53 protein-coding genes and 1 tRNA gene are annotated in these 55,838 nt (G+C 67.9%); 22 read left to right on the forward strand and 32 right to left on the reverse strand.

Annotated features, from left to right (window positions below; genetic code table 11):
* Positions 1-80: 80 nt before the first annotated feature.
* The 12 genes from argF to infC form a co-directional block, all read right to left on the reverse strand.
* Positions 81-1,028, reverse strand: coding sequence for an ornithine carbamoyltransferase (gene argF / locus P3H15_RS37600; RefSeq protein WP_276141907.1), 948 nt, complete (start codon positions 1,026-1,028; stop codon positions 81-83).
* The gene (locus tag P3H15_RS37605; protein ID WP_276141908.1) at positions 1,025-2,224 is read right to left on the reverse strand and encodes an acetylornithine transaminase; all 1,200 of its coding nucleotides are present in this window, start codon (positions 2,222-2,224) and stop codon (positions 1,025-1,027) included. The genes argF and P3H15_RS37605 overlap by 4 nt, the downstream gene beginning before the upstream one ends.
* Positions 2,221-3,147: an acetylglutamate kinase gene (gene argB, locus P3H15_RS37610; protein WP_276141909.1), complete on the reverse strand. Its 927-nt coding sequence runs from the start codon at positions 3,145-3,147 to the stop codon at positions 2,221-2,223. Before argB ends, P3H15_RS37605 begins: the two co-directional genes overlap by 4 nt.
* Positions 3,144-4,388, reverse strand: a complete 1,245-nt coding sequence (argJ, locus tag P3H15_RS37615; protein ID WP_276141910.1) for a bifunctional glutamate N-acetyltransferase/amino-acid acetyltransferase ArgJ — start codon at positions 4,386-4,388, stop codon at positions 3,144-3,146. Before argJ ends, argB begins: the two co-directional genes overlap by 4 nt.
* Positions 4,385-5,440 carry an N-acetyl-gamma-glutamyl-phosphate reductase gene (argC, locus tag P3H15_RS37620; protein WP_276141911.1) on the reverse strand — a complete coding sequence of 352 codons (1,056 nt, stop codon included), beginning with the start codon at positions 5,438-5,440 and terminating at the stop codon, positions 4,385-4,387. The genes argJ and argC overlap by 4 nt, the downstream gene beginning before the upstream one ends.
* Positions 5,441-5,508: 68 nt before the next feature.
* Positions 5,509-5,907: a hypothetical protein gene (locus tag P3H15_RS37625; RefSeq protein WP_206012632.1), complete on the reverse strand. Its 399-nt coding sequence runs from the start codon at positions 5,905-5,907 to the stop codon at positions 5,509-5,511.
* Positions 5,908-5,950: 43 nt separating this feature from the next.
* Positions 5,951-8,437, reverse strand: a complete 2,487-nt coding sequence (gene pheT / locus P3H15_RS37630; protein ID WP_276141912.1) for a phenylalanine--tRNA ligase subunit beta — start codon at positions 8,435-8,437, stop codon at positions 5,951-5,953.
* Between the two features lie 67 nt (positions 8,438-8,504).
* Positions 8,505-9,590 carry a phenylalanine--tRNA ligase subunit alpha gene (pheS, locus tag P3H15_RS37635; protein WP_276141913.1) on the reverse strand — a complete coding sequence of 362 codons (1,086 nt, stop codon included), beginning with the start codon at positions 9,588-9,590 and terminating at the stop codon, positions 8,505-8,507.
* 94 nt (positions 9,591-9,684) lie between these two features.
* On the reverse strand, positions 9,685-10,494 hold the full coding sequence (locus P3H15_RS37640; protein WP_206012634.1) for an RNA methyltransferase: 810 nt from the start codon (positions 10,492-10,494) through the stop codon (positions 9,685-9,687).
* Between the two features lie 38 nt (positions 10,495-10,532).
* The gene (gene rplT / locus P3H15_RS37645; RefSeq protein ID WP_005247385.1) at positions 10,533-10,922 is read right to left on the reverse strand and encodes a 50S ribosomal protein L20; all 390 of its coding nucleotides are present in this window, start codon (positions 10,920-10,922) and stop codon (positions 10,533-10,535) included.
* 64 nt (positions 10,923-10,986) lie between these two features.
* A complete protein-coding gene (gene rpmI, locus P3H15_RS37650) occupies positions 10,987-11,181 on the reverse strand; it encodes a 50S ribosomal protein L35 (protein WP_005247390.1) in 195 nt (64 codons plus the stop codon).
* A gap of 58 nt (positions 11,182-11,239) precedes the next feature.
* The gene (gene infC / locus P3H15_RS37655) at positions 11,240-11,887 is read right to left on the reverse strand and encodes a translation initiation factor IF-3 (protein WP_072949281.1); all 648 of its coding nucleotides are present in this window, start codon (positions 11,885-11,887) and stop codon (positions 11,240-11,242) included.
* 401 nt (positions 11,888-12,288) lie between these two features.
* Between infC and P3H15_RS37660 the strand changes: the two genes are divergently transcribed.
* Together P3H15_RS37660 and P3H15_RS37665 are read left to right on the forward strand one after the other, a co-directional pair.
* Positions 12,289-12,672, forward strand: a complete 384-nt coding sequence (locus P3H15_RS37660) for a DUF1844 domain-containing protein (protein ID WP_072949283.1) — start codon at positions 12,289-12,291, stop codon at positions 12,670-12,672.
* A gap of 50 nt (positions 12,673-12,722) precedes the next feature.
* A complete protein-coding gene (locus P3H15_RS37665; RefSeq protein ID WP_072949285.1) occupies positions 12,723-13,136 on the forward strand; it encodes a DUF1801 domain-containing protein in 414 nt (137 codons plus the stop codon).
* Positions 13,137-13,142: 6 nt separating this feature from the next.
* Here P3H15_RS37665 and P3H15_RS37670 read toward each other — a convergent pair whose 3' ends face one another.
* The gene (locus P3H15_RS37670) at positions 13,143-13,844 is read right to left on the reverse strand and encodes a YafY family protein (protein WP_276141914.1); all 702 of its coding nucleotides are present in this window, start codon (positions 13,842-13,844) and stop codon (positions 13,143-13,145) included.
* A 120-nt stretch (positions 13,845-13,964) separates the two neighbouring features.
* Between P3H15_RS37670 and P3H15_RS37675 the strand changes: the two genes are divergently transcribed.
* On the forward strand, positions 13,965-14,711 hold the full coding sequence (locus tag P3H15_RS37675; RefSeq protein WP_276141915.1) for an alpha/beta fold hydrolase: 747 nt from the start codon (positions 13,965-13,967) through the stop codon (positions 14,709-14,711).
* A 6-nt stretch (positions 14,712-14,717) separates the two neighbouring features.
* On the opposite strand, the gene uvrA is transcribed toward P3H15_RS37675, so the two are convergent.
* On the reverse strand, positions 14,718-17,711 hold the full coding sequence (uvrA, locus tag P3H15_RS37680; RefSeq protein WP_276141916.1) for an excinuclease ABC subunit UvrA: 2,994 nt from the start codon (positions 17,709-17,711) through the stop codon (positions 14,718-14,720).
* 151 nt (positions 17,712-17,862) lie between these two features.
* Here uvrA and P3H15_RS37685 point away from each other — a divergent pair, with 151 nt between their 5' ends.
* The 4 genes from P3H15_RS37685 to P3H15_RS37700 all read left to right on the forward strand — a co-directional run bounded on the left by P3H15_RS37685 (position 17,863) and on the right by P3H15_RS37700 (position 22,462).
* Positions 17,863-18,552: an MBL fold metallo-hydrolase gene (locus P3H15_RS37685; protein WP_276141917.1), complete on the forward strand. Its 690-nt coding sequence runs from the start codon at positions 17,863-17,865 to the stop codon at positions 18,550-18,552.
* Between the two features lie 168 nt (positions 18,553-18,720).
* The gene (locus P3H15_RS37690) at positions 18,721-19,650 is read left to right on the forward strand and encodes a DoxX family protein (RefSeq protein WP_276141918.1); all 930 of its coding nucleotides are present in this window, start codon (positions 18,721-18,723) and stop codon (positions 19,648-19,650) included.
* A gap of 146 nt (positions 19,651-19,796) precedes the next feature.
* Positions 19,797-22,079: an ATP-binding domain-containing protein gene (locus P3H15_RS37695; RefSeq protein ID WP_276141919.1), complete on the forward strand. Its 2,283-nt coding sequence runs from the start codon at positions 19,797-19,799 to the stop codon at positions 22,077-22,079.
* Positions 22,076-22,462, forward strand: coding sequence for a DUF732 domain-containing protein (locus tag P3H15_RS37700; protein WP_276141920.1), 387 nt, complete (start codon positions 22,076-22,078; stop codon positions 22,460-22,462). Before P3H15_RS37695 ends, P3H15_RS37700 begins: the two co-directional genes overlap by 4 nt.
* An 11-nt stretch (positions 22,463-22,473) precedes the next feature.
* Here P3H15_RS37700 and P3H15_RS37705 read toward each other — a convergent pair whose 3' ends face one another.
* The 3 genes from P3H15_RS37705 to uvrB all read right to left on the reverse strand — a co-directional run bounded on the left by P3H15_RS37705 (position 22,474) and on the right by uvrB (position 26,197).
* The gene (locus P3H15_RS37705; protein WP_005247414.1) at positions 22,474-22,926 is read right to left on the reverse strand and encodes a universal stress protein; all 453 of its coding nucleotides are present in this window, start codon (positions 22,924-22,926) and stop codon (positions 22,474-22,476) included.
* Between the two features lie 189 nt (positions 22,927-23,115).
* Positions 23,116-23,988, reverse strand: coding sequence for a hypothetical protein (locus P3H15_RS37710; protein ID WP_276141921.1), 873 nt, complete (start codon positions 23,986-23,988; stop codon positions 23,116-23,118).
* A gap of 46 nt (positions 23,989-24,034) precedes the next feature.
* Complete coding sequence (gene uvrB / locus P3H15_RS37715; RefSeq protein ID WP_276141922.1) at positions 24,035-26,197, reverse strand: excinuclease ABC subunit UvrB; 2,163 nt, start codon at positions 26,195-26,197, stop codon at positions 24,035-24,037.
* A gap of 79 nt (positions 26,198-26,276) precedes the next feature.
* Here uvrB and P3H15_RS37720 point away from each other — a divergent pair, with 79 nt between their 5' ends.
* Positions 26,277-26,795: a DUF402 domain-containing protein gene (locus tag P3H15_RS37720; protein ID WP_276141923.1), complete on the forward strand. Its 519-nt coding sequence runs from the start codon at positions 26,277-26,279 to the stop codon at positions 26,793-26,795.
* Between the two features lies 1 nt (position 26,796).
* Here the strand turns inward: P3H15_RS37720 and coaE are convergent, their stop codons facing one another.
* Positions 26,797-28,011: a dephospho-CoA kinase gene (gene coaE / locus P3H15_RS37725; protein ID WP_276141924.1), complete on the reverse strand. Its 1,215-nt coding sequence runs from the start codon at positions 28,009-28,011 to the stop codon at positions 26,797-26,799.
* Positions 28,012-28,178: 167 nt separating this feature from the next.
* On the opposite strand from coaE, the gene P3H15_RS37730 reads away from it, so the two are divergent.
* Positions 28,179-28,397 (forward strand): hypothetical protein, encoded by a 219-nt coding sequence (locus tag P3H15_RS37730; protein WP_276141925.1) that lies wholly within the window; start codon positions 28,179-28,181, stop codon positions 28,395-28,397.
* A gap of 158 nt (positions 28,398-28,555) precedes the next feature.
* On the opposite strand, the gene rpsA is transcribed toward P3H15_RS37730, so the two are convergent.
* Entirely contained in the window at positions 28,556-30,040 is a 1,485-nt protein-coding gene (gene rpsA, locus P3H15_RS37735; protein ID WP_012687956.1) for a 30S ribosomal protein S1, read from the reverse strand.
* A gap of 250 nt (positions 30,041-30,290) precedes the next feature.
* Here rpsA and P3H15_RS37740 point away from each other — a divergent pair, with 250 nt between their 5' ends.
* Entirely contained in the window at positions 30,291-31,172 is an 882-nt protein-coding gene (locus P3H15_RS37740) for a class I SAM-dependent methyltransferase (RefSeq protein WP_276141926.1), read from the forward strand.
* Positions 31,173-31,222: 50 nt separating this feature from the next.
* On the opposite strand, the gene P3H15_RS37745 is transcribed toward P3H15_RS37740, so the two are convergent.
* The 4 genes from P3H15_RS37745 to P3H15_RS37760 form a co-directional block, all read right to left on the reverse strand.
* Positions 31,223-31,984 (reverse strand): amino acid ABC transporter ATP-binding protein, encoded by a 762-nt coding sequence (locus P3H15_RS37745; protein WP_276141927.1) that lies wholly within the window; start codon positions 31,982-31,984, stop codon positions 31,223-31,225.
* Positions 31,981-32,964: an amino acid ABC transporter permease gene (locus P3H15_RS37750; RefSeq protein WP_276141947.1), complete on the reverse strand. Its 984-nt coding sequence runs from the start codon at positions 32,962-32,964 to the stop codon at positions 31,981-31,983. The genes P3H15_RS37745 and P3H15_RS37750 overlap by 4 nt, the downstream gene beginning before the upstream one ends.
* Positions 32,965-32,984: 20 nt before the next feature.
* A complete protein-coding gene (locus P3H15_RS37755) occupies positions 32,985-33,914 on the reverse strand; it encodes an ABC transporter substrate-binding protein (protein WP_276141928.1) in 930 nt (309 codons plus the stop codon).
* Positions 33,915-34,060: 146 nt separating this feature from the next.
* Positions 34,061-35,158 carry an isocitrate/isopropylmalate dehydrogenase family protein gene (locus P3H15_RS37760; RefSeq protein ID WP_276141929.1) on the reverse strand — a complete coding sequence of 366 codons (1,098 nt, stop codon included), beginning with the start codon at positions 35,156-35,158 and terminating at the stop codon, positions 34,061-34,063.
* A 19-nt stretch (positions 35,159-35,177) separates the two neighbouring features.
* On the opposite strand from P3H15_RS37760, the gene P3H15_RS37765 reads away from it, so the two are divergent.
* Positions 35,178-35,699, forward strand: a complete 522-nt coding sequence (locus P3H15_RS37765; protein ID WP_276141930.1) for a 2'-5' RNA ligase family protein — start codon at positions 35,178-35,180, stop codon at positions 35,697-35,699.
* Here the strand turns inward: P3H15_RS37765 and P3H15_RS37770 are convergent, their stop codons facing one another.
* Positions 35,700-36,605 carry a DMT family transporter gene (locus P3H15_RS37770; RefSeq protein WP_276141931.1) on the reverse strand — a complete coding sequence of 302 codons (906 nt, stop codon included), beginning with the start codon at positions 36,603-36,605 and terminating at the stop codon, positions 35,700-35,702. It lies immediately after the preceding gene.
* A gap of 194 nt (positions 36,606-36,799) precedes the next feature.
* Between P3H15_RS37770 and P3H15_RS37775 the strand changes: the two genes are divergently transcribed.
* Together P3H15_RS37775 and trxA are read left to right on the forward strand one after the other, a co-directional pair.
* Positions 36,800-37,798 carry a helix-turn-helix domain-containing protein gene (locus P3H15_RS37775; protein WP_276141932.1) on the forward strand — a complete coding sequence of 333 codons (999 nt, stop codon included), beginning with the start codon at positions 36,800-36,802 and terminating at the stop codon, positions 37,796-37,798.
* A gap of 70 nt (positions 37,799-37,868) precedes the next feature.
* A complete protein-coding gene (gene trxA / locus P3H15_RS37780) occupies positions 37,869-38,237 on the forward strand; it encodes a thioredoxin (RefSeq protein WP_005260388.1) in 369 nt (122 codons plus the stop codon).
* A 70-nt stretch (positions 38,238-38,307) separates the two neighbouring features.
* On the opposite strand, the gene polA is transcribed toward trxA, so the two are convergent.
* On the reverse strand, positions 38,308-41,052 hold the full coding sequence (polA, locus tag P3H15_RS37785) for a DNA polymerase I (RefSeq protein ID WP_276141933.1): 2,745 nt from the start codon (positions 41,050-41,052) through the stop codon (positions 38,308-38,310).
* A gap of 225 nt (positions 41,053-41,277) precedes the next feature.
* On the opposite strand from polA, the gene P3H15_RS37790 reads away from it, so the two are divergent.
* From P3H15_RS37790 to P3H15_RS37805, 4 genes are read left to right on the forward strand one after another with little or no spacing between them, the layout of a single operon-like run.
* Positions 41,278-42,648 carry a branched-chain amino acid ABC transporter permease gene (locus P3H15_RS37790; protein WP_276141934.1) on the forward strand — a complete coding sequence of 457 codons (1,371 nt, stop codon included), beginning with the start codon at positions 41,278-41,280 and terminating at the stop codon, positions 42,646-42,648.
* Positions 42,649-42,652: 4 nt separating this feature from the next.
* Positions 42,653-43,642 carry a branched-chain amino acid ABC transporter permease gene (locus P3H15_RS37795; protein ID WP_276141935.1) on the forward strand — a complete coding sequence of 330 codons (990 nt, stop codon included), beginning with the start codon at positions 42,653-42,655 and terminating at the stop codon, positions 43,640-43,642.
* Positions 43,635-44,654, forward strand: a complete 1,020-nt coding sequence (locus tag P3H15_RS37800) for an ABC transporter ATP-binding protein (protein WP_276141936.1) — start codon at positions 43,635-43,637, stop codon at positions 44,652-44,654. Before P3H15_RS37795 ends, P3H15_RS37800 begins: the two co-directional genes overlap by 8 nt.
* Positions 44,651-45,445: an ABC transporter ATP-binding protein gene (locus P3H15_RS37805; RefSeq protein WP_276141937.1), complete on the forward strand. Its 795-nt coding sequence runs from the start codon at positions 44,651-44,653 to the stop codon at positions 45,443-45,445. The genes P3H15_RS37800 and P3H15_RS37805 overlap by 4 nt, the downstream gene beginning before the upstream one ends.
* Before the next feature lie 69 nt (positions 45,446-45,514).
* On the opposite strand, the gene P3H15_RS37810 is transcribed toward P3H15_RS37805, so the two are convergent.
* Together P3H15_RS37810 and P3H15_RS37815 are read right to left on the reverse strand one after the other, a co-directional pair.
* A complete protein-coding gene (locus P3H15_RS37810) occupies positions 45,515-46,837 on the reverse strand; it encodes an ABC transporter substrate-binding protein (protein WP_276141938.1) in 1,323 nt (440 codons plus the stop codon).
* 166 nt (positions 46,838-47,003) lie between these two features.
* Complete coding sequence (locus P3H15_RS37815; protein WP_276141939.1) at positions 47,004-47,564, reverse strand: TetR family transcriptional regulator; 561 nt, start codon at positions 47,562-47,564, stop codon at positions 47,004-47,006.
* A 108-nt stretch (positions 47,565-47,672) separates the two neighbouring features.
* Here P3H15_RS37815 and P3H15_RS37820 point away from each other — a divergent pair, with 108 nt between their 5' ends.
* Positions 47,673-48,512, forward strand: coding sequence for an oxidoreductase (locus P3H15_RS37820; protein WP_276141940.1), 840 nt, complete (start codon positions 47,673-47,675; stop codon positions 48,510-48,512).
* 60 nt (positions 48,513-48,572) lie between these two features.
* Here P3H15_RS37820 and P3H15_RS37825 read toward each other — a convergent pair whose 3' ends face one another.
* Entirely contained in the window at positions 48,573-49,202 is a 630-nt protein-coding gene (locus P3H15_RS37825) for an ANTAR domain-containing response regulator (protein ID WP_083395834.1), read from the reverse strand.
* A gap of 100 nt (positions 49,203-49,302) precedes the next feature.
* On the opposite strand from P3H15_RS37825, the gene P3H15_RS37830 reads away from it, so the two are divergent.
* Positions 49,303-49,376: transfer RNA gene (locus P3H15_RS37830), tRNA-Leu, on the forward strand.
* Positions 49,377-49,458: 82 nt separating this feature from the next.
* Here P3H15_RS37830 and P3H15_RS37835 read toward each other — a convergent pair.
* Positions 49,459-49,914: a carboxymuconolactone decarboxylase family protein gene (locus P3H15_RS37835; protein ID WP_276141941.1), complete on the reverse strand. Its 456-nt coding sequence runs from the start codon at positions 49,912-49,914 to the stop codon at positions 49,459-49,461.
* Between the two features lie 98 nt (positions 49,915-50,012).
* Here P3H15_RS37835 and P3H15_RS37840 point away from each other — a divergent pair, with 98 nt between their 5' ends.
* The 3 genes from P3H15_RS37840 to P3H15_RS37850 all read left to right on the forward strand — a co-directional run bounded on the left by P3H15_RS37840 (position 50,013) and on the right by P3H15_RS37850 (position 52,628).
* Positions 50,013-50,888, forward strand: coding sequence for a sigma-70 family RNA polymerase sigma factor (locus P3H15_RS37840; RefSeq protein WP_276141942.1), 876 nt, complete (start codon positions 50,013-50,015; stop codon positions 50,886-50,888).
* 104 nt (positions 50,889-50,992) lie between these two features.
* A complete protein-coding gene (locus tag P3H15_RS37845; RefSeq protein ID WP_124394335.1) occupies positions 50,993-51,496 on the forward strand; it encodes an SRPBCC family protein in 504 nt (167 codons plus the stop codon).
* Positions 51,497-51,539: 43 nt separating this feature from the next.
* On the forward strand, positions 51,540-52,628 hold the full coding sequence (locus tag P3H15_RS37850) for a DUF4185 domain-containing protein (RefSeq protein ID WP_276141943.1): 1,089 nt from the start codon (positions 51,540-51,542) through the stop codon (positions 52,626-52,628).
* Here P3H15_RS37850 and P3H15_RS37855 read toward each other — a convergent pair.
* From P3H15_RS37855 to P3H15_RS37865, 3 genes are all read right to left on the reverse strand, one after another.
* Entirely contained in the window at positions 52,555-54,342 is a 1,788-nt protein-coding gene (locus tag P3H15_RS37855) for an ABC transporter ATP-binding protein/permease (protein ID WP_276141944.1), read from the reverse strand. The two genes, P3H15_RS37850 and P3H15_RS37855, sit on opposite strands and share 74 nt — an antisense overlap.
* A 200-nt stretch (positions 54,343-54,542) precedes the next feature.
* Positions 54,543-54,788 (reverse strand): hypothetical protein, encoded by a 246-nt coding sequence (locus P3H15_RS37860; protein ID WP_276141945.1) that lies wholly within the window; start codon positions 54,786-54,788, stop codon positions 54,543-54,545.
* 106 nt (positions 54,789-54,894) lie between these two features.
* The gene (locus tag P3H15_RS37865; RefSeq protein ID WP_276141946.1) at positions 54,895-55,773 is read right to left on the reverse strand and encodes an acyl-CoA thioesterase II; all 879 of its coding nucleotides are present in this window, start codon (positions 55,771-55,773) and stop codon (positions 54,895-54,897) included.
* Between the last annotated feature and the right edge of the window lie 65 nt (positions 55,774-55,838).

The following is a 55,838-nucleotide window of genomic DNA, read 5'->3' on the forward strand; positions in this document are numbered from 1 at the left end:
TGCCGCACCGGTGCGCTGCGGCGGTGCCGCACCGGTGCGCTGCGGCGGTGCCGCACCGGTGCGCTGCGGCGGTGCCGCATTCACGGACGGTCCCCGGTTCGTTGTGCGAGCAGCCACACCAGCAGTGCCTTCTGCGCGTGGAGGCGGTTCTCCGCCTCGTCCCAGACGACGCTCTGCGGTCCGTCGAGGACGGCGTCGGTGATCTCCTCGCCGCGGTGGGCGGGCAGGCAGTGCAGGACCACCGCGTCGGCGTCGGCCTTCGCGAGCAGCGCCTCGTTGATCTGGAACCGGCGGAACGGTCCGACCCGGTCGAGTCCGTCGTTCTCCTGACCCATCGACGTCCAGGTGTCGGTGACGAGTGCGTCCGCTCCGACGACCGCCGCCTGCGGGTCCTCGGTGAGGGTGATGGTCGCGCCGGTGTCGGCAGCCCGCGCGCGGGCTGCGTCGACCACCCAGGGCAGGGGTGCGAATCCCTCGGGGCTGGCGATGGTCACGTCGACGCCGGCGGTGACGCCGCCCAGCATCAGCGAGTGCGCCATGTTGTTGGCGCCGTCACCGAGGTAGGTGAGCTTCAGACCCTTCAGGGAGCCCTTCCGCTCCGCGAGGGTCTGGAGGTCGGCCAGGACCTGGCACGGGTGGAACTCGTCGGACAGCGCGTTGACGATCGGGACGTCGGCGCCGGACGCCATCGCCTCGAGCCGCTTCTGCCCGAACGTGCGCCACACCACGGCGTCGACGTACCGCGACAGGACGCGGCCGGTGTCCTGCAACGTTTCCTCGCGGCCGAGCTGGGTGCTGCGCCCGTCGACGACGATCGCGTGACCGCCCAGCTGCGCGATGCCCATCTCGAACGAGAACCGGGTGCGGGTGGAGTTCTTCTCGAAGATCACGCCGACCCCGCGGGGGCCCTCGAGCGGACGTTCGGCGAACGGGGCCTTCTTCAGCCTGGCGGCGAGTTCGAGGACCTCGGCCTGCTGTTCGGGGGTGAGGTCGTCGTCCCGGAGAAAGTGTTTCACCACGGTCGTCACTGCTTTCCCGGCTGAGCGGCCGATTGCGCGTTGTCGAGGATCGCAGGCAGCGCCGCGACGAATCCTTCGGCCTGTTCGTCCGTGAGGACGAGGGGCGGAGCGAGCCGGACGACGCCCGGCTGCGCGGCGTTGATCAGGTATCCGGCCTCGCGGGCGGAGTTCTCCACCGCGGGGGCCACGTCCTGGGTGAGGACGATGCCGAGCAGCAGTCCGGCGCCGCGGACGTGGTCGATCAGCGGGTGGCCGAGACCTTCGATGCCTGCCGACAGCGTCTTGCCGAGCGTGTCGGCGCGGGAGATGAGGTCGTCCTCGGCGATGGTCCGCAGCACGGCGAGCGCCGCCGACGCGCAGACGGGGTTCCCGCCGAACGTCGTGCCGTGCTTGCCCGGCCCGAACAGGTCCGCGGTCGCGCCGGTGGCGATGCACGCGCCGATCGGCATCCCGCCACCGAGACCCTTCGCGAGAGTCATGACGTCGGGCACGATCCCGACCGCCTGGTGAGCGTAGAACCAGCCGGTGCGGCCGATCCCGGTCTGCACTTCGTCGAGCACGAGCAGGGCGCCGCGATCGGCGGTGATCTGCCGCGCACCTGCGAGGTATCCCTCCGGCGGAACGACGACTCCGCCCTCGCCCATCATCGGCTCCAGGAACACGGCTGCGGTGTCGGCGTCGACGGCCTTGTCGAGTGCGTCGAGGTCGCCGTACGGCACGTGCACGACACCCGGAGGCATCGGCTCGAACGGCGTGCGCTTGGCGGCCTGCCCGGTGAGCGCGAGAGCGCCCATCGTCCGGCCGTGGAAGGAGTTCTCCGCCGCGATGATCTTCGATCGTCCCGTGGCCCGCGCGAGCTTGAACGCGGCCTCGTTGGCCTCGGTCCCGGAGTTGCAGAAGAACACGCGCCCGGGTGCGCCCAGATGGGAGAGCAGCTTCTCGGCCAGTTCGATCGCCGGCTCGCTGGCGTACAGGTTCGACACGTGCCCGAGGGTCGACAACTGCGTCGTGACTGCCTCGATGATCGCCGGGTGTGCGTGCCCGAGGATGTTGACGGCGATGCCGGCGAGGAAGTCGACGTACTCCTTGCCGTCGGCGTCGGTGAGCACCGCGCCCTGACCGCGCGTGAGTGCCACCCGGGGGACGCCGTACGTGTTCATCAGGGCGCCGGACCAGCGCTGCTGGAGTTCCGGGGTTCCGGTCATGGGGCAACTCCCTCGGTAGGTGAAGTCGGGGCGGGCGTGACCATCGTGCCGATGCCCTCGCCGGTGAACAGTTCGAGCAGAACGGAATGCGCGAGGCGGCCGTCGATGACGTGCGCGCTGGGTACCCCGCCGCGGACCGCGCGCAGGCAGGCCTCCATCTTGGGCACCATGCCGGCGTCGAGACTCGGCAGCAGTTGCGCGAGCGCGTCCACGTCGATCTCGGTGGCCAGCGAATCGCGGTCCGGCCAGTTCGTGTACAGCCCTTCGACATCCGTGAGGACCACGAGCTTTTCGGCGCCGATGGCCTCGGCGAGCGCGGCGGCAGCGGTGTCCGCGTTGATGTTGTGCACCACACCGTCCGAGTCGGGGGCGATGGTGGACACCACGGGAATTCGGCCCGCGCGGATGAGGTCGAGAACGGCCTCCGGATTCACGGTCGTGACGTCGCCGACGAGTCCGATGTCCGTCGGCCTGCCCTCGACCATCACGGTGCGCTTGGTGGCGGTGAACAGATGTGCGTCCTCGCCGGAGATCCCGACGGCGTACGGTCCGTGGGCGTTGATCAGCCCGACCAGTTCGCGGCCGACCTGACCGAACAGCACCATCCGGACGACGTCCATCACCTCGGGGGTGGTGACACGGAAGCCGCCCTTGAATTCCCCTGTCATGCCGAGCTTTCCGAGCATGGCATTGATCTGGGGGCCGCCGCCGTGCACGACGACCGGCTGAATTCCGACCGTCCGCAGGAACGCCATGTCGGCGGCGAACGCCGTCTTCAGCGCGTCGTCGACCATCGCGTTGCCGCCGTACTTCACGACGACGACCTTGTCGCGGAACTGCTGCAGCCACGGCAGCGCCTCCGCCAGGACGTGTGCCTTCTGGTGATCGGTGATGCCGGTGAGCGCTTCGCTGGCCGCTGTCATGACGAATACGCCGAGTTCTCTTCGACATAGGCGTGCGAGAGGTCGGTGGTCCGGATGGTCACCGCGTGCTCGCCCAGACCCAGGTCGATGTCGAGGGCGATGTCGATGTCGCTCAGGTCCACGTCCCGCGCACCCGGGGCGCCGACGCCGTCGATGCAGACGGGGGCGCCGTTGAACGACACCGAGATCTTGTCGGGGTCCAGTTCGATCGGCGCGATGCCGATCGCGGCGAGGACCCGGCCCCAGTTGGGGTCGGAACCGAACAGCGCCGTCTTGACGAGGCTGTCCCGCGCCACCGTCCGGGCCCCGATCAGCGCGTCGTGCTCGCTGACCGCGCCGCTGACGGTGACCCGCACCCGCTTGGTGACGCCCTCCGCGTCGGCCATCATCTGATCGGCCAGATCGTCGCAGACGGCCGTCACGGCCGCGTTCAGTTCGTCCTGGGTGGGTGTCACGTTGCTCGCACCGGACGCGAGCAGCAGCACGGTGTCGTTGGTCGAGGTGGCACCGTCGACGTCCAGTCGGTCGAACGTCAGCCGGGTGGCGGCCCGCAGCGCGGCGTCGAGTTGAGCGGCGGTCGCGACGGCGTCTGTCGTCACCACGCACAGCATCGTCGCCAGCGCCGGCGCCAGCATGCCGGCGCCTTTCGCCATCCCGCCGACGTTCCACTTGCCCGCATGATGCAGAGCGGCCTGCTTCGGCACCGTGTCGGTGGTCATGATCGCGTACGCGGCGTCGGTGCCACCCGAGATTCCGCCTGCGAGTTCGTGGACGGCCTCCGTGACGCCGGTCAGGACCTTGTCCATGGGCAGGCGGTCGCCGATCAGACCGGTCGAGCACACCGCGACCTCGACGGCACCGGTCTCGGTGCCCCAGTTGCTCAGCGCCGACGCCACTTCCTCGGCCGTCTTGTGCGCGTCCTGGAATCCGCCCGCACCCGTGCACGCGTTGGCACCACCCGAATTGAGCACGACGGCGCGCAGCCGGCCCGTGGTGAGCACCTGCTGCGACCACAGCACGGGGGCGGCTTTCACCTTGTTCGCGGTGAAGACGCCCGCCGCCGCGAGTTCCGGCCCCTCGTTGAGGACGAGGGCCAGGTCGGCGTTGCCGCTCGCCTTGATACCCGCCTTGATCCCGGACGCGCGGAAGCCCGCGGGCCCCGACACCCCCTGGCTGCGGACCAGGGTGCCGCCGGCGACTTCCCGGGTCGGGTGCGGATCGATCGTGCTGTCACTGCTCACGGGGCAACTCCCACTGTCGAGAGACCGGCGGTCTCGGGTAGTCCAAGCGCAAGATTCATCGATTGCACCGCTCCCCCGGCGGTGCCCTTCGCAAGGTTGTCGATCACGGCGATCACGACGATCTGGCCGGCGTCGGCGTCGACCGTCACCGCGATCTGGACCGCGTTCGATCCGACGACCGCCCCGGTCTGCGGCAGCACGCCCTGGGGCAGCACGTGCACGAACGGCTCGTCCGCGTAAGCCTTTTCGTAGATCGCGCGCACCTCGTCCTCGGTCGCCGCGGTAACCGCGGTGCAGGTGGCGAGGATGCCGCGCGGCATGGGCGCCAGCACGGGGGTGAACGACACGGTGACACGCTCACCGGCGAGTTCGGAGAGATTCTGGATGATCTCCGGAGTGTGGCGGTGCACGCCGCCGACGCCGTACGCGCGGACCGAACCCATCACCTCGGAGCCGAGCAGATCGGCCTTGGGGGCACGTCCCGCGCCGGACGCGCCGGTCACCGCGACGATCGTGACCCGCGGTTCGACGACGCCCGCCGCGACCGCGGGAGCCATCGCCAGGCTCGACACCGTCGGGAAGCACCCGGGGACGGCGATGCGGGTGGCGCCCGCCAACTTCTCGCGGGCACCGGGGAGTTCCGGAAGTCCGTACGGCCAGCTACCTGCGTGCGGGCTCTTGTAGTACCGCTCCCAGTCCTCGGCGTTCGTCAGCCGGAAGTCCGCGCCGCAGTCGATGATGACCGTGGACTCGGGCAGGTCCTTCGCGTACTGCGCCGAATTGCCGTGCGGCAGACCGAGGAACACCACGTCGTGGCCGGAGAGCGTGTCGACGGTGGTGTCTTCCAGTACTCGGTCGGCGAGGGGAAGCAGGTGCGGATGGTGCGAGCCCAGGGTCGAGCCGGCGTTGCCGCCGGCGGTGAGCGCGCCGATGACGAGCGAACCGTCCGCGTACGACGGGTGCCCCAGCAGCAGACGCAGCACTTCGCCACCGGCGTATCCGCTCGCGCCGGCGACGGCAATCCTGATCGGTTTTCCCGCGTGCTCAGTCATACGATTGATTATGCATCATCATGCAAGCTAATACACAACGTGGTCTTCCGGCGGGACGGAAACCGCGGTCACTGCTTGCCGAGCGACCGCCGGATCTCGTCGAGCTTGGCCTTACCCGCCTTCTCCCGCTTCTCCCACGCATCCTCCAGCGATTGCCCCGACGGGCTGTCGTGCGCGAGTTCCGAGGAGCCCATCGCCGTGCCGAACCGTCCCTCGATCCGCTCACGTACGCGGTCGAACGTCGGGACACCTCCCGGGGTGTAGTCCGGCTCCGGCACACCCGGTACGACGTGGGGCACGACCTCCGCGGTCACCGGATCCTCGGCCGGAATCGCCGCACCCACGTCCACGGCCGCGAGAAGCGCGCCGAGACCCGGACGTCCGGCGGCCACCGCGCGCACCACCTCGAGGAACTCGGCGTCGGTCAACTGACTGGCCGCCGCCACGACGTCGCGCACCTCGGTCATCGCCTGCTCCTCACCGTCCCGGGCCCTCCACCCAGGCTACGGGTCAGCTGCGCAGTTCGGCACCCACCGCAGCGGACGCCGCTGCGACCGCGGCGTCGCGAGCGGCGCTCGCCTCGTCCTCGGTCAGAGTGCGGTCGGTGCCCCGGAATCGCAGCGCGAACGCCAGCGACTTCCGACCCTCCCCGACCTGCTCACCCTCGAACACGTCGAACAACCGGATGTCCTCGAGGAGTTCCCCGCCACCCGACCGCAGGGCCGCCTGGACCTCGGCGGCGGGCACCGCGGTGTCGACGACGACCGCCACGTCCTGAAGGACGGCGGGGAACGGCGAGACCTTCGGCGCGGGCAGATTCTCCACCAACGGCAGGGCACTCAGATCGATCTCCACGGCACTCGTCCGCGGGGGAAGCCCGGCGCGCTCGAGCACCGCGGGGTGCAACTCGCCCGCGTGTCCGACGACTACGCCGTTCACGAGAAGTTCCGCACCCCGGCCCGGGTGCCACGGCAGGTACTGCGTCGCGCGGAACTCCAGCTCGACACCGGCCGCGGCGGCCACCGTGCGGGCTGCGGCGAACGCGTCGGTGGCGTCGGCTGCGCGTCCCGCGCCCCACGGACCACTCGGCTCACGCTGCCCGGTGAGCACCGCCGCCACGTGCACCGGCTGATCCGGCAGCGACTGCAGCAGCGCCGTGATCTGCTCGTCGGTCGGACGACGGTCCACCGGCAGCGCCGCGACCGGCTTCGTGTCCGCGCCGGGCAGCACGACCTGCGCGATGCCGAACAGCGACAGGTCGCGCTGACCGCGGGAGACGTTGCGGGCGAGGACCTCGAGCAGTCCGGGCAGCAACGTCGTGGCCAGTTCCGGCCGATCCGACTCGAGCGGATTGAGCACCCGGCCGGTGTTCCTGCGCGGATCCTCCGGGTCCAGCCCCCACGTGTCGAAGACTGCGGTCGGCAGGAAGACGGGGGGAAGGATCTCGACGTACCCCGAGAACGCCAGGGCGCGGCCGACGGCTCGCTTGCGGCGCTGCGTCGGCGTCAACCCGCGACCTGCGGGGGCCGCGGGCAGCACCGACGGAATCTTCTCGAGACCCTCGAGGCGCAGCACTTCCTCGACCAGGTCGGCGGGCTGCATCAGGTCGGGCCGCCACGACGGCGGGGCCGCGACGAGCTGGCCGTGCCCGCTGTCGCTGACGCCGACCTCGACGTTGCAGCCGATCTGCGTCAGGCGGCGTGCCGCGGTGCCGGTGGGGTAGTCGACGCCCGCCACGCGGTCGGGGAGGTCGATGTCCATGTGGATGGGCTGGTGCGGGGTGACCTCGCCGATGTCGGTGAGCGCCGACTCGACCCGTCCGCCGGCGATGTCGACGAGCAGTGCGGCAGCGCGGTCCAGTGCCGCGACGGGGATCTCGGGATCGACGACGCGTTCGAAACGCTTGCCCGCCTCGCTCGTCAGCTTGTGCCTGCGCGCGGTCTTGAACACCGCGAGCGGATCCCACGTGGCCGCCTCGAGCAGGATGTCGGTGGTTCCGGGTCCGACCTCGGTGGACGCACCACCCATGATGCCTGCCAGCGACAGGACCCCCGAATCGTCGGCGATCACGACGTCCTCGGGATCGAGGACGCGCTCGGTCTCGTCGAGAGTCGTCAGCTTCTCCCCCGCCACCGCGCGGCGCACGACGAGCTCGCCGCTGATCTTCGCGGCGTCGAACGCGTGCAGCGGCTGGCCCAGTTCGAGCAGAACGTAGTTGGTGACATCGACGGCCGGCGAGATCGGCCGGACACCCGACAGCAGCAACCGGCGCTGCAGCCACCACGGACTGACCGCATTCGGATCGATACCCGTCACCCGGCGGGCGGCGAAGCGGGTCGCCTTCGACTCGGGTTCGACGCGGATCGGCCACGCCTCCCCGTCCGCCGGAGACGGCGGCACCGCGGCGGGGTCGGCGAAGTCCAGGTCGAACCCGCACGCCAGTTCACGGGTGAGCCCGCGGACGGAGAAGCAGTAGCCGCGGTCCGGGGTGATGTTGAGTTCGATGACAGTGTCGTGCAGACCCATCAACTCGTTGGCGTCCGCGCCCGGGAGCGCGGTGCCCGGCTCGAGGACGAGGATGCCCGAGTGGTCCTTGCCGATGCCCAGTTCGGCCACCGAGCAGATCATCCCGTCGGAGACCTGCCCGTACGTCTTGCGGGACGCGATGGCGAAACCACCGGGAAGGACCGCGCCCGGGAGCGCGACCACCACGAGGTCGCCTTCGGCGAAGTTCCGGGCGCCGCACACGATGCCCTGAGGCTCGGCCGCTCCCACATCCACCTTGCAGAAGCGGATCGGCTTCTTGAATTCGGTGAGCTCGGTGATCTCGAGAACCTTGCCGACCACGAGGGGGCCGTCGACGGGCTCGAGCCGGTCGACTTCCTCGACCTCGAGCCCGACCCGGACGAAACCTGCGTCGAGTTCCTCGGCGGTGACGTCCCAGCCCGGGGTGGCACGCTGCAGGATCTCGGTCAGCCAGGATTGCGCTACTCGCACGTCTGCTCAGCTCTCTCGTTCGTAAAAATGTCGTGACTGTGGTGGACGGGATCCGGGTGACGCGGGGTCAGCCCTGGACACCGAAGGGCAGCGTGAACCGCACGTCGCCCTCGACGATGTCGCGCATGTCCGGGATCCCGTTCCGGAACTGGAGTGTGCGCTCGAGCCCCATGCCGAACGCGAACCCGGTGTACACGTCGGGGTCGATTCCGCAGGCGCGCAGCACATTCGGGTTGACCATTCCGCAGCCGCCCCATTCGACCCAGCCCGCGCCGCCCTTCTTGTTCGGGAACCACACGTCCACCTCGGCGGACGGTTCCGTGAACGGGAAGTAGTTCGGGCGCATCCGGGTGCGGGTCTCGGGACCGAACAGTGCGCGGGCGAACGCGTCGAGCGTGCCGCGCAGATGCGCCATGGTGAGGCCCTTGTCGACCGCGAGCCCCTCCACCTGGGAGAAGACGGGGGTGTGTGTCGCGTCGAGTTCGTCGGTGCGGAACGTCCGCCCGGGGCACACCACGTAGATCGGCACCTCGCGCGAGAGCATCGTGCGCACCTGCACCGGCGACGTGTGCGTGCGGAGCACCTGTCGCGAACCCTCCGGTGCGATGTGGAACGTGTCCTGCATCGTCCGCGCGGGGTGATCGGGCAGGAAGTTCAGGGCATCGAAGTTGAAGTGCTCGGTCTCCACCTCCGGCCCCTCGGCGACCTCCCAGCCCATGGCCACGAACACGTCCTCGACCTGCTCGGAGATGATGCTGATCGGGTGGCGGGCGCCCACCGGCTGACGCTGCGACGGCAGCGTCACGTCGATGGCCTCGGCCACGAGAACGGCGGCGTCGCGCTCGGCGAGCAGCACGGCGCGGCGCTCGTCGAACGCCGCACTGATCCGAGTGCGGGCGACGTTCACGCGCTTGCCCGCGTCGGCCTTCTCCTTGCCCGGAAGGGCTCCCAGTCCGCGGCGGGCGAGGGCGATCGGCGACTTGTCGCCCATGTGCTCGACCTTGGCCTTCGCCAGGTCGTCGAGATCCGCCACCGACGCGAACGCCTTCTCGGCGCTCTCCGCCGCCGCGGTCAGGGCGTCCTCGGTGAGCGCACTCGCATCGACCGCGCCGCCTTCGACCCCCGTGGAGGCAGCGCCCTCTTTTTTAGCCACGACCGGTGCCACTCCTTACGTTCTTTCAGTCAACACTCACGACGAAACCGAAACAGCTCGCCGTCAAATCCTATGCGATCCGATTTTCGCCGTTTCAGCTGTCGGTTCGCTTGCGGTTCTGGACCCGCGCGCTCGAATACAGGCAGATCGACGCCGCCGTCGCCAGGTTGAGGCTCTCGGCGCGACCGTGGATCGGGATCCGCACCCGGTGGTCCGCTCGCGCCGCGGTGGGCGCGTCGAGGCCATGGGCCTCGTTGCCGAACAACCACGCCGTGGGGCGGGCCAGGAGTTCGTCGGCGTCGTCCAGATCGACTTCGCCGTCCGCCGCCGTGGCGAGCAACTGGATGCCCGCGGCGCTGATGCTGTCGAGAACCGCGGCCGTGTCCCGTTCACGCACCACCGGAAGGTGGAAGAGACTTCCGGCGGATGCCCGGACACATTTTCCGTTGTGCGGGTCGACGCTGTCGCCCGCGAGAATCGCCGCGTCCGCACCCACCGCGTCCGCGACGCGGATGACGGTGCCCGCGTTGCCCGGCTCCGCGACCGCGACGGGAACCGCGAGAAGGCGGGTTCCGGGACCCATCGCCTCGGCCAGCGGAACGTCGAGGAGATCGCACACCGCGACGAGCCCCGGCGGGGTCACCGTGTCGCTGAGCGCGCGAACCGCCCGATCCGTCACCAGCGACGTGCGGACACCCACGGCGTGCGCCCGGTCGATCAGCGTCGAGTACCGCTGCTCGGCGTCCGCGGTGTAGAAGAGGTCGTGCACCGGGTGGGTGGCGAGCGCCTCGCCGACGGAGTTCTCCCCCTCCACCAGGAAGCGCCCGACCTTGCGTCGTTCCGCGGTGCGCAGCAGCTTCACAGCAGAAACGACCCGTGGGGTTCGCTCGGTGAGCGGGTCCACGGGTCGTTTCCGAGGCTCGAAAGGCCCGGGTGCGAGACTCAGGCTGCTTCTCCGGCCGGAGCGTTCACGTCAGCCGGAAGGGCTGCCTTGGCGAGGGCCACGAGGCCGGCGAATGCCGCGGCGTCGGACACTGCCAGCTCGGCGAGGTTCTTGCGGTCGACCTCGATCTCGGCCAGACGCAGACCCTGGATCAGGCGGTTGTACGTGATGTCGTTCGCCCGTGCAGCGGCGTTGATACGCGTGATCCACAGCTTGCGGAAGTCGCCCTTGCGCGCACGGCGGTCACGGTAGGCGTAGGTCAGCGAGTGGAGCTGCTGTTCCTTGGCCTTGCGGTACAGGCGCGAGCGCTGTCCGCGGTAGCCGCTGGAGGCTTCGAGAATCGAACGACGCTTCTTCTGGGCGTTTACCGCCCTCTTTACGCGTGCCACTGAAAAATCCTGTCAATCTTGGGGCGGTGAGCTGCCCCGGGTGGTCAGTAAAAGGGGTGTCGACTCAGATGTCGAGCAGGCGCTTGATGCGAGGAGTGTCAGCCTTGCTGACGACAGCCACGCCATCGAGGCGACGGGTCACCTTGGTGGCCTTGTGCTCGAGCAGGTGGCGGCGACCGGCCTTCTGGCGCAGGATCTTTCCGCTGCCGGACACCTTGAATCGCTTCGCGGTGCCGCTGTGGGTCTTCGACTTGGGCATGGAGTCCTCAGTTCTTTAGTATCCGGACGGTGATCCGGGTCGTGCTGGTGTAGTCGGACTAGCTGGTCGGCGCTTCGCCGGGCGTAGTGCCGCCCGCCTGCTCCGCAGGTGTCGCCGGAGCCTGTGCCGGTGCGGGAGTTGCCCGCTGCGCCGGCGGCGCGGCGGCGCTCTCCTGCGCCTTGACACGGGTCTTCGCGCCCTTGTGCGGAGCGAGCACCATCGTCATGTTTCGACCGTCCTGCTTGGCGGACGTCTCCACGAACCCGAGATCCGCGACGTCTGCACCGAGACGCTGCAGCAGCCGGAAACCGAGCTCCGGACGCGACTGCTCACGTCCGCGGAACATGATCGTGACCTTGACCTTGGATCCGGCCTCGAGGAAGCGCACGACGTTGCGCTTCTTCGTCTCGTAGTCGTGATCGTCGATCTTGGGGCGGAGCTTCTGCTCCTTGATGACCGTGAGCTGCTGGTTCTTGCGCGACTCACGAGCCTTCTGCGCGGCCTCGTACTTGAACTTGCCGTAGTCCATGATCTTGCAGACCGGCGGGCGAGCGTCGGGGGCCACCTCGACCAGGTCGAGATCGGCCTCGAGGGCCAAGCGGAGTGCATCTTCAACACGCACGATGCCAACCTGTTCACCTCCGGGTCCGACGAGGCGGACCTCGGGAACTCGGATGCGATCGTTGATGCGGGTCTCAGTGCTGATGGGGCCTCCTAGGTTGAACGGTCTTGTCTCGAGACCGCCAGCAGCCCGTACGCCCGGATTCCCAACAAAAAAGCCCCGCTGCGGTGAATGACTCTCACCATGCGGGGCCCGATGTCGACCGATCAGACGAACTCACGGCTCACGCCGATCCCTCATCTCCTCGCACTGGAGGAACTCGAGCCGAGTAACCTCGGACCGAGCGACCGGACCACTGAGCTGCAGTTTTACCTGCCGCGCAGAGGTGGGAGTCGGACTCCACTTGCTGCCCCCGACAAATCCGAAGGCGGTCGTTGCACCAAGGGTAACATTTGCGCACGTCGCGAGCTAATCGATGCCGGGACGTTGCGTCCCACGGCCACCTGGCCGCCATGTCATCGGCCGCTGGTGGAATCCTCTAGGGCATGACGGACAACATCGATGACACCCCGAACGACGGCACCGTGAGCGGCGGTGACCAGAATACCGACGTCCGGGAACTGGCCGACGTTCCCTCGGTCGAGGTCATCAGCCGGGCCGCGGTCATGCTCATGAGTTCGGCAGCCGAGAAACTCGGCCTGTCCGACGCCGACCCCGATTCCAGCCCCCACCGCGACCTCGACGAGGCCCGACGAGTCATCACGGCCCTCGCCGGCCTGGTGACCGCGTCCATCGAGTACCTCGGACCGCACGCGGGGCCGATCCGCGAAGGCCTGCAGGCACTGCAGCGCGCGTTCCGCGAAGCGTCTTCGCACCCGGACGAGCCCGGCAAGGGTCCGGGTGAGAAGTACACCGGACCGGTGTACTGAGAGACGGCAGGCACCGGGATGACGGGGCACTGAGATGGCGGGGTACTGACATGGCGGGCCGCAACAAGACCGAGCAGACTTCGGCCGGCGTCGACGAGTTTCTCGCCACGGTCGTCGACCCGGTGAAGCGCGCCGACAGCGCACGACTGGTGGAACTGCTCACCGCCGCGACGGGAGAACCCGCCGCGATGTGGGGAACCAGCATCGTCGGATTCGGCTCCCGCCACTACCGGTATGCCAGCGGCCACGAGGGCGACACCGCCCTGATCGGATTCTCGCCGCGGGCGGCGGCACTCACCCTGTATCTGTCCCTCGACTTCACCGAGCACGAGGCCGAACTCGCCGCGCTCGGCAAGCACAAGGTCGGCAAGGGCTGCCTCTACGTCAAGAAACTCGCCGACGTCGACGAGTCGGTTCTCGTCTCGCTCGTGAACCGATCCGTGGCGGCCGCCCGCGCGCTCTGATCGCCCTCACCGGTCGAACACGGTGCGCGCGTCGGCAGGCGGTTCGCCGAAGAGACCCGGATCGCGCGGGACGAACGACCGGCCGGTGAGGGTGGCGTCGGAGACCCGGTCCAACCGGAACCAGCGCACACCCGCCCGGCTCAGGCACCACGCGACGAGGAACCACGACCCCCTCGTGTGCGCGAGAAGGTGCGGTTCGACGACCCGCTCGGTGCGGCCGCCGTCCCGGTCGACGTACCGCAGGGACACCATCAGTTCGCGCTGCACACCGTCTTCGACGACGCGTCGGATGCGGGGTTCCGCACTTCCTCCGGCGGCCTCTCGCCGAATCCACACCTTCGCGCCGAGTTGCTCCACCCGCTCCCTCGACTCCGCGTCCATCACGTCGAGCAGCTTGGCGAGCGCGGCCCGCCCGTCGGTCGCGAACGGCGCATCACGGAAGGCCGTGAGGGCGAGAGCGACCGAGACCGCCTGAGCGGGAGTGAAATTTACCGGCGGCAACGTGCCGTTCCCCATGATCCCGTATCCCCCACCCGGTCCGGCAGTGGCCCGGATCGGGGCGCCCGAGGACTGCAGTACGGCGATGTCCCGCTTGATCGTGCGGGCCGTCACCTCGAATTGCGCCGCCAACTGCTCCGCCGTCCGGCCCCGGTCACCCGCGCGGCGCAGTTCTTCCGTCAGGGCGTGGAGGCGTGCGGGGCGGTCCATGAGTGCAGTCTGCCGAACGTCCACGACAATGTCCCGATTCTCGTCGGACCGATTCCGTTATGCGACTGTGACGAATACGGTGACACGCTGATGTCACCGTTGCGGGTTCACTCTTGTCTCATGACTCGGACAAGCGAAGTACACGGCAGCACAGGCACTCACATCATTCTGGTCCCCGGATTCTGGCTCGGTGCCTGGGCCTGGGAGGCAGTGGAATCCGACCTGACCCGACAGGGGCATCACGTCACCGCGGTGACGTTGCCGGGACTCGACTCCACCGGCAGCGACCGCACCGGCGTCCGGCTGAACGACCACGTCGCCGCGATCACGGAGGCCATCACGGACACACCGTCGCCCGAGCGAGTGGTGCTCGTGGCGCACAGCGGCGCGGGGCCGGTTGCGTATGCGGCGAGCGATCGGGTGCCCGACCGACTCGCCCACATCGTCTACGTCGACTCGGGACCATTGCAGAGCGGTACCGCGCTGCGCGACGATCTCGACCCGGCGGTCGCCGAGATTCCGTTGCCGTCGTGGTCCGAACTCGAGGCCGAAGGCAGCAGTCTCGACGGACTCGACGACGACACGCTCGACACGTTCCGAAACCGGGCGGTGCCCATGCCCGCCGGACCGGCGAGGGACGCGGTCGAACTCACCGACAGCAGGCGGCTGGACGTGCCGACCACGGTGATCTGCACCAGTTTCCCGTCGGAGGTCATCCAGCAGATGGCCGCAGCGGGTCATCCGATGGCGGCCGAACTCGCGCAGATCGCGAAGGTCGACTACGTCGATCTGCCGACGGGACACTGGCCGATGTGGTCGCGGCCCGCTGACCTCGCGACCGCGATCGACGCGGCCGCGAGAGTCTGACCGGATTCAGCTGACTGCTGCGGCCTTCTTCGGCGCCCGCTTACGCGGTGTCGCCGTGGTGGCCGCGGCAGTCTTCTTCGCCGACGCGGACTTCCGCGTCGGTGAGGACTTGACTGCCTTCGATTTCGCCGGAACGGGTGCCGGCACCGCGAGGGCATTCTCGAGGAACCGTCCCGTGTAACTCTCCGGAACCTGCGCCACGTCCTCCGGGGTGCCTTGCGCGACGACGGTTCCGCCACCGGACCCACCTTCGGGCCCCATGTCGACCACCCAGTCGGACGTCTTGATCACATCGAGGTTGTGCTCGATCACGATCACCGTGTTGCCCTTGTCGACCAACCCGTTGACGACCCCGAGCAGCTTCCGGATGTCCTCGAAGTGCAGACCCGTCGTGGGCTCGTCGAGGATGTACACCGTGCGGCCCGTCGAACGTTTCTGCAGTTCGGCGGCGAGCTTCACGCGCTGCGCCTCACCACCGGACAGCGTGGGCGCGGGCTGACCGAGCCGCACGTACCCGAGACCGACCTCGACGAGGGTCTTGAGGTAGCGGTGGATCGACGTGATGGGCTCGAAGAATTCCGCGGCCTCCTCGATCGGCATGTCCAGGACCTCGGCGATGGTCTTGCCCTTGTAATGGACCTCGAGCGTCTCGCGGTTGTACCGGGCACCGTGGCAGACCTCGCACGGCACGTACACGTCGGGCAGGAAGTTCATCTCGATCTTCAGCGTGCCGTCGCCGGAGCAGGCCTCGCACCGGCCGCCCTTGACGTTGAACGAGAACCGGCCGGGCTGGTAGCCGCGCACCTTCGACTCGGTGGTGGCGGCGAACAGGGTACGGATCTTGTCGAACACCCCGGTGTAGGTGGCCGCGTTGGACCGCGGGGTGCGGCCGATCGGCGACTGGTCGACCTGCACGAGCTTGTCCAACTGGTCGAGCCCGTTGATGCGGGTGTGCCTGCCGGGCACCTGACGCGCGCCGTTGAGCTTGTTCGCCATGACCGTCGCGAGGATGTCGTTGACGAGCGTCGACTTACCGGACCCGGACACGCCGGTGACCGACGTGAGCACGCCCAGAGGGAAGCTGACGTCGATGCCGCCGAGGTTGTGTTCGCGCGCGCCGACGACCGTGACCTGACGCTTGCGATCGACGGGACGGCGGATCGCGGGAATCTCGATGTGGCTGCGGCCCGACAGGTAGGCGCCGGTGAGGGATTCCTCGCAGTCGAGCAGTTCCTGGTAGGGCCCGCTGTGGACGACCTTGCCGCCGTGCTCGCCGGCGAGCGGTCCGATGTCGACCACCCAGTCGGACGTGCGGATGGTGTCTTCGTCGTGTTCGACCACGATCAGCGTGTTCCCGAGGTCGCGCAGGCGCGTCAGGGTCTCGATGAGACGCCGGTTGTCGCGCTGGTGCAGACCGATCGACGGCTCGTCGAGCACGTACAGCACGCCGACCAGACCCGAGCCGATCTGGGTGGCGAGACGGATGCGCTGCGCCTCGCCACCGGACAGGGTGCCGGCGGCGCGGGCGAGGGAGAGGTACTCGAGGCCGACGTCGAGGAGGAAGCCGAGGCGGGCCTGGACCTCCTTGAGCACCTGACCGGCGATGGCCTCCTCGCGGCTGCCCAGTGTGAGGCTGTTCAGGAAGTCGGCGCAATCGGAGATCGACAGTTCACAGACCTCGGCGATCGACTTCATCCCGAACTTCTCGTTCGCGATCGTGACCGACAGGATCTCGGGGCGCAGGCGCGCACCACCGCACGCGGGGCAGGGGGTGTCCCGCATGTAGCCGTCGTAGCGTTCCTTCATCTGGTCGGACTCGGTCTGCTCGAGCCTGCGGTGCAGGAACGGCATGACGCCCTCGAACTCGGCGTAGTAGGACCGGGTACGCCCGTACCGGTTCTTGTAGCGGACGTGGACCTGCTCCTCACTACCCTCGAGGATCGCCCGGCGCGCCTTCGCCGGGAGCTTGTTCCACGGCGTCTTCATGTCGAAGCCGAGAATGTCGCCGAGGCCGGACAGCAGCCGACCGAAGTATTCGGAACTCTGCCCCATCGACCACGGCGCGATGGCCCCGTCCTCGAGCGACAACTCGGGGTCGGGGACGACGAGGTCCGGGTCGACCTCCTTGCGGATTCCGAGACCGGTGCACTCCGGGCAGGCACCGTACGGGGAGTTGAAGGAGAACGACCGGGGCTCGAGGTCGTCGATGGACAGCGCGTGGCCGTTGGGGCACGCGAGCTTCTCCGAGAACCGTCGCTCCCGGTCGGCGGCGTTCTCCTCGCGGTCGACGAAGTCGAGGACGACGATGCCCTCCGCCAGTCGCAGCGCGGTCTCGACGGAATCGGTGAGCCGCTGCTTGGAACCGGCCTTGACGGTGAGGCGGTCGACGACCACCTCGATGTCGTGCTTCTCCTGCTTCTTGAGCTTGGGCGGCTCGGACAGCGGATACACCACGCCGTCGACACGCACACGTGAGTAGCCCTGCATGTTGAGCTGGTCGAACAGGTCGACGAATTCACCCTTGCGGGTACGCACGACGGGGGCGAGCACCTGGAAGCGAGTGCCTTCCTCCATCTCCAGAACCTGGTCGACGATCTGCTGCGGCGTCTGCCGCGCAATCTGCTCCCCACAGACCGGGCAGTGTGCGGTGCCGGCCCGGGCATAGAGCAGACGGAGGTAGTCGTAGACCTCGGTGATGGTGCCGACCGTCGACCGTGGGTTCCGGTTGGTCGACTTCTGGTCGATGGACACCGCGGGCGACAGGCCTTCGATGAAGTCGACGTCGGGCTTGTCCATCTGACCAAGGAACTGGCGCGCGTACGCCGACAGCGACTCGACGTAGCGTCGCTGGCCCTCGGCGAAGATCGTGTCGAACGCCAGACTCGACTTGCCCGAGCCCGACAACCCGGTGAACACGATCAGGCTGTCGCGGGGCAGATCGAGATCGACCCCTCGCAGATTGTGCTCACGGGCACCCCGCACGATAAGGCGATCCGCCACTCCAAGTCCCTTCATTGTTCGACAGCCGAGGACGCGCGTGGACGCTCAGCCCTCTGGCCGTGCCATGGTAAGCCGGGGCACCGACACGTTCTGGGGGACGGATGGCCGCCCTGCCACTCACCTGCCTGTATTCGACGGTAGCCTCCCCATCATGACCGAGCAGCCCATGGTGATAGAAGACTCGTACACCGGCCACGTCTCCCCCGGTTCGGCGCCGCAGCGCCGCACGGTTCCGGGAGCCACGATCACGAAGATGTCCGTCGGCCCCATGGACAACAACGTGTACCTGGTCGTCTGTTCCGCAACCGGAAAATCCGTCCTCATCGACGCCGCCAACGAGGCGGACCGCGTCAATCAACTGATCGGCGAACACGCGCCGTCGCTCGACCTGATCGTCACCACGCACCAGCACGGCGACCACTGGCTGGCGCTCGAGGACGTCGCGGCGGCCACCCGCGTGGACACCGCCGCGCATCCACTCGACGCCGACGCACTGCCCGTCCGGCCCGACCGCCTCCTCGAGGACGGCGACACCGTCACCGTCGGCGAGGTCGCCCTCGACGTGATTCACCTCGCCGGCCACACCCCCGGCTCCGTCGCGCTCGCACTCACCGAAGCAGGCGGCGGACGCACCCACCTGTTCACCGGCGACTCCCTCTTCCCCGGCGGCGTCGGGAAGACCGCCGACGCGGGCAAGTTCGCATCACTGCTCACCGACGTCGAAACCAAGCTCTTCGGCCGCTACGGCGACGACACCGTCGTCTACCCCGGCCACGGTGACGACACCACCCTCGGCGCCGAGCGCCCCCACCTCGGGGAGTGGCGCGAACGCGGCTGGTGACCGCATCCGATCGCCGATCGCGCACCGCACGGTCCGCGATTGGCGATCGGCCTCCCTGGGTACTGGTGAATGGGCGGACCGTCGGTTCGGCAACACAGTCGTACGCCGACGACTGCCCAGAACTCTCGTTAGTGTGAGACGGGAGAACTCGAGATTGGGAGGCCAGGAATGCTCGTCCGTCGTATCGCTCGCCCACTGCTGTCCGCGATCTTCATCAGCGGAGGGATCGATGCACTTCGAAATCCGGCGCAGAAAGCACAGGCCGCCGCACCACTGATCGACAAGTCCACCGAGGCGCTTCCCGGGTCCGTCACGCAGAAGATCCCGTCCGACCCGGAGACGTTGGTCAAGATCAACGCCGCCGTGCAGATCGGCGGCGGAGTGCTCCTCGCCACGGGGAAGGCACCGCGCCTCGCGTCACTCGCGCTCGCAGGCAGCCTCGTGCCCACTACCGTTGTGGGGCACGACTTCTGGAACGAGACCGACACCGCGAAGAAGGCGGCTCAGCGCACTCAGTTCCTCAAGAACGTGAGCCTGCTCGGCGGACTGCTCATCGCCGCCGTCGACACCGAGGGCAAGCCCTCACTGGGCTGGCGTGGACGCCGCGCCGCCCGGCACGCACAGGAGACCGTGGCCGCGGCCCTGCCCCTCGGCTCCGGTCACGACCATCACGGCCCCGAGATCGGAGAGGCCCTGGCCGCGGCGTCGGAGCGCGCCCGCATCCTGTCCGGTGAGGCCGCCGAGCGTGGGTCCGGCCTCCTCGAGGTCGCGAAAGACCGTGGCACCGAACTCGCGAAGGTCGCGGCGGATCGCGGCGCCGAATGGGCGGAGGTCGCAAAGGAACACGGCGCGGAATGGGCGGAGGTCGCGAAAGAACACGGCGCCGAGTGGGCGGACGTCGCCCGCGAACGCGGCGCAGAACTCGTCGAGGCGGCGAAGGAGCACGGCCCGGAACTGGCCGAGGTCGCCCGCGAGAAGGGCGGCGAATGGGCAGGCACCGCCGCAGAACGCAGTGAGGTGCTGAGCAAGCGGGCCCGCAAGCGAGCGGAAACCGCACTCGAGAAGGCCAGGGCGAAGCGGGACGAACTGTCCCACTGACCCGGCCCGCGCCGGATATTCGATCTGATCGGCCCCGGAGATCGCCGCTGACCTGCGAAGTCAGCGACACACCTCCGGGGCCGACTAGACTGTCCAGGCACTTTTGCAGCCGATCCGGTTGCAGCCGAACCAGTCAAGGAGACCTCTTGCCCGACGAGGACACGTCACGCGACGAGCGCGAGCTCGAGCAGCAGTACGTGACGATGCTCTACACCCGACTGGACGGCCTTCGCCAGTACGCGGCGAACCGGCTGAGCCGTGTACTGCTCGAAACCGGCGGCACCCCGCAGGCGCGGAGCGAGCGCGAGTCCTTCAATCAGCTCTACACCGAAGACCTCGCCAAGTACGACGCCGCCGAGAACGGACTGTGCTTCGGCCGGATCGACCTCGACGGCGAGCACCGCTACGTCGGCCGCCTCGGCATCCTCGACGAGGAGAACGACTACGAGACGATGCTCCTCGATTGGCGTGCGCCCCTTGCCCGCCCGTTCTATCTCGCGACCCCGGCCGCCCCGGACGGCGTCACCCGCCGGCGGCACATCCGCACGCGGAGCCGCCGAGTGACCGCAGTCAACGACGAGTACCTGGACCTGGCGGCCGCGGAGGCCGCGGGCACGGTCACCGGTTCGGACGGCGTCGCGGGTGAGAGCGCGCTGCTCGCGGCGTTGAACGCTGCCCGCACGGGCCAGATGAACGACATCGTCGAGACGATCCAGGGCGAGCAGGACGCCATCATCCGGTCGGAGCACAAGAGCGTGCTCGTGGTCCAGGGCGGTCCCGGAACCGGCAAGACCGCGGTCGCTCTGCACCGCGCCGCCTACCTGCTTTACACGTATCGCCAGCAGCTCGCGAAGGCCGGCGTCCTCATCATCGGCCCCAACGCCACGTTCCTCGACTACATCGGCCAGGTGCTGCCGTCGCTCGGCGAGACCGGTGTGCTGCTCTCCACCATCGGCGACCTCTACCCCGGTGTCCGCGCCACCGTCGAGGACAGCCTCGACGCCGGCGAGATCAAGGGCTCGCTCGACATGCTGGACGTTCTCAAGAAGGCGGTCCGGGATCGGCAGGAAGTGCCGTCGCGGCCCGTGGAGCTGACGTTCGACACCTACCGGATCACTCTCGACCGCAAGGTCGTCACCCGCGCTCGTGGCCGGGCGCGGTCGTCCAGACGCCCGCACAACCTGGCCCGTCCCGTCTTCGTCTCCTCGGTCATCGAGGCGCTCGCGCAGCAACTCGCGGACACCCTCGGCGCCAACGTCGTCGACGGCGGGAACCTGCTGAGCCGGGACGACATCGCCGACATGCGCGACGAGATGCGTGAGGACCCGGACATCATGACGGCGATCAGCGCGCTGTGGCCGGAATTGTCACCGCAGCAGGTCCTCGCCGAGCTGTACGCCTCACCGAAGCGGCTGGCCGATGCCGCCCCGAACCTGACCGAGGCGCAACGCGACTCGCTGCGCCGCCCCGGAATGCGCGGCTTCAGCGCCGCCGACGCCCCGCTCCTCGACGAACTGGCGGAACTCCTCGGCGTCGACGACGCCGCCGAACGGGAACGCGCCCGTCGCCAGTGGCGGGCACAGATCGCGGACGCCCAGGGCGCCCTGGACATCCTGACCGGTTCGGCGCCGCAGGATCTCGAGGACGAGCTGGACCCGGAAATCCTGATGGCGTACGACCTGATCGACGCCAGCCAGCTCGCTGAACGCCACGACGTCGGGCAGCACCAGACCACCGCGGAGCGCGCCGCCGGCGACCGAACGTGGACCTACGGTCACGTAATCGTCGACGAGGCGCAGGAACTCTCGGAGATGGCCTGGCGAATGCTGATGCGGCGCATACCGAATCGCTGGATGACGCTGGTCGGCGACACCGCGCAGACCGGCGACCCGGCGGGAACGTCGTCGTGGCAGCGGATCCTCGAACCGTACGTCGCCAAGCGGTGGAAGCTGACGGAACTGACCGTCAACTACCGCACACCGGCGGAGATCATGACGTCGGCCCGGCGGGTTCTCGCCGAGATCGACGCCGAGCAGACCGTGCCGCGGTCGGTGCGCGAATCCGGTTTCGCACCGTGGGCCCTGGAAGTGTCCGAGGCCGAACTGGCAGACACCGTGCGCACCTGCGTGTCCCGGGAAACCGGACCGGGCACCACCGTGGTGATCGGCGGCCACGACCTGGTCGCCGCGCTCGCCGACCTGAGGTCGGACACCGTCAGCGTCCTCACGGTGCGTGACGTCAAGGGATTGGAATTCGACTCGGTGCTCATCGCCGAGCCTCAGGACATTCTCGACGAGTCGCCACGGGGAATGAACGACCTCTACGTCGCCCTGACCCGTGCGACGCAACGACTCGGTGTGGTGCACACGAAGACGTTGCCCGCGGTGCTGTCCGAACTCGGCCCGGCAGAGGTCGGGATCCTGTCGTGACCGCGGGCGGTCGCGGTCGGCTGATCGGGTGTGGTCTCGCCCTCACCACGTTTGCGCTGACCGCGTGCTCGGAGGCCACCGCCTCCGACCCACCGCCCACCGCCTCGGCGGCATCCACCACCGCCGCATCACACCTGGATGCCCGTGGCCTGCGCTACAAGGAATCGCTGGTCGCGGCCGGGATTCCGGCGCCTCCCGACGACACGGTCCTGGCGCTCGCCAACGGGATCTGCGGTCAGCTGTCCGAGGGGACCGACGAGGCGACGATTCTCGCGCATCTGAGGCCGATGGCGCAGTTCGCCTCGGCGACGTCGGATTCCGGTCTTACCACCGAACAGGTGGCGCAGGTGTATCTCGATGCCGCCGAGGCGAATTACTGCTGATCGGTCCGGTGTCAGCGCACCGTGTGGACGATGAGGACGTCGGATGTCGACTTGCGTGCGGCATCGGACGGAACCGACCCGAGGAGCCGCCCGGTCAGGGTGTTGAGTCCACGGTTGCCGATCACCAGGAGGCCGGCCTCGACCTCGTCGACCAGGTTCAGCAGCGACTCGACGGGGGCACCGACGACGGCGCGTTCGACGACCTCCTTGGCGCCGGCGGCGTGGGCGCGCTCCTTCGCGGTGCGCAGGATCTCGTATGTCGGGGCCGAACCGGTGATCTGGTAGGCCTCGTCACCGAGCGCGTCGGCGGCCTGCCCGACGTCCTTGGGATCGGCCGGGTAGTACGCGCAGGCGATGATCAGCTTGGCACCGGCGTCCCCCGCGATGGCGGCAGCCTTCTCGACGGCCAGAAACGACGACTCGGAGCCATCGGTTCCGACGACAACGGTCCGGTAGGCGCTCATTCATTCCTCCATGTCTGCGGTGGTCAATTGGCCGGGGTCCGGACACACCTCGTGCCTGGGACCCAGCAGCCACTGCGCTGACCCTAGCCGTCCCGGTGCCCTCGTAGGTGCATTTGCAACACATGCCACAGGGGATATCCCCGGTGCATGACGGATCACATTTTCCGTGCGCCCGGGCTGTGATCGGTGTCAGCGGGACACGGCGACCTTGGGACCGAACACGCCGGCCGGGAACACTCCCGCCGCGACGATCGCGTCACGCCACGGGGTCGCGAGTTCGACGAGCCGGGCCGCCCCGTCCTCCCCCAGTGCCGCCCACGGAGCCAGCGCGAGATCGTCGGTGAGATCCTCGACCAGTTCCCGCAGTTCCTTACCTTCGGCGGTGAGTTCGCCCCGGGCGTCCAGGATTTCCCGGTCACGCAGACTGTCGGACGCGGAGTCCCACTGCTCCTGGGTCCAGGCGCGGCGGGTGATCGCGAACTTCTTCTGGAACCCGTACCCGGTCGCGGTGTGGGTGATCAGCGATTCGAGTCCGCTCAGACCCGCCGTCTGCAGCGCGGCGATGTGACCGTCGCCGCGGTACTCCCGCAGCACGGTGAGGGCATGCCAGAACGCGACGTGCGGTGAGTCCGGCCACTCCACTTCCGTGTAGCCCGCGCAGAGCGGCCTGCCCTCGACACCCGGGATACCCCGCGCCGCGATCGACGCCAGTTCGGCCGCCTCGGCCATCTCCGGTGACGTCGTCACCGATTCACCGAGCAGTCGCACATACGCCTCGCCGACCGCCCGGTACCGGGCCTCGACGATCGCCGCGGGCGTGGCCAGACCCCAGGCACGCGGAATGATCGACGCGACCGCGGCGGGGCTGAAGTTGAAGAACGTCGCCGTGACAACGCCGGCACCGACCGCGCCCATCGGCGCGGCACGTCCGGCGAAGTAGCTCATCCGACCCGGTTCCAACCCCGCCTCGACCAGCCGTTCCTCGACCTCGGGAACGAAATAGCTGAGCGAATGAAGCAATTCCAGGGACCGGGCGGTGCGACCTGCGTTGTGTGCATCCATATGTGCGACCGTACTGCTGTGCGACCGTACGGCCTCGGCGCCCTCGCTATTTCAGGCCCGCGGCATCCATGCCGCGCAACTCCTTCTTCAGATCGGCGATCTCGTCGCGCAGCCGCCCGGCGAGTTCGAACTGCAGATCACGGGCGGCGTTCATCATCTGATCGGTCAATTCCTTGACCAGGTCGGCCAACTCCGCCCTGGGCATCGACTTCGTGTCGCGGCCCTCGTACACGCCGGCGCTGACCGAGCGTCCGGCCTCGCCCTGCGCACGACGCCCGCGGGTGGCGTTGCGTCCGGAACCGCCGACGTCGACGCCGCTGGCCGTATCGTCGGCTTCCTCGTAGACCTGGTCGAGGATGTCGGCGATCTTCTTCCGCAGCGGCTGCGGATCGACGCCCATCTTCTCGTTGTAGGCGATCTGCTTCTCACGGCGCCGCTCGGTCTCCTCGATGGCGTGCTGCATCGAGTCGGTGATCTTGTCGGCGTACATGTGCACCTGACCGGAGACGTTACGAGCCGCCCGGCCGATCGTCTGGATGAGGCTGGTCGAACTCCGCAGGAAGCCTTCCTTGTCGGCGTCCAGGATGGCCACCAACGAGACCTCGGGCAGGTCGAGGCCCTCACGCAGCAGGTTGATACCCACCAGAACGTCGTACTCCCCCAGCCGCAGCTGCCGGAGCAGCTCGACGCGCCGCAACGTGTCGATGTCCGAGTGCAGGTACCGCACCCGGATACCGAGCTCGAGGAGGTAGTCGGTGAGGTCTTCCGCCATCTTCTTCGTCAACGTGGTTACGAGGACGCGCTCGTCGCGGTCCGCGCGTTCGCGGATCTCGTGCACCAGGTCGTCGATCTGCCCCTTGGTCGGTTTGACGACCACCTCGGGGTCGACGAGACCGGTCGGGCGGATGACCTGCTCGACGAACTCGCCACCGGCCTGCCCCAGCTCGTACTTGCCCGGCGTCGCCGACAGGTACACCGTCTGCCCGATGCGCTGGGTGAACTCCTCCCACGTCAGCGGGCGGTTGTCGGTGGCCGACGGCAACCGGAACCCGAATTCGACGAGGTTCCGCTTGCGCGACATGTCGCCCTCGTACATCGCACCGATCTGCGGGACCGTCACGTGCGACTCGTCGATGACGAGGAGGAAATCCTCCGGGAAGTAGTCGATCAGCGTGGCGGGCGCCGTGCCCGGTCCACGACCGTCGATGTGCCGCGAGTAGTTCTCGATGCCGGAGCAGAACCCGACCTGCTTGATCATCTCGAGGTCGTACTGGGTGCGCATCCGGAGCCGCTGCGCCTCCAGCAGCTTGCCCTTGTTCTCGAGGTCGGCGAGCCGCTCCTCGAGCTCGGCCTCGATGTCCTTGACGGCGCGTTCCATCCGCTCCGGACCCGCGACATAGTGCGTCGCCGGGAAGATGCGCACCGAATCGACCTTCCGCACGACGTCCCCGGTAAGCGGGTGCAGATAGTACAGCGCCTCGATCTCGTCGCCGAAGAACTCGATCCGCACCGCCAGTTCCTCGTACGAGGGAATGATCTCGACCGTGTCACCGCGCACCCGGAAGGATCCGCGGGTGAACGCCAGGTCGTTACGGGTGTACTGCACGTCGACGAGCAGCCTCAGGAGGGCGTCGCGTGGAACCTCCACACCGACCTCGAGCTGCACCGAGCGGTCGAGATACGACTGCGGGGTGCCGAGGCCGTAGATGCAGGACACGGACGCCACCACGACCACGTCCCGCCGCGACAGCAGGCTCGACGTCGCGGAGTGCCGCAGACGCTCGACGTCGTCGTTGATCGACGAATCCTTCTCGATGTAGGTGTCGGTCTGCGCGATGTACGCCTCGGGCTGGTAGTAGTCGTAGTACGAGACGAAGTACTCGACGGAGTTGTTGGGCAGCATGTCGCGCAACTCGTTGGCCAACTGCGCGGCGAGCGTCTTGTTGGGCGCCATCACCAACGTGGGTCGCTGCACCTTCTCGATCAGCCACGCCGTGGTCGCCGATTTACCGGTGCCGGTGGCGCCGAGCAGGACCACGTCCTTCTCACCCGCGTTGATCCGCCGTTCCAGATCCGCGATCGCGGTCGGCTGGTCGCCGGCCGGTTTGTGGTCGCTGACGACCTCGAAACGCGCCTCCGACCGCTCGATCTCCCCGATGGGACGGAACTCGGAATGTGCCACCACGGGGTGCTCGGATGCAAACGCCATGCAACCAGGGTAGGCCGGGGGGCCGACAAACTTCCCGGGCGATCTCCGTCGGCTGAAAAATCCCGGTAGGTTCGCTGCCATGGCAGGCGCGACTCACGACATCCACCCACCGAAGGTCGAGTACTTCGACCTCCGCGATCACACCAACACCGACCCCAAGGGTTTCGTCCGTCACGTCGACCACTACCGCGTCGAGCCGTGGGGGCTGTACATGGCACGCAACGCCGACCACCGGCAGTTCCACTACCTGGAGTCGTGGCTGCTCCCCGACCTGGGGCTGCGCGCGTCGATCTTCCATTACCACCCGTACCACCAGCGCGATCAGGACCACTACGTCGACATCGGCACATTCACCCGCGGCGAGAACGTGTGGAAGTCGGAGGACCACTACCTGGATCTGGTCATCCGCACCGGCCGCGACACCGAACTCCTCGACGTCGACGAACTGATGGAGGCGCACCGCGTCGGCCTACTCGACGCCGCGACGGCCGAGCAGGCGATCCTCGCCGCCACCACGGCGATCGACGGAATCGCCGCACACGGCCACGACCTCGGCGGCTGGCTGGCCTCGATCGGCATGCCGATCGACTGGCGGTGACCTACGCGCTCCAGCCGGTTCGCTCGGCCCACTCCCACGCCCGGTGATACGCGCGGTCGAACCACGGGCTCTTCGCGTCGACATAGGCGGTGATCGCGTCCTGATAGTCGGTGTGACCGGCCGCCTTCTCCGCCGCGGCCTCCTTGACCGCGAGGTACTCGGCGCGGGCGTCGGTGTCCGCGCGGAGCCAGTCCCGGAACACGAGCGCGAACTGCTGCCCGGGCCACCCGTCGACCCGAAGGTGGATGTTCACGGGCCGCCCCGGATCGGCGCCGCCGTGGATTCGCTTGCCCCACAGAGCCGGATCGGTCTCGCCGCCCTGATACGAGGGCTTCGGGTCGTCAGCGGTGATGTGCTCGATGCGGGGGAACCCGGCGCCCGCGAGTGATTCCGCGAGTTCGTCCGCGACCTCGAGGTTCGCGACCGTCACCTGGACGTCGAGGACGTCCTTGGCAGGCAACCCCTCCACGGCCGTCGACCCGATGTGGTCGATCCGGACGGCGCGGTCGCCGCACACCAGCCGCAACCGGGCGATCAGCCGGTCGGCCTGGGCAGGCCACTGTGGATTCGGCGAGGCGAGTTCGGGCAGGACACGGACGACGGTCCGCGTGCGGATGTTGGACTCGAAGGGCACGAGGCGCTCGGCCCACAGTGCCCGGACCTCCGGTTCGAGCGCACCCGGGGCGCCGCTGTTGTCGAGCCGGACGTCTGCCGCCGCCCGCCGCTGATCGTCGTCCGCCTGGGCTGCGATCCGCGCCCGCGCGTCGGTCTCGGACATCCCCCGCGATCCGACGAGTCGCTGCACCCGGTCCTCGGCATCGACGAACACGACGACGACCAGGTGGAACGCGGCACCCATCCCGCCCTCGACCAGCAGCGGAATGTCCTGGACGAGCACGGCGTCCTCCGGCGCCGACTCGATCGTCTCGGTGGTGCGCGCCCCGACCAGCGGGTGGACGATGGAATTCAGCGCCAGCCGCGATTCTTCGTCCGCGAAGGCTCGCGCCGCCAGGGCCGGCCGGTCGAGCGCGCCGTCCGCCGTCAGGATCTCCTCGCCGAACCGGTCGACGAGGGCAGCGAGGCCGGGCGTTCCGGGTTCGACGACCTCCCGCGCGATCAGATCGGCGTCGACGATCACCGCCCCGAGTTCGGCGAGGACCTTCGACACGGTGGACTTACCGGCTCCTATGCCTCCAGTGAGGCCGATTCTCAACACGCCCCCAGTGTTGCACCCGCCCGCAACGACGACGCACGTCCCTCCCAGATCTCCACCCACTTCCCGCTCAGCAGACTCACCTGCCCCAAATACCACAGAAGTCCGACAGGTTCGGTTATGTTCGAGCGAACGCACCGACCTGCACCTTCTCCAAGAAGAGGAACGCCATGCGCGATCACCGCAACCAGTTCGGTCGGCACCGCCTCGGCACTGCGGGCGGGGTGCATTGCATCGAGATCCCCGAGGTGGCTTCCGCGCTCGCCGAGCATCGCCGGACCTGGCTCACGGCACTCGTCAGCCAAGGCAGGCACAGCTTCGCGACGATGCGCAAGCGCGCCGAGGTGCAGTCCTCGTCCGGGTACTTGATTCCCGCAACCGCGAACTGATCGCCCGAGCACCACCCACGCACTGTGGCCCAACCTCCGAAGAGGTTGGGCCACAGTCGTATTCAGCGCAGTCACAGTAAGGGTCCCAACGACGACACCCCGCCCCTGCAGTGCAGGGGCGGGGTGTTCGGCTGTGCCTGACGAGTCAGGCGGACGTGCTAGGCGTTGCCCGACAGCTTCTCGCGCAGAGCGGCGAGCTGTGCGTCGCTGGCCAGCGATCCACCGGCAGACTCGGACGACGAGGAGCTGGAGGACGAAGCGGCGTCGGCGTCGCCGGCACCCGACTCGGAGGAGTAGCCGGCAGCAGCGGTGGCAGCCTCGGCGGCCTCGTCTGCAGCGGTCTTCTCCATCTGAGCGGTGTGCATCTTGTGACGACGCTCAGCCTCGGCGTAGCGGTTCTCCCACTCTTCACGCTGCTTGTCGAAGCCCTCGAGCCATTCGTTGGTCTCGGGATCGAAGCCCTCGGGGAAGATGTAGTTGCCCTGCTCGTCGTAGCTGTCCGCCATGCCGTACTTGGACGGATCGAACTCGGCGTTGTAGTCCTCGTTGGCCTGCTTCAGCGACAGCGAGATGCGACGACGTTCGAGGTCGATGTCGATGACCTTGACGAGTGCATCGTCGTTGACGCCGACAACCTGGTCCGGAACCTCCACGTGGCGCTCGGCCAGCTCGGAGATGTGGACGAGGCCTTCGATTCCCTCTTCGACGCGCACGAAGGCACCGAACGGAACCAGCTTCGTGACCTTGCCGGGCACGATCTGGCCGATGGCGTGCGTGCGGGCGAACTGACGCCACGGGTCTTCCTGGGTGGCCTTGAGCGACAGGGAGACGCGCTCGCGGTCCAGGTCGACGTCGAGAACCTCGACGGTGACCTCGGTGCCGACCTCGACAACCTCGGACGGGTGGTCGATGTGCTTCCAGGACAGCTCGGACACGTGCACCAGGCCGTCGACGCCGCCCAGGTCCACGAAGGCACCGAAGTTGACGATGGAGGACACGACGCCCTTGCGGACCTGGCCCTTCTGCAGCTGGTGCAGGAACTCGCTGCGAACCTCGGACTGCGTCTGCTCGAGCCATGCGCGGCGCGAGAGGACGACGTTGTTGCGGTTCTTGTCGAGCTCGATGATCTTGGCCTCGATCTCCTTGCCGACGTACGGCTGCAGATCGCGGACACGGCGCATCTCGACGAGCGAAGCGGGAAGGAAGCCACGCAGGCCGATGTCGAGGATCAGGCCGCCCTTGACGACCTCGATGACGGTGCCCTTGACGGCCTCGTCCTTCTCCTTGAGCTCCTCGATGGTGCCCCAGGCACGCTCGTACTGAGCGCGCTTCTTCGACAGGATCAGTCGGCCTTCCTTGTCCTCCTTGGTGAGGACGAGAGCTTCGACCTCATCGCCCACGGAGACGACCTCGTTGGGGTCGACGTCGTGCTTGATGGAGAGCTCACGGGAAGGGATGACGCCTTCGGTCTTGTAACCGATGTCGAGCAGGACCTCGTCACGATCGACCTTGACGATGGTGCCTTCGACGATGTCGCCATCGTTGAAGTACTTGATCGTTGCGTCGATGGCGGCGAGGAAGTCCTCGGCGGAGCCGATGTCGTTGACGGCTACCTGCGGCGAGGTCACGGTGGTGGAGGGCATGTGTTGAGTTGCTCCGGACGGGTTGTGGTCGGTTGATGGTGTTCTGTCGGACAAGCAACCTGAACCGACGAAACATTCCCGCCGAATCAGATCACCGCAAGCGCACGGAACGACACCCGACTGGAACCGAACAAACTCGAACTGAACCGAATCCGATGCCGCACACATAGACACTCGCGTGCAATAGGCTACGCGCCCGTGGGCAAGCTGGGCAAACCCGGGCACGTTCCCACGCTCTACTCTGTTGCCCATGCCCGATCCCCGCCCGTCCGATTCTCCCCTCTCCGCCGAAGACGACCGCCACGGCACCGCCAACAGCGTCCTCGGAACGTCGGGGGTGAGCCGCGTCCGCGTCGACTCCGAGTCCAGCGAACGCGCGAGTCGCGCCTGGTGGGACGCCGACGCGGACGACTACCACCGCACCCACGGCGAGTTCCTCGGCGTGGACTCGTCCGAGGGTGAGTTCGTCTGGTGTCCGGAAGGGCTCCACGAGGGCGACTACCACCTCCTCGGCGACGTCGCGGGCAAGGACGTCCTCGAGGTGGGCTGCGGTTCCGCACCCTGTGCGCGGTGGCTGGCCGGCCAGGGCGCCCGGGCCGTCGGGCTCGACCTGTCCATGTCGATGCTGACCCGCGGGGTCGAGGCCATGCGGGCGGGTGGTCCGGCCGTGCCGCTCGTTCATGCGGGAGCCGAGCACCTCCCCTTCGCCGACGCGAGCTTCGACATCGCGTGTTCGGCTTTTGGTGCAGTTCCGTTCGTGGCGGACTCACAGCAGGTGATGAGTGAGGTCGCACGGGTCCTTCGCCCCGGCGGGCTGTGGGTGTTCGCCGTCAACCACCCGATCCGCTGGATCTTCCCGGACGATCCGGGTCCGCGCGGACTCACCGCCTCGCTGCCCTACTTCGACCGCACGCCCTACGTCGAGGTCGACGGCGACGGCGTCCCCACCTACGTCGAGCACCACCGGACCATCGGCGACCGGGTCCGCGAGATCGTCGCGGCCGGGCTGGAGGTGCGCGACATCATCGAGCCGGAGTGGCCCGAGTGGCTCGACCGGGAATGGGGGCAGTGGAGCCCGCTGCGGGGCCAGATCTTCCCCGGCACCGCCATCTTCAGCTGTCGCAAGCCGTGAGTACTTGTTAACCGCCGGCGGTTAACAAGTACTCACGGGGCCGGAGGCCACTAGAGCAGTTTCGACAAGAACAACTTGGTGCGGTCGTGCTGCGGATTGGCCAGCAACTCGCGGGGATCGCCCGCTTCGACGACGACGCCGGCGTCCATGAACACCAGCTGGTCGGCCACCTCGCGGGCGAAGCCCATCTCGTGCGTGACGACAACCATCGTCATACCGCCGGCCGCGAGATCCTTCATCACGGTGAGCACCTCCCCGACCAGCTCCGGGTCGAGGGCGGACGTCGGCTCGTCGAACAGCATCAGCTTGGGGTCCATCGCCAGCGCGCGGGCGATGGCGACGCGCTGCTGCTGACCGCCCGACAGTTGCGCCGGGTACGCGTCCGCCTTCTCGCTCAGGCCCACCTGTTCGAGAAGATCCCGTCCCCGCTCGAGCGCCTTCTTCTTGCTCAGCTTCTTCACCTGGATGGGCGCCTCGATGACGTTCTCGAGCGCCGTCCGGTGCGGGAAGAGGTTGAAGTGCTGGAAGACCATCCCGATGTCGCGGCGCTGCTTCGCCGCCGCCCGGGGGTGGAGTTCGTAGAGCTTGCCACCCCGCTCGGAGTACCCGACGATCTCGCCGTCGACGTACAGCCGGCCGGCGTTGACCTGCTCGAGGTGATTGATGCACCGCAGGAACGTCGACTTGCCCGACCCGGACGGCCCGACCAGGCACAGGACCTGGCCGGCGCCGATCTCGAGCGACACACCCTTGAGCACCTTGAGCGCCCCGAAGTTCTTGCAGACCCGGTCCGCCTTGACCATCGGCGTCATTTTCGTTCCCCTCCGGGTGTGTCGGGCAGGGTTTCGGGACCGGGTTCGATCACCAGCGGCTTGCCCTGCGCGTCGGCGAGCGCCTGCAATTGCCGCGGGGTGAGCTTGCGGGACGCCCCCTTCGAGTAGTACCGCTCCAAGTAGAACTGGCCGATCATGAGCAGGCTCGTGATGGCGAGGTACCAGGTGGCGGCCACCATCAGCAGCGGGATGGGCTGGAAGTTCGCACCCGAGATGTCCCTGGCACGTCCATACAACTCCAGGCTGTACGGCACCGCGGTGACCAGCGACGTCGTCTTCAGCATGCTGATCAGCTCGTTGCCGGTGGGCGGGATGATCACCCGCATGGCCTGTGGCAGAACCGTGCGACGCATCGTCTGCGACCACGTCATGCCGAGCGCCACCGACGCCTCGGTCTGCCCCTCGGCGACCGAGTTCACGCCCGCGCGGACGATCTCGGCCATGTACGCGGCCTCGTTGAGTCCCAGCCCGATCACCGCGAACAGGAACGCCGCGTTGATTCCCTGCAGGTCGATGTGCACGAACTGGTGGACGAACGGGATTCCCAGATCAAGCTGCTTGTAGATGGACGGGAACAGCCCCCAGAACACCAACTGCACGTAGACCGGGGTTCCGCGGAAAATCCACAGGTACCCCCACGACGCCGCCTTCAGAACCGGATTCGGCGACAGCCGCATGACGGCGAGCACGACACCGAGCACGATGGCGATGGCCATCGACAGGATCGTCAGCTGGATGGTGTTCCACGCCGCGGCCGAGATCCGGGCGTCGAACAGATACTGGGCATAGACGTCCCAGCGGTACGCCTCGTTGGTGCGCGCACCGTTGACGAACAGCGCCAGCAGCAGGCCGACGACGATCGCGGCGATCCACCGGCCGGGCCGCCGCAGGGGGATCGCCTTGATGGGTTCCGGTTCCTGCCCCGTCTCGGTGCCCGGCCGGCCCGGAGCCTTCTCCACGTCAGACACTCGTCAACCGCTCAGCTCGTGGCGCCGTTGATCTGGGAGGTGGTGATGACGCCCGCCTCGACACCCCAGTTCTGCGCGATCGTCCGGTAGGTGCCGTCGTCGATGAGGTGCTGCAGCGCCTGCTGGAGGGTCTGCGCGAGCGGCGAGCCCTTCGCGACGGGCCAGCCGTACGGCGCGGCGTCGAAGACCTCGCCCGCGGCCTCGATCTTGCCGTCACTCTGCTTGATCGCATACGCGGTGACGGGCGAGTCGGCGGACATCGCATCGACCTTGCCGAGGGCGACGGCGTTGGCCGCGTCGTCCTGGCTGTCGAACTTCACGATCTCGATGGGCGGCTTACCGGCGGCGACGCACGCCGCGCTCTTGGCGGGCACCTCCTCGAGGTCCTCGATGGTGGTCGTCTGCACGCCCACCCGGAGGCCGCACGCGTTGGTGGGGTCGACGGACTTCCCGGCGGGCTGCGCCCACTGCACTCCGGCACTGAAGTAGGTGGTGAAATCGACCGACTGCTCGCGTTCCTTGGTGTCGGTGAACGACGACATACCCATGTCGTAGCTGCCGGCCTGGATCGACGGGATGATCTTGTCGAAGTCCGCTTCGGTGTACTCCGGTGTCACACCGAGCACCTTGCCCACAGCGTCCACGAGGTCGACGTCGAAGCCGACGATCTTGCCGCTCGGATCCTTGAACTCGTTGGGCGAGTAGGGAATGTTGACGCCGACGATGATCTTGCCGGACGAGGCGATCTTCTCGGGCAGTGTCGCCGCGATGGCATCCACCTTGTCGACTTCCACGGCGACGGTGTCTTCTCCGGACGGCGAGCCGCCGCCCTCGGTATTGCTGGCGCAGCCGGCGAGCAGCAGAGCACTGCCACCCGCCAGTGCACAGATGGTGCGGGCCACGCGGCCTCGCGCGAAGACGGATCGACCAGACACTGGCATGTCCTCCAAGAATCGTGGTGCACCGAGCGAGCTACGGCGACGGAGAACTCTCGAACTCCGACTAGTCGAACGGTAGGTCACGACACCCGCAACTGCGGACGTCGTTACCGAACATTAACGGCCTGACCCGGCCCGTGGCGGCGGTTTCAGCGACGCAGTGTCCGGGCGAGGACTGTCTCGGTGAACTCGCTGGTGGATGCGAGTCCACCCAGGTCAGCTGTGGCGACCCCGGAGGCGATCGTCGCACGGACCGCGTCGCGGATACGGTGGGCCGCGCCGCCGAGATGCCGGTCGGCGCGGCGGTCCCCGAGCCACTCGAGCATCATCGCGGCCGACAGCATCAGGGCCGTCGGATTGGCCCGGTTGCGTCCCGCGATGTCGGGGGCGGCTCCGTGCGCCGCCTGCGCCATCACCTTCGTCTCGGAACTGTTGATCGACGGGGCCGTACCGAGCGAGCCGGACAGCTCGCCCGCCAGGTCCGACAGGATGTCGCCGAACATGTTCTCCGTCACCACGACGTCGAAGTCGCGCCCCCTGCGGACGAGGTGTGCGGTCATGGCGTCGACGTGCTCGTCGTCGATCCGCACGTCCGGGTAGTGGCGCTCCCCCACCTCCCGGCAGACGTCGCGGAACAGTCCGGTGGTCACCGACAGCACGTTGGCCTTGTGCACGATCGTGACGTGGCGGGCCCTCGTGCGCGCCAGCGCGAATGCGGTGTGCGCGATGCGCTCACACGCCCGCCGTGTCACGACGCCGACGGCCAGCGCCACGTCGGGAGTCGGCATGAACTCGCCGCTGCCGGAGAACATGTTCCGATCCGCGTACAAGCCTTCGGTGTTCTCCCGGACGATCACGAGGTCCATGTCCGGCACCGTCGAGGCGACGCCCTCGAGCGAGCGCGCGGGGCGGATGTTGGCGAAGAGGTCGAAACGCTTGCGCACCACTGCACCCGGAGTCAGCCGGCCGCGGAACGGCTCCGGGTAGGCGGCGCTGTCGTGCGGACCGAGGATCCAGGCGTCGAGTTCGTCCAGCGCGGACAGCGTGGAGTCGGGGATCGGCGTTCCGTGCGACTCGATGGCGCCCAGGCCGAGGGGCAGTTCCACCCAGTCGACGTCGCCGGCTCCCGCCGCGGTCACCGCGGCCGAGACCACCCGCTGGGTCGCCGGAACGATCTCGTGACCGATGCCGTCGCCGAGGAGCACCCCGACCCGGGTACCGGAAATGTTTGCCGTAGCACCGCTCATGAGGCCATCATTGCCTACCATGGTCCAGTCGGTGGAACTGCTGTTCGACGAAGCGACCGACGTTGCCGTGCGCGCCGAGTGGCAACGCCTGTGGGATGCGGGGATGCCCAGCCGCACCCGGGTTCGCGCCGAATCGAATCGGCCCCACATCACCCTGTTCGTGGCACGCCACATCCCACCCGAGATCGACGAACTACTGGGCCGCCGGATCGCGACGCCCTCGTTCCACATCCGGCTGGGCGGTCTCGTGATGTTCGGGGGCAGGCACGTCACGCTGTCCCGGTTGGTGGTGCCGTCGAAGGCCCTGCTGTCCCTGCACCGCAGCGTGTTCGATCTCGCGGAGAATGCCACGGAGGTCACGCCGCACATCCGGCCGGGCGAGTGGACGCCGCACGTGACCCTCGCGCGGCGACTGCCTGCGGATCAGATCCCGGAGGCCGCGCGGCTGCTCGACGGCGGCGACATCGTCGGCCGGGCGTCGGTGGTGCGCCGGTGGGACGGGGACGCCAAACGCGAGTGGGTGGTGACGGCACCCCCGTGATCACGGTGTGTGCGCGGTGATCGTCGCGGCGGCCCTTCGAGAAGACCGTTGGGTGACGACGATTCCCGCGATCACCGCGAGCGCCCCGAGGGGCTGGTTCCAGGAGATGTGCTCGTCGAGTGCGACCGCGCCGAGCACGACGCCGACGACCGGGGTCAGGTAGGTGACGGTGGACGCCGCGGTGGGCCCCCAGCCTCGCACCACGTTCGTGTTCCACACGAACGCCAGTCCCGTGCCGAACGCCCCGAGCCCGATCATCGACGCGACGATCGCGGGGGTCAGGTGCATCGGTGTGCTCGCGACCCACGGGGTGGCGAGCACCATGGCGGCTGCGGCGATCGACACCTGCATGAATGCGATGGTCGGAGTGCTCACGCCGCGCGGGAGGATGAACCGCCTCAGGTGGACCAATGCCACGCCGTAGGACGCGGTGGCGCCGAGGCACGCGAGTTGGGCGGGGACACTCCCGAGAATCCCCGACTGCCACGGCGCCAGCACCACGACCACACCCGTGAACCCGAGCAGGAGACCGAACAACTTTGCGTCCGTGAGCTTCTCCCCCGGCAGGAATGCCAGGGCCACCGACATCGTCATCAGCGGTGTGGTGGCGTTGTAGATACTGGCCAGCCCCGAACTGATGCCCTGCTCGGCCCAGCTGAACAGCAGCCACGGCAGCAGGCACTGCGCGACAGCCAGCACCGACAGGTGCGCCCAGGTCGCCGCTTCGCGCGGCAACCCCGTCCGGGTGATTCCGAGGACGGCGCCGAGGGTCACCGCCCCGAACACGAGTCGCCACAGCACGACCTGGGTGAAGGACAGGCCCTCGAGACCGACCTTGATGAAGAAGAAACTCGCACCCCAGGCGAGCGCCGTGCCCGCGTACTGGACCGCCGGATTTCCTCTCAAAACCGGAAGTCTCCGTGCTGGATGACTTCGTTGTGGGTGTCGGGCGTGCGGCCGGCGAGCGCCAGCGCGTCGAGCGCCAGGAACACGAGGAGTACCACGACCAGGATTGTCATGCCTTCAGCCTGGTTCCCTCGGCCTCCGAGCAAAAGTGGCAGAAACGACATAGTTGATCGTTTTCCTGCCATACTGGGTTCGTGCTGGAAAAGGTCGTCGTGCCCCTCATGCCGCTCACCGAGGCGTTCGAACTCGGCGTCGCCTGCGAGGTGTTCGGTTTCGACCGATCCGACGACGGCCTGCCCACCTACGACTTCTCCCTCGTCGCCGGCTCACCGGAACCCATCCGCACCCGTTTCGGATACGGCATCGACGTCCCGTACGACCTCGACCGGCTCGACGACGCCGACCTCATCGTCGTTCCCGCGGGCGGCACCTACGCCGAGGACGACGGCTCCTACCTGTGCGCGAAGGAGCCCGCCCCGCACATGGATCCTCTCCTCGACAAACTCCGGGCCGCGGTGGACCGCGGCGCCAAGGTCGCCAGCCTGTGCAGCGGCGCGTTCGTGCTCGGGGCCGCCGGACTGCTGGACGGACGCAAGTGCACCACCCACTGGCGGCACGCCCGGCGGCTCGCCGAACTCCACCCGGCGGCCACCGTCGACCCGAACGTCCTCTACGTCGACGACGATCCGGTCCTGACCAGCGCCGGCACCGCCGCCGGCATCGACCTGTGCCTGCACATCGTGCGCAAGGAACAGGGCAGCAAGGTGGCCAATGTGATCGCCCGGCGCATGGTCGTCCCGCCGCACCGCGACGGCGGACAGGCGCAGTACGTGGCGATGCCGCTGCCGTCGACGACCATCGACACCCTCGGTCCGCTGCTCGACTGGATGACCGAGCACCTCGCCCTCGACCTCACGGTGACCGCGGTGGCGGCCAAGGCCAACATGTCGCCCCGGACATTCGCGCGACGGTTCCAGGCCGAGACCGGGACCACCCCGGCCCGCTGGCTCAGCGACCAGCGGGTGCTGGCCGCGCAGCACCTGCTCGAGAACTCGGACCTCTCGGTCGACGTGATCGCCGAACGCGTCGGCTTCGGCGGCGGTGCGGTGCTGCGGCAGCATTTCCTCCGGCTGCGCCACACCACCCCGCAGGCGTACCGCCGCACGTTCCGGGACACGGCGCGCACCGGCTGAGGACCCCGCGGGGAAGAATCGACGGCGACGCCGCGTTGCACAGGCAGACCCACCGATCGAAAGGACCCTCGTGGCCACCAAGACTCTGACTCAGCAGAACTTCGACGAGACCGTGACCGGCAACGACGTCGTTCTGGTCGACTTCTGGGCATCGTGGTGCGGACCGTGCCGCTCCTTCGCCCCCACCTTCGAGGCCTCGTCGGAGCAGCACCCCGACGTCGTGCACGCCAAGGTCGACACGGAGGCGGAGCAGGGCATCGCCGCCGCCGCGAACATCCGCTCGATCCCGACCATCATGGCGTTCCGCGAGGGTGTGCTGGTGTTCAGTCAGCCGGGTGCGCTGCCGCCCGCGGCGCTCGAGGATCTTCTCACGCAGGTCAAGGCCCTCGACATGGACGAGGTGCGCAAGCAGATCGCCGAGCAGGCCCCCGCCGAATAGGGCGGAGGACCGCCGCGCCGAACAGGGCGGAGGACCGCCCCGGCCGGACCGAGCGGACGACCGCCGCCGCCTAGTGCGCGGCGGCGTCCCAGCTGCGACCGGTGCCGACGGACACGTCGAGCGGCACCGACAGTTCGATCGCCGAGGCCATCTTGTCGCGGACCAGCTGTTCCACCTGGTCCCGTTCCGCTTCGACGACCTCGAGCACCAGTTCGTCGTGCACCTGCAGCAGCATGCGCGACTTCAGACCCGCGTCGCGCAGCGAACGCTGCACGTCGATCATCGCGACCTTGATGATGTCGGCGGCCGTGCCCTGGATGGGGGCGTTGAGCGCGGCACGCTCGGCGACCTCCCGACGCTGGCGGTTGTCGCTGGTGAGGTCGGGCAAGTAGCGGCGGCGCCCGTACAGCGTCGACGTGTAGCCGTCCTTGCGGGCCTGTTCCACGACCTCGTGCAGGTAGTCACGCACCCCGCCGAACCGGGCGAAGTACGCCTCCATCTGCGATTTGGCCTCTTCGGTCGAGATCTTGAGCTGCGCCGCCAGACCGAACGCGCTGAGCCCGTACGCCAGCCCGTACGACATCGCCTTCACGCGGCGGCGCAGCTCGGGGGTGACCTCCTCGATCGGCACGCCGAACGCACGCGCGCCGACGAAGCTGTGCAGGTCTTCTCCGGTGTTGAACGCCTCGATCAGGCCCTCGTCACCGGACACGTGCGCCATGATCCGCATCTCGATCTGGCTGTAGTCGGCGGTGAGCAGCGAGTCGTAGCCCTCGCCGACGACGAATCCGTCGCGGATCTGGCGGCCCGCGTCCGTGCGCACCGGAATGTTCTGGAGGTTGGGCTCGGTCGACGACAGCCGGCCGGTGGCGGCGACCGTCTGGTTGAACGTCGTGTGGATCCGGCCGTCCTCGGCGACCGTCTTCAGCAGACCGTCGACGGTCACCTTCAGCCGCGTCGCGTCGCGGTGCGCGAGAAGGTGCTCGAGGAACGGGTGCGACGTCTTCTCGAACAGGTTCTGCAGCGCCTCGGCGTCCGTCGTGTAGCCGGTCTTCGTCTTCTTCGTCTTGGGCATCTCCAGCTCGTCGAACAGCACGACCTGCAGCTGCTTGGGTGACCCGAGGTTGATCTGCTTCCCGATGACCCCGTAGGCCGCCTCCGCCGCCTCGGACACCTCGGCCGCGAACCGGCTCTGCAGGTCGTGCAGGTGGTCGCCGTCGACGGCGATGCCGGACGCCTCGATGTCGGCCAGCACCGCCAGCAGCGGCAACTCCATCTCGGACAGCAGGGCAGTCGACTCGATGTTCTCGAGTTCCGTGTCGAGCGCGGCCGCGAGGTCGAGGACGGCGCGGGCACTGAGAATCTCGGTCTCGGCGGCTTCGGCGTCGACCTGATCGGCGTCGTCGAGCAGCGACAGCTGCGCCTGCCCGGTCTCCTCCACCCGCAGTTCCCTGCGCAGGTAGCGCAGCGACAGGTCGTCGAGGTTGAACGTCCGCTGCCCGGGGCGCACCAGGTACGCCGCCAGCGCGGTGTCGCTGGTGAGACCGCCGAGCACCCAGCCGCGTCCGCGCAGCGCGTGCATCGCCCACTTGGCCTCGTGCAGGGCCTTCGGCTGGGTCGCGTCCGCGAGCCAGTCGCCGAGCGCCTTCTCGTCCTCCGGTGTGGCGGACGCGGTGGCGATGTACGCGCCCTCGCCGTCGGCGGCTGCGACGGCGATCGCCGTCACGTCGCCGCCGTACGGGGTGCGGGTACCGACCACCGACACACCGGACCGCTCGCCCGCCGACGCGTGCGCCGACAGCCAGTCCGCGACCGCACCCGGTTCGAGCGCACTGCCGCGCACCTCGAAGCCCTCCTCCGCCTCGGCTTCGACCGGGGCGAGCGTCGCGAACAGCCGGTCGCGCAGCACCTTGAACTCGAGGTCGTCGAACAGCGCGTGGATCTTCTCCCGATCCCACTGCGCGAGCATCAGCTGGTCGGGGGTGTACGGCAGCGGGACGTCGCGCACCATCTCGGTGAGCTCCCGGTTGAGCAGGACGTTCGGCAGGTTCTCCCGCAGCGCGTCACCGACCTTGCCGCGAACCTTGTCGACGTTGTCGACCAGCCCGACGAGATCGCCGTACTCCTTGATCCACTTGGTGGCGGTCTTCTCCCCCACCCCGGGGATGCCCGGCAGGTTGTCGCTCGGGTCGCCGCGCAGGGCCGCGAAGTCGGGGTACTGCGCGGGTGTGAGCCCGTACTTCTCCTCGACGGCCGCCGGCGTGAACCGGGTGAGGTCCGAGACGCCCTTCTTCGGGTAGAGCACCGTCACCCCGTCGGTGACCAGCTGGAGCGAGTCCCGGTCGCCGGTCACCACGAGGACGCGGTACCCGAGCACCTCCGCCTGGGTGGTGAGCGTGGCGATGATGTCGTCGGCCTCGAAGCCCTCCTCGGCCATCACCGGGATGCCGAGGGCCCCGAGGACGTCCTTGGTGATCTCGACCTGCCCCTTGAACTCGTCCGGGGCCTTGCTGCGGTTGGCCTTGTACTCGGGGAACTTCTCGGCCCGGAACGTCTGCCGGGACACGTCGAACGCCGCCGCCACATGGGTGGGCTGTTCGTCGCGCAGCAGGTTGATCAACATCGATGTGAACCCGTAGACGGCATTGGTGACCTGACCGCTGTGCGTCTTGAAGTTCTCGGCGGGCAGGGCGTAGAACGCACGGAAGGCCAGCGAATGGCCGTCGAGCAGCATCAGGGTGGGGCGATCGTCGGACGGCGCGGCTGCGCCGGACGCGGGGGACGTGGTGGACCGGGGGGTGGTTGCAGGGCTCACGGTTGCCCAGTCTAGGGAGCGGATACGACACCGATCAGCCGGATGGTTCGATACCCAACCGAAACGTGCCGGAAATCCGAGAACCCCATTTCGCGCGACCGGAGCCGTTAGAGTCCGGAAATTGCGGCACGGGCGGTAGTCGAGCCCGTCGCCGCACGTTCCTGACCGACTACACGTCCCCGGAGGACCTGCGTGGCCCCAACCGTGAGGAAGCGACTCCCAGCAGTGAGGACGCGACCGACATCCGCGAGGAAACACACGAGACGAGGTCCGGCCACCCGGCAACTCGGCCGTGCGTTCGTCCTCGTCCTACTCGGCCTCGTCGCGGCGATCGCCTTCGGCGGTCCCGCGGCGGCGCAGGAACCCACGCCGCCGCCTCCACCGACCGCAACCAGTCAGCAACCGGCTCCGCCGGCGAACGCGGTGCGGGTCAGTGGCAATCTCAACAACGCAGGCGAACGGCTCGCGGACGTCGAGGTGCGCGCCCTCGACTCCTCGGGCACCGAGGTGGCGAAGGCGACGTCGGAGTCGAACGGTCGCTGGGAACTCCAGGTCGCGCCCGGCACGTACACGTTCGAGATCGTCGCGGACACCCTGCCCGACAACGTCAGCGTGCAGGGCACGGTCGAGCGTGAAGTGGTGGCCGGTCGCGCCAACACGGTCATCTTCTCGTTCGGCGAGGCCCGGACCGGTTCCGCGGTCCCGTTCTACGAGAAGCTGATTCGCCAGACCATCGACGGACTCCGGTTCGGACTCGTCATCGCCATCGCCGGTGTCGGGCTGAGCCTGATCTACGGCACCACCGGCCTGACGAACTTCGCGCACGGCGAACTCGTCACCCTCGGCGCGGTCGCGGCGTGGGTGATCAACGTGACGTTCGGTGTGCAGCTGATCCCGGCCACCGTCCTCGCGGTGTTCGTGGGGATCCTGATCGGCCTGCTGAACAACGCCGCGATCTGGAAACCGCTGCGAAAACGCAAGACCGGTCTGATAGCCCAGCTGGTGGTGTCGATCGGACTCGCGATCTCCCTGCGCTACCTGATCCTGATCTTCTTCTCCGATCGCGCGGAGCCGTTCGTCGACTACCAGGCGCAGGTGGAGCGGCACTGGGGGCCGATCGCGATCACCGACGCCAACCTCGTGTGCATCGCGATCAGCCTCGTCGTTCTCGTCGGAGTTGCCCTGCTGCTGCAGAAGACGCGCATCGGCAAGGCCATGCGCGCCGTGGCCGACAACCGCGACCTGGCCGCATCCTCGGGCATCGACGTCGAACGGGTGATCCGCTTCGTGTGGGGGCTCGGCGGCGGCCTGGCCGCGCTCGGCGGCGTCCTGTTCGGCATCTCCGAACTCGGCGGCCGCGTGCAGTGGGAGATGGGTTTCAAACTCCTGCTGCTGATGTTCGCCGGCATCACGCTCGGCGGACTCGGCACCGCCTACGGCGCGCTGCTCGGCTGTGTGATCGTCGGTCTGCTCGTTCAGCTGTCGACGCTGGTGATCAACCCCGACCTCAAGTACATCGGAGGACTGCTCATCTTGATCGTCATCCTGATCGTCCGGCCTCAGGGCATTCTCGGCAGCCGGCAAAGGATCGGGTGAGGGCATGGACATCGCAGGAGCACTCCAGGTCTCGCTCGCCCAGCTGATCGGCCCGTCCGCGATCTTCTACGCGCTGCTGGCAATCGGCCTCAACCTGCACTTCGGTTACGCCGGGCTGCTGAACTTCGGTCAGATCGGTTTCGCACTCCTCGGCGGCTACGGCGTCGGGATCATGACCGTCACCTACCAGCAGCCGCTGTGGGTCGGCATCCTCGTCGGTCTCGCCGCCGCCGGGTTGCTGGCCGTCGTCCTCGGTATCCCGACGCTGCGGTTGCGAGCCGACTACCTCGCCATCGTCACGATCGCCGCGTCCGAGATCCTGCGGCTGATATTCCGCTCCACCGCTTCGGATTCGATCACCGGATCCACCAACGGCCTGTTCGGCTTCGCCGATCCGTTCACCACGCTCAGCCCGTTCGACTCCGGTAAGCAGTACAACTTCCTCGGGGTGAAGTTCTACGGCGACGACCTCTGGTCGATGGTCGTCGGCTGGACTCTCGTCCTGGTGCTGTGCGGGTTCGTATACCTCCTCACGCACAGCCCGTGGGGCCGCGTCCTCAAGGCGGTCCGCGAGGACGAGGACGCTGCGCGCGCCCTCGGCAAGAACGTCTTCGTCTACAAGATGCAGGCGCTGGTCCTCGGCGGCATGATCGGCGGGCTCGGCGGTGTGTTCAACGCACTGCAGACCAAGTCGATCAACCCGGACTTCTACTCCACCGCCCAGACGTTCTTCGCGTTCGGCGCCCTCATCCTCGGCGGCGCGGCCACCGTCTTCGGACCGGTGGTCGGCGCGATGCTGTTCTGGTTCCTGCTGGCCATCCCGGACGCACTGCTGCGACAGGCCATCTCCGGTCCGGAGCCGTTGCTGCCGCTGACGGAACAGCAGGTCGGGGCCATGCGCTTCGTCCTGCTCGGCATCATGATCGCGGTGCTCATGGTCTTCCGGCCGCAGGGCATACTGGGCAACAAGCGGGAGGTGCAGCTCAATGCCTGACCACAGACTGCCGGATCATCTGCAGACCGACACGGTGCTCACCGCCGAGCAACGGGCCTCGATCTTCACCGACGTCCCGCACACCCCCGGCGCACCCAAACCCGACCCGATCCTTCTCGTCGACAACGTGTCCCGCACATTCGGCGGGCTCAAGGCCGTCGACGTGGCGCATCTGGAGATCCAGCGCGGCTGCATCACCGGACTGATCGGTCCGAACGGCGCGGGCAAGACCACCCTGTTCAACCTGCTCACCGGTTTCGACCGGCCGGACAGCGGCACGTGGTCGATGGACGGCCAGTCCCTCGGCCGGATGTATCCGCACCAGGTGGCCCGCCGCGGTGTCGTCCGCACGTTCCAGCTCACCAAGGCGCTGTCGAAGCTGACGGTGCTCGACAACGTGCGGCTCGGCGCCACCGGGCAACGCGGCGAACGGATTGTCAACACGCTGCTGCCGTGGACGTGGAAGGCGCAGGAACGCGCCGTCACCGAACGGGCCAACGAACTGCTCGCGCGGTTCACACTCGACACCAAGTCCGACGATCTCGCCGGTTCGCTGTCCGGCGGTCAGCGCAAGCTGCTCGAGATGGCGCGGGCGCTGATGACCGAGCCGACCGTGATGATGCTCGACGAGCCGATGGCCGGCGTGAACCCGGCGCTCACTCAGAGCCTGCTGGGCCACATCAAATCGCTTCGGGACGAGGGCATGACCGTCGTGTTCGTGGAACACGACATGGACGTCATCCGCGACATCAGCGACTGGGTGGTGGTGATGGCGCAGGGCAGTGTGATCGCCGAGTCCACCCCGGAGCACCTCTCGTCCAATACCGCGGTGGTCGACGCGTATCTCGGCAGCCACCACGATCAGGCGCTCGAATTCGACGACGAGGGGAATCCGGTGGGCGCGACCGCCGTTCTGGCCGAGGCACTCGAGAGCGCCGAGGCCGAAACCCTCGAGACCGGCGGCGACCTCTCCGAACCCGACATCACCGAGCTGAGGCGTGAGAACCCATGACCGAACCGACCCCAGCGGAATTCGCGGCCACACCCGAGGAGCACGCCCGGCTCGCCGAGGGCGCCCTCGTCCGCGCGGACAGTGTGGTGGCGGGCTACATCCCCGGCGTCAACATCCTCCGCGAATGCAATTTCTTCCTGCGCGAGGGAGAGATCGTCGGCATCATCGGCCCCAACGGCGCGGGTAAGTCCACTCTCCTGAAGTCATTGTTCGGGTTGATCCCGGTCCGTGAGGGCTCGGTGACCCTGCGTGGTGAGGACATCACGTCCAAACCCGCCCACGTGCTCGTGCAGAAGGGTGTCGGCTACGTCCCGCAGACGCAGAACGTCTTTCCCTCGCTCACCATCGAGGAAAACCTCGAGATGGGGATGTACCTGCGCCCCAAGCTCTTCGCGGAGAGGTTCGCGTTCGTCGGCGACCTGTTCCCACTGCTCGTCGAGCGGAAGAAGGTGAAGGCGGGCGCCCTGTCCGGAGGTGAGCGTCAGATGGTCGCCATGGGCCGGGCGCTGATGATGGATCCGTCCGTGCTGCTGCTCGACGAGCCGTCCGCCGGACTCTCCCCGATGTTCCAGGACGAGGTGTTCATCCGCTGCAAGAGGATCAACGCGGCGGGTGTCTCGGTGATCATGGTGGAACAGAACGCCCGGCGGTGCCTGCAGATCTGCGACCGCGGCTACGTCCTCGACCAGGGCCGCAATGCCTACACCGACTCGGGGCCCAACCTGATGCACGACCCGAAGGTGATCGAGCTGTACCTCGGTACCCTCGCGGGCAGCCAGGAGAAGAAGTAGTCCGAGCGGTTCCGGACACGACTGTGGGCCAGGTTTCCCTGGCCCACAGTTCGTTTCAGACGAGTGCGATCACCCGCCGACGACGATGTACCCTTCCGTCGTCAGCTTGTTGTCGGCACCGAACTTCAGCTTGCCGTACGAACCGATGGACGGCTCACCGGCGGCGGCGAAGTCGAGTTTGCCGGTGATGCCGTTGTAGTCGATGTCCGTTCCGGCCTGCACGAGCGGCAGGCATTCCTGGTACGACGTGCACGGCGTGCCGCCCTCGGTGACGTTGTTGATGTTCGCGGCGATGTCACGACCCGCCGTCGACTTCGCCGCTTCCGCGGCGAGCGAGGCAATGACCACGGCGTCGTAGGACTCACCCGCGTAGTTGAAGTCGATCAACCCCGGGTTGATGCCCTTGAGACGATCCTGGAAGGCCGGGCCGACATCGGTGAGCGGCGTGGTGCCCTGCATGCCGTCGAGCAGCGGCGCCGCCACCGACTCGCCGAGCGCGTTACCCATGTTGCCGTCCACGCCGTAGACCTTCATGCCGTCGGACGGGCCGATGCCGACCTCGTGCATCCGGGTGATGATCTTGGCCGACTCCTCGAATCCGACCACCGCGACGGCGTCCGGCGCGAAATCCTTGACCTGGTCGACCTCGGAGTTGAACGACTGCGCGTTGGGATCGTAGATGATCTTCTGGATCTGGTCCTCGGGGATGCCCGCGTCGACGAGGTTCTTCTGGATGTTGTCGGCGAGCCCGGTGCCGTACGGGTCGTTGAGGGCCAGGATGGACACGCGCTGACCGCCGTCGTCCGAGATGAGTTGCGACACAGCCTGAGCCTGCAGTACATCGGTGGGGGCGGTGCGGAAGTACTGCCCCTTGTCCGGGTAGCAGACGAACTGGTCGGACGTGTTGGCCGGGGAGAACATCACGACGCCGGCGCTGGACACCTTGTCGATGACCTTCAGCGACACCGACGACGACGCCGCACCGATGATCACCTGGGTGCCCGCCGCCAGTTCGCGGTCCACCGTGGTGTTCGCCGTATCGGTGGTGGTGTCGCCGGAGTCGCCGGGAATCAGCTGGACGGGCTGGCCGAGAACCCCTCCTGCCGCGTTGACGTCGTTGACGCCGAGCTGGGTGCCCGCCACCATCGGCGGTCCGAGGAAGGAGAGGCTTCCCGTGTCGGGGAGCAGGGTGCCGATCTTCAGCGGCGCCGTGGACGGGGCACCCGCTGCCGCCGCTTCTTCGGGGGTGCAGTCGGTGGAAACCGTGGTGGCCGAGGCAGAGCTGTCACTCCCGCTCGCGGAGTCGTCGCCACTGTCCGAACTACAACCTGCCAGTGCGAGAGATGCCGCGCCGAGAACCGCGGCCGCCCGCACGAGGGTCCGTTTAGCCATCCAAACTCTCCTTAGATCACCTGTGTGCGGGCGCCACCCGAGTTGGCGTCCGCTGTGGGATCAGACGCTAGCGGTCCGGCGGCTTTCGCGATCGGTCCGGAAAGGCTCGTGACCTTACTGTGATCTGAATACGACGAGTGTTTACGCGGCCGTAGCGTGGCGAGCGTCAGGCGCCGACGAGTAGGCGCACGGACTCGACCACCACCTGGCGCCGGCGGGCCCGGTCCGCGGGCGCCGACGCACCGAGTTCCGGGGTCTGCGTGTGCCAGGACATCGCGACGGACCGGACGACGGCGAGCAACTCCACCGGCGCGAATCGGGTTGGCAGCACACCACTTCTCTGCGCCCGCTCGATGTCGGCGAGCTTCGACCGGTTGGACGCGACCACGACCTGGAGCGGCTCACCGTCGGGCCGTTCGAGTTGGTACCAGGTTGCGAGCCGCAGCGTGGCCGGGTTGTCCTCGTAGAGGTCGAACGAGCGTCCCGCGTAGCCCGGGAGGTCGGTGGCGTCGAAGCGCACCTGCTCGGTGAACGCGACCACGTGGGCGGCGAAGACGGCGTCGAACAGTTGCCCCTTGTCGCCGAAGTACGCGTAGATCATCGACTTGTTCGCCTTGGCGGCGAGGGCGATGCGGTCGACCCGCGCCCCGGCGATACCGAATTCGGCGAACTCGGCCGCCGCCGCGTCGAGTAGTCGTTTCTTCGTTGCCTCTGCATCACGGACCATGCGCCCACACTATCAACTAACCAGTTGGTTGACAGCAACGCCGCGCAGGTGTTCCATGGATCCCGCAAGCATCCAACCAGTCAGTTGCAAGCAGAAATGGGATCTCTCATGGCCAAGACCTGGCTCATCACCGGTAGTTCACGCGGTTTCGGCCGGGAACTCGCGACCGCGGTCCTGCGCGGCGGCGACAACGTCGTCGCCACCGCCCGCAGACCCGAACAGCTGACGGACCTGATCGACACGTACGGCGACCGGGTTCGGACGGTCGCCCTGGACGTAACCGACGCCGCGGCCGCCCGCGAAGCCGTCGCGACCGCGGTCGAGGAGTTCGGCGGCCTCGACGTCGTGGTGAACAACGCCGGCTACGCCAACAGCGTCCCGATCGAGGAAATGGCCGACGACGACTTCCGGCAGCAGGTCGACGCCAACTTCTTCGGCGTCGTCAACGTCACGCGGGCTGCGCTGCCCATCCTGCGCGAGCAGCGCAGCGGCTGCTTCGTGCAGTTCTCCTCCGTCGGAGGCCGCGTCGGCGGCACACCCGGACTGAGCGCCTACCAGGCCGCGAAGTTCGCCGTCGAAGGCTTCTCCGAAGTGCTGGCGGCCGAGGTGAGACCGTTCGGGGTGAAAGTGCTCATCGTGGAACCCGGGGCGTTTCGCACCGACTGGCAGGGCTCGTCGATGCAACGCAGCGCCGTCGGGCCCGACTACGAGGCAACGGTCGGCGCGATGAACCGCTACCGGGAGGACTCCGACGGCACCCAGCCCGGGGATCCGGCACGGGCCGCGCGGATCATCATGGATGTGGTTGCCGCCGAGGACGCGCCACTGCGTCTGCTACTCGGGGCAGGCGCCGTCGCGATGGCCGAGAAGTCGTCCCGCGAACGCGCCGCCGAGGCCCTCGCCTGGGCCGACGTCAGCCGCTCCGCGGACTTCCCCGCTGGCGACTGACCCGCCACTGGCGGAAGAGGGCCCCGGCGAAAACGCGTCGGCTGCCGCCGATCTCGCCGGTCAGCTGGTGGGGGCTTCCCCACCGAGGGTCTCGAGCACCACCTGCGCGACCGCCTTCATCGTCGACCGGCGGTCCATCGCGGCCCGCTGGATCCACTTGAACGCTTCGGGCTCGGTCAAGGACTGCTTGTCCATCAGCACACCCTTGGCCCGCTCGACGATCTTGCGGGTCTCCAGCCGCTCGGACAGATCGGAGATCTCCCGCTCGAGCGCGGTCACCTCCTTGAACCGGCTGGCTGCCAACTCGACCGCGGGCACCAGGTCGGCCGTGGAGAACGGCTTGACGAGATAGGCCATCGCCCCGGCGTCGCGCGCCCGCTCCACCAGCTCGCGCTGACTGAACGCTGTGAGAATGACCACGGGCGCAATACGTTTCGCCGCGATCTCGGAGGCCGCGTCGATGCCGTCGCGGCGGGGCATCTTCACGTCCATGATCACGAGGTCGGGTTTCAGCTCCACCGCCAGGTCGACGGCGGCCTGCCCGTCGCCCGCCTCACCGACCACGTCGTAGCCCTCTTCCCGCAGCATCTCGACCAGATCGAGCCTGATCAGCGCCTCGTCCTCGGCCACAACGACCCGTCGCGGCTGCGACGGCACACCTTGCTGCTGGGGAGCGTTCATGGCCACCATTCTCCTCTGCTCGGACGACCCCGGCGCGGGGAGCGAACGTTAGAAGGGTACCGGTGGTTGACTCCCAACGGCGATCTTCTACAGTGGTACAGCGCAACACGCCCTCGTATCCCAATTGGCAGAGGAAACGGATTCAAAACCCGTCCAGTGTGAGTTCGAGTCTCACCGAGGGCACCGCCGGGATCATCCCGCGATCGCAGGTCAGATGCATTCTCTGACCTGCGATTCGCATGTCGCCCCCGTTACGGCGTCCCTGTCACCACTGCCCGCCCGCGACCTGCCGGGTGGCGGCGTTGATGCGGTTCCACAGGTTCACGCCGGCGATCGACAGCACCAGCGACGCGAGTTGCTCCTCGTCGTAGTGCCGGGCTGCCTCGTCCCACACCTCGTCGGGCACCGGGTCCGCGCGATCGCTCAACCGGGTCATCGCCTCGGCCAGCGCGAGGGCCGCACGTTCGGCGTCGCTGAAGTACGGGGCCTCCCGCCATGCCGCCACCGCGAAGATCCGCTGATTGGTCTCGCCTTCCTTCTCCAGCTCACGCGCGTGCATGTCCACGCACACGCTGCAGCCGTTGATCTGGCTCGACCGCAGGTGCACGAGGGCGTGGGTCACCGGCAGCACGTTCGCCTTCGCCGTGGCCTTCCCCAGCGCCAGCAGAGACGTCATGGCGTCGGGAACGATCATCGCGGGGTTGGTCATCCGGGCTTTCATGATTGCCTGCCTCCAAAGGAATTCGGGTGGTGAGATGTCACACCGGCTTGTTTTCGTTGGTCACTGCTATGACGAACCGCGACGGGAGAATGTGACAGATGGACGCAGAGGAAGTTCTGGCGCACCGCTTCGAGGAGAACCGGACTCATCTGTCGGCGGTCGCGTACCGGATGCTCGGCTCGATCGGCGAAGCGGAGGACGCCGTGCAGGAGGGCTGGCTGCGACTCAGTCGCGCCGAGACGTCCGAGGTGCAGAACCTGCGTGGTTGGCTGACGACGGTCGTCGGGCGGGTCTGCCTCGACATGCTCCGATCCCGCAAGGCGCGGCGCGAGGATCCCCTGGAGGTCCATGTTCCGGATCCGATCGTGCGCGAGGTGGACGGGACCGATCCCGAGCACGAGGCGGTGCTGGGCGACTCCGTCGGTCTCGCGCTGCTGGTCGTTCTCGACACGCTGACGCCCGCCGAGCGGCTCGCCTTCGTGCTGCACGACATGTTCGCCCTGTCCTTCGACGAGATCGCCCCGATCGCCGACCGCACGCCCGCCGCGACGCGACAACTCGCAAGCCGGGCGCGCCGGCGAGTCCAGGGGTCGGTGCCCGCCCCGGAGACCGACCCGACCCGGCAGCGCGAGGTGGTCGAGGCATTCATGACCGCCTCGCGGGGCGGCAGGTTCGACGACCTCCTCGCCCTGCTCGACCCGGACATCGTCCTGCGGGCCGACCGCGGCGCCGGCGGAGCCGACGTGGTGCGCGGATCCCGCGCGGTCGGCGAGCAGGCCCTCACGTTCTCGCGTTTCGCTCCTTTCGGCCGTCTCGCCCTGGTGAACGGCACACCCGGGGTGGTGACCGCGCCCGACGGGAAGACGTTCTCGGTCATGGCGTTCACCGTCTCCGGCGGGAAGATCGTCCGGATCGACATCCTGGCCGACCCGGTCCGTTTGCACCGTCTGGGCATCTCCCCCGGCGACGTCTGACGACCCGCAGGTAGCGGCGGTTTTTTGTGCCCGATCCTGGGGATCTGCGGCGTCCTGCCAGTACCATGGTGGGACAGGTACGCCCTCGAGCACGGAGGTCACCCATGGAGCTCGGCACCGTCACTTTCACCTACGACGGGCGGGTAGCCCTTCGATTCCAGCAAGCGCTCTCGCACTCGCCGGAGAAGGTGTGGCGTGTTCTCACCGACCCGCAGTACCTGAAGGCCTGGTTTCCCGCCGACGTCGACTTCGACCTCACCCCGGGGGCCGACCTCGTCTTCCGGGTGACACCGGAGCAGGTGCGCCGGTTCGGACTGCCCGCAGATCAGACCACCACCGGAACGGTCATCTCGGTGCATCCCGCGCACATCCTCGAATACCTGTGGGACGCCGAGACGCTGCACTGGGAACTCGTTCCCGACGGCAGCGGCGGCTGCTGGCTGACGCTCACCCACACCGTGGAGGAAGAGGAATCCGCCTACGCGCACGCCGCCGGCTGGCACGCGGGGCTCGAGGTCGTCGAAGCGCAATTGGACGGCCGCGAAGTCGACTGGTCGCTGTGGGATCGCGCCGACGAGCTCGCCGAGTCCTACCGCAAGACGTCCTGACCACCCGACTTCCCTGACCACGCGAAGTCACCGACAGTAGGGAGTGCGTATCCCGGGCAGCACCACCACACCGGCAGCGACCTTCGTGAAGGAGGTCACCGGCGAGGCGACGCGGCGATGGGGTGTGCACGGCACCGACCTCGGTTGTCCGGTGCGACTGTCCGACGGCCGGGTCGCGTTCTTCTTCGGCGACACGTTCAGCTCCAGCGGCCGGGGGTGGCGCAGTCCCGTGATGTTGCGCTCCACCACAACCGATCTCCGCGGCGGCATCGAATTCGACTCCGCGGCAGGCGGCCGGACGGCGAGGGAGATCCTGCCGAACGCGCACGACGTCCGCGAATCACCCCACCGGGAATCGGCGGGCAGCGAGTTCACCGTGGTTCCCGCGGACGCCGTCACGATCGGCGACCGGACCTACCTGTCCGTCGTCAGTGTGCACTCGTGGGCGTCGCAGGGGTGGCCGACGAACTTCACGTATCTCGCCTGGTCCGACGACGGCGGTGAGCGCTGGCACCGGACACGCGCCCGGTGGGACAACCGCGGCGGTTCGCTCGACCGACTGTGGACCATGGAACGGCACGAGGGCTACGTCTACGTCGTGTCGAGCGCGTTCGATCGCACCAATCCGGGTGGAATGATCCTGCGCCGAGTCCCCGAAGCGCGCATCCTCGAACCCGGAGCCTACGAAGACTGGGGCTGGGACCGCGGCACGGGGTGGGCGTGGGGACGGCCCGCGACCCCGATCCTGCCGGAACCCGTCGGGGAGATGTGCCTGCGATGGATCGAGGGAACCTGGGTCCTCGCCTACTTCGACCCCACCGCCTACGCGATCGTCACCCGCACGGCGCAGCGCATCGACGGACGGTGGTCGGAACCGACGGTGCAGGTCGCCGGCGGCAGCTGGGGAGCCGCCGGCGGTACGTGGGCGCAGATCTACGGCGGATACATCCACCCGGCGTCCACGGTGGACGAACTGCATCTGCTCGTGTCGCAATGGAACACGACGACCGGGGACCCCTACCGGGTGCTGCAGTTCATCACCCGGCTGGACGCGCCCGTCACCCCACGAGCTCCGACTCCGTCCAGCGCCCTTCCCCTTCGAGTTCCACACCACGGGAATGGAATTGGTTGAGGGTGCTGCGGTGCCCCACGCTCACGACGATGCTGTCGGGGAGTTCGGTCCTGAGCAGAGTGTAGAGCGTGTGCTCGAGGCCCTCGTCGATCGCCGACGTGGCCTCGTCGAGGAAGATCACCGCGGGACGGGCGATCAGCACCCGCGCGAACGCGAGACGCTGCTGCTCGCCCGGCGACAGGATCCGCGTCCAGTCCGCGGTCTCGTCGAGCCGATCACTCAGATTGCCGAGCGACACTCTCGACAGCGCACCACGCACGACGTCGTCGGACGCCGTCGGCTCCTTCGGGTAGGCCAGCGCGGTGCGTAGCGACCCGAGCGGCAGGTACGGGCGCTGGGACAGGAAGATGGCCTCCCCCGACGGCCGCGACACCGTGCCGTCGGCGTACGGCCACAGATCCGCGAGGGTGCGGAGCAACGTAGTCTTACCCGAACCGGACGGCCCCTTGACCAGCAGCGACTGCCCGGGGGTCACGGTGAGCGCGAGGCCCTCGATGAGGGTCTCCCCCGTCGGGATGCGCACGTCCAGCTTGTCGACCTGCAGATCGTCGCCCGACTTGCCGGTCTTCAGGACCGGAAGTTCGGCGGCGTGCAGGTTGTCGTTGGCGAGGCCGTTGAGTCGGATGAGGGTCGCGCGGAAACTGGCGAAGTCGGCGTACGACTCGCGGAAGAAGGACAGCGAGTCGTGGACCTGACCGAAGGCCTGCGACGTCTGCATCACGTCACCGAGAGACACCTGGCCGGTGAACAGTCGCGGACCCTGCACCAGGAACGGGAAGATGACGGCCGTCTGGTTGACGGTGAGGTTCCAGCCGCTGAACTTCAACGTCCGGAAGACGATCTGCCACATGTTCCGGATGACGTCCGCGAACCGTCCGGCGAGGGTGCGCCGCTCGACGTTCTCGCCGCGGTAGAACGCGATGCTCTCGCCGTACTCCCGCACCCGGATCAGCGCGTAGCGGAAGTTGGCGCCGAGTTTCTCGTTGAGGAAGTTCAGCTTGATGAGGGGCTTGCCGATCCAGAACGCCACCGCCGTGGTCACCAGCACGTAAATGTAGACCAGGAAGATCATCGCCCGCGAGATCTCGACGCCGAACACGGTCATCGGGCCGGACAGGTCCCACAGGATCCCCGTGAACGACACGATCGACAGCACTGCGGTCACCGCGCCCATCGACAGCGAGCGGGACGTGGTCACGAAGTTGGTGATGTCGGCCTGGATGCGCTGATCCGGGTTGTCGATCGCGTCGCCGAGGAACCGGTCGCGGTAGTAGGCGCGGCTGTCGAGCCAGTCGTCGACGAGATGGTGGTTGAGCCACGTCCGCCAGTCGATGTCGAGGGTCTGCCCGATCAGGTACTCGACGAGGGCACGGACCACGTGGACCGTCGCCAGGATGGCGAACACCCGGAGGAAGTGCCAGAACGCCGGCTCGTCCAGGTTCTGGATCGAATCGTAGAAGTCGTTGTACCAGTAGGAGAACAGCACTGTCATGCGCACCGCGAAGACCGTCGACAGCAGCAGCACCGCCAGGATGGTCAGCGGCTTGAGGCTCCGCCGCGGATCGAAGTAGGGCGCGGCGAAGCGCCAGAACTGCCTACCCCATTTGGTGAACCGCGCGAGCAGTATCACCACGACGACGAACGCGACGACAGTCATGACGTATGCCTTGAGCAGCCACATCGAGCTGTCCCATACGACGTTGTTCCAGTCCACGACCCATATCCCCGATCACGAGGTGAAACTCACCAGAAAAGATGGCGAAGTCTAACCCCGGAGGTCGGTGATGGGCGAGAGATCCGCGCAGGACACGCGTCGACCCGGAAGACACAGACCGCCCGATGTCCCATTTGCGCGGTTTCGGCCGCGCGGGTGGACATCGGGCGAGGTGAACGGTCCCCAGGCGACAGGGGGTTCTACGAGTCCTTCTCGGGTTCAGGCTCTTTCAGATTGCCGTCGTCGTCGACGTAGTCGTCGAAGGCGGTTCCCGACACCGTGCCGTCGGAGCCGGGCAGGACGACCGTCTCGCGGGCCCCCGGCTCGTAGCGGGCGTCGATCTCCTCCACCTTCTTCCTGGCTTCGGCGAGCGCCTCGTCGTCGGGCACGGGAACTTCGCTCTCGGCCGGCCGGCCGGCCTTCTTCTCGGGTTCGTCTGCGCTCATCGTGCACGTCCGTTCCGTTTCGGCGATTCCAGACCGACCATACGCCGCGGCCACCGGTTGAACTACCGTTCAAAGCCGTTCGGTGGCAACACCAATGGCAGCGCCGCTATCGCTTCGGCGGGAAGTGCCGGATGAGGCCCTCCTGGACCACGGTCGCCAGCAACTCTCCCTCGAGGGAGAAGAAGCGCCCGGTAGCGAGACCGCGGGACCCCGCCGCGACCGGCGACTCGGTGGCGTACAACGTCCAGTCGTCGAAGCGGAACGGCCGGTGGAACCAGATGGAATGGTTCACGGTGGCCGCGACGATCCGGTCCAGCCCCCACGACAGGCCGTGGGTGGTGATGATGGAGTCCAGCACCGTGGTGTCCGACGAGTAGCCCATGACGGCCACGTGAATGAGTGGGTCGTCCGGAAGGTCGCCGTCCGATTTCATCCAGACCCGGTTGTGGGTGAGTTTCTCCCCCGTGCCCTTCATGATCCACGACGGGTCGTTCGCGTACCGCATGTCGATCGGCTTGAGCGCGTCGACGAACATCTTCAACCGGTCTTCGTAACCCTGGAAGTGGTCGCCGAGCGGCGGCAGTGTGTCCGGGAACGGGACGTCGGGCACCTCGACCGCGTGCTCGAGACCCTTGCCCCAGTCCTGGAACGCCGCCAGCATGACGAACAGCTCCTGACCGTCCTGCAGCGCGGTGACCTGGCGATTCGCGAAGGCCCGGCCGTCGCGGTGCCGCTCGACGCGGTACTCGATGGGTTCCTTGACGTTTCCGCCGCGGATGAAGTGGGCGTTGACCGCGTGCACGGCGCGCTCGCCGCTGACGGTGCGGCCGGCGGCGACCAGTGCCTGGGAGATCAACTGGCCGCCGAACGTCCGGCTACCCACCTGCGCGGGATGCCGACCTCGGTACGTGTCCTCGCCGGTCCTCTCGAGATCGAGAAGTTCGAGCAGGGTCTGGAGATCGGTCTTCGCCGCGACTTCGCTCACCTAGTGGTCCTCTTCGCCGATTCTGTGGACGTGGATCAGGTTGGTCGAGCCTACGGTGCCGGGCG

Origin of the sequence: Rhodococcus sp. T2V, assembly GCF_029269925.1 — a bacterium.
Classification (GTDB): domain Bacteria; phylum Actinomycetota; class Actinomycetes; order Mycobacteriales; family Mycobacteriaceae; genus Rhodococcus_F; species Rhodococcus_F koreensis.

What these genes read in the sequence shown, in the direction of transcription:
- P3H15_RS37605 (WP_276141908.1), bottom strand. Translation starts at nt 2,224, where the DNA reads ATGACCGGAACCCCGGAACTCCAGCAGCGCTGGTCCGGCGCCCTGATG.
- argB (WP_276141909.1), bottom strand. Translation starts at nt 3,147, where the DNA reads ATGACAGCGGCCAGCGAAGCGCTCACCGGCATCACCGATCACCAGAAG.
- argC (WP_276141911.1), bottom strand. Translation starts at nt 5,440, where the DNA reads ATGACTGAGCACGCGGGAAAACCGATCAGGATTGCCGTCGCCGGCGCG.
- P3H15_RS37625 (WP_206012632.1), bottom strand. Translation starts at nt 5,907, where the DNA reads ATGACCGAGGTGCGCGACGTCGTGGCGGCGGCCAGTCAGTTGACCGAC.
- rpmI (WP_005247390.1), bottom strand. Translation starts at nt 11,181, where the DNA reads ATGCCCAAGTCGAAGACCCACAGCGGCACCGCGAAGCGATTCAAGGTG.
- P3H15_RS37660 (WP_072949283.1), top strand. Translation starts at nt 12,289, where the DNA reads ATGACGGACAACATCGATGACACCCCGAACGACGGCACCGTGAGCGGC.
- P3H15_RS37665 (WP_072949285.1), top strand. Translation starts at nt 12,723, where the DNA reads ATGGCGGGCCGCAACAAGACCGAGCAGACTTCGGCCGGCGTCGACGAG.
- P3H15_RS37670 (WP_276141914.1), bottom strand. Translation starts at nt 13,844, where the DNA reads ATGGACCGCCCCGCACGCCTCCACGCCCTGACGGAAGAACTGCGCCGC.
- P3H15_RS37675 (WP_276141915.1), top strand. Translation starts at nt 13,965, where the DNA reads ATGACTCGGACAAGCGAAGTACACGGCAGCACAGGCACTCACATCATT.
- P3H15_RS37685 (WP_276141917.1), top strand. Translation starts at nt 17,863, where the DNA reads ATGACCGAGCAGCCCATGGTGATAGAAGACTCGTACACCGGCCACGTC.
- P3H15_RS37690 (WP_276141918.1), top strand. Translation starts at nt 18,721, where the DNA reads ATGCTCGTCCGTCGTATCGCTCGCCCACTGCTGTCCGCGATCTTCATC.
- P3H15_RS37705 (WP_005247414.1), bottom strand. Translation starts at nt 22,926, where the DNA reads ATGAGCGCCTACCGGACCGTTGTCGTCGGAACCGATGGCTCCGAGTCG.
- P3H15_RS37710 (WP_276141921.1), bottom strand. Translation starts at nt 23,988, where the DNA reads ATGGATGCACACAACGCAGGTCGCACCGCCCGGTCCCTGGAATTGCTT.
- uvrB (WP_276141922.1), bottom strand. Translation starts at nt 26,197, where the DNA reads ATGGCGTTTGCATCCGAGCACCCCGTGGTGGCACATTCCGAGTTCCGT.
- P3H15_RS37720 (WP_276141923.1), top strand. Translation starts at nt 26,277, where the DNA reads ATGGCAGGCGCGACTCACGACATCCACCCACCGAAGGTCGAGTACTTC.
- P3H15_RS37730 (WP_276141925.1), top strand. Translation starts at nt 28,179, where the DNA reads ATGCGCGATCACCGCAACCAGTTCGGTCGGCACCGCCTCGGCACTGCG.
- rpsA (WP_012687956.1), bottom strand. Translation starts at nt 30,040, where the DNA reads ATGCCCTCCACCACCGTGACCTCGCCGCAGGTAGCCGTCAACGACATC.
- P3H15_RS37740 (WP_276141926.1), top strand. Translation starts at nt 30,291, where the DNA reads ATGCCCGATCCCCGCCCGTCCGATTCTCCCCTCTCCGCCGAAGACGAC.
- P3H15_RS37745 (WP_276141927.1), bottom strand. Translation starts at nt 31,984, where the DNA reads ATGACGCCGATGGTCAAGGCGGACCGGGTCTGCAAGAACTTCGGGGCG.
- P3H15_RS37755 (WP_276141928.1), bottom strand. Translation starts at nt 33,914, where the DNA reads ATGCCAGTGTCTGGTCGATCCGTCTTCGCGCGAGGCCGCGTGGCCCGC.
- P3H15_RS37760 (WP_276141929.1), bottom strand. Translation starts at nt 35,158, where the DNA reads ATGAGCGGTGCTACGGCAAACATTTCCGGTACCCGGGTCGGGGTGCTC.
- P3H15_RS37765 (WP_276141930.1), top strand. Translation starts at nt 35,178, where the DNA reads ATGGTCCAGTCGGTGGAACTGCTGTTCGACGAAGCGACCGACGTTGCC.
- P3H15_RS37795 (WP_276141935.1), top strand. Translation starts at nt 42,653, where the DNA reads ATGGACATCGCAGGAGCACTCCAGGTCTCGCTCGCCCAGCTGATCGGC.
- P3H15_RS37800 (WP_276141936.1), top strand. Translation starts at nt 43,635, where the DNA reads ATGCCTGACCACAGACTGCCGGATCATCTGCAGACCGACACGGTGCTC.
- P3H15_RS37805 (WP_276141937.1), top strand. Translation starts at nt 44,651, where the DNA reads ATGACCGAACCGACCCCAGCGGAATTCGCGGCCACACCCGAGGAGCAC.
- P3H15_RS37810 (WP_276141938.1), bottom strand. Translation starts at nt 46,837, where the DNA reads ATGGCTAAACGGACCCTCGTGCGGGCGGCCGCGGTTCTCGGCGCGGCA.
- P3H15_RS37815 (WP_276141939.1), bottom strand. Translation starts at nt 47,564, where the DNA reads ATGGTCCGTGATGCAGAGGCAACGAAGAAACGACTACTCGACGCGGCG.
- P3H15_RS37820 (WP_276141940.1), top strand. Translation starts at nt 47,673, where the DNA reads ATGGCCAAGACCTGGCTCATCACCGGTAGTTCACGCGGTTTCGGCCGG.
- P3H15_RS37825 (WP_083395834.1), bottom strand. Translation starts at nt 49,202, where the DNA reads ATGGTGGCCATGAACGCTCCCCAGCAGCAAGGTGTGCCGTCGCAGCCG.
- P3H15_RS37835 (WP_276141941.1), bottom strand. Translation starts at nt 49,914, where the DNA reads ATGAAAGCCCGGATGACCAACCCCGCGATGATCGTTCCCGACGCCATG.
- P3H15_RS37840 (WP_276141942.1), top strand. Translation starts at nt 50,013, where the DNA reads ATGGACGCAGAGGAAGTTCTGGCGCACCGCTTCGAGGAGAACCGGACT.
- P3H15_RS37845 (WP_124394335.1), top strand. Translation starts at nt 50,993, where the DNA reads ATGGAGCTCGGCACCGTCACTTTCACCTACGACGGGCGGGTAGCCCTT.
- P3H15_RS37860 (WP_276141945.1), bottom strand. Translation starts at nt 54,788, where the DNA reads ATGAGCGCAGACGAACCCGAGAAGAAGGCCGGCCGGCCGGCCGAGAGC.